Source organism: Halomonas sp. AOP43-A1-21, from assembly GCF_052376775.1.
In the GTDB taxonomy this organism is placed as follows: Bacteria; Pseudomonadota; Gammaproteobacteria; order Pseudomonadales; family Halomonadaceae; genus Vreelandella; species Vreelandella colorata.
Genome location: NZ_JBQSWC010000039.1, coordinates 1 through 46,543, shown reverse-complemented (window position 1 = coordinate 46,543; position 46,543 = coordinate 1). Strand labels below are relative to the sequence as shown.

Here is a 46,543-nt window from a genome sequence, read left to right as displayed (position 1 = left end):
CTAGATTCACATTATTAGCAAATAAGCAGGTAAATGTTGCATGTGGCTTCATTTCTGCAAACCATGGAGTCCAACATGACTACCGCGCCCGATTCCCCCAATCAAATAATGATCCGTAAGTTAGACAGCATTTTCGTTCTCACTGACGAGGAAAAGCAGGCGCTTACAGACTTACCGGTTCAAATCAAAAACATTAAAACTAATCACGACATTGTAAGAGTGGGAGATCAACCGGCTCAGTGCTGCTTCATTGTTGAAGGTTTTACCTGTGTCTATAAAGTGTCTATCGAAGGCAAGCGTCAAATAATGGCCCTGCATGTGCCTGGCGATATCCCTGACCTGCAAAGCCTTCACCTGAGGGTCCTAGATATTAATATTGCCTCTATCAGCCCTTGCAAACTCGGCTTCATCCAGCACAAGGATTTGAACCAACTGTTCGAACGTCACCCTCGTCTTGCGGGTGTTTTCTGGCGTGAAACTCTTATATACGCCTCAATCTTTCGTGAATGGCTTCTAAATATAGGCCAGCGTGAAGCTTATTCGCGCATCGCGCATATTATCTGTGAACTCATGCTGCGCCTAAAGGCGGTAGGTTTAGTTGAGAACAACACGTTTCACATGCCCGTTACCCAGGCAGAAATAGCAGACGCGACAGGAATGACACCGGTTCACGTGAACCGAGTCTTTCAAGCGCTGCGCTCAGATGGCTTGATCCAGACTGACAAAAGTCGCATGACCATACCTGACTGGAACAAAATACAGCAGGCAGGCGAATTTGATCCTCTTTACCTGCATATTGAGAAAGATGCCGCTTCATAGCCGTTTGTTTAGTTTGGATGTGCCTGCTCCGGTGCTTTTTTTATACTGTGTCCATGGCTAATAATCTAGCCAGTTCAGTTTTATTCCCTGCCCCATAAAGCGCCAAATTCGTTACAGGCATACTATTATCAATAAATGGTGACTATTTTCATTACGCTAAAGCCGGAAATTGAATAAGAAGGAGCGCACAGTATGGATTTGGGAATCACGGGGCGCTGGGCAGTGATTTGTGCAGCAAGCAAAGGGCTAGGCCGGGGCTGCGCTGAAGCGCTCGCCAAAGAAGGTGTCAACCTAGCCATCAACTCGCGTAACGCCGAGGTGCTCGAGAAAACCGCCGAAGCATTACGGGCACTGAACCCTGAAATTGAAGTTCGCCCGGTACCCGGCGATATTGGGCATGAAGAAGTGCGCGAGGCACTGCTTGCTGCCTGCCCGCAGGTCGATATTCTGATCAATAACAACGGCGGGCCACCACCCGGTGATTTCCGCGACTGGGATCGTGAAGATTGGATACAGGCCGTGGACGCCAACATGATCACGCCGATAGCGCTAATCAAGGCGACGGTGGACCGCATGGCCGCCAACGGCTTTGGACGCGTGGTCAATATCACGTCAGGTGCTGTGAAAGCCCCCATTGACATCCTCGGGCTTTCCAACGGTGCACGCAGCGGGCTGACCGGCTTCGTCGCCGGGCTCGCGCGCCAGCCACAACTTGCCTCCTGCAATGTCACGATCAACAACTTGCTACCCGGCTCTTTTGACACCGATCGGCTACGCGGCAACTTCAAAAACGTCGCCGAGAAAACCCAGCAAGACATTGAGCAGGTACGCGAGCAGCGTGCTCAAGGAGTGCCTGCCCGACGGTTCGGCACAGCTGAAGAGTTCGGCGCCTTCTGTGCGTTTATGTGCAGCGAACACGCGGGCTATCTGACCGGGCAGAATATTTTACTCGACGGCGGCGCCTATCCAGGGACGTTCTAGCAGAATGCATGCGCGCGATTGATACTGAGCAAATGGAGGTTAAGGCAAGTTTACGACAATCTGGGAGGGGTATAGCAGAAATGGAGGCGGCCCCAAAAGCCACATCCCGGCACACGCAGCCACCACTACCGTTGCTCCCTTCCGGGCCTGGCGGGGTTCGCAGTTTAGCGTTGCGGGAGGACCTAAGGGGCCACCATGGCAATACACATGAACTAAACGTGTACTGCGGCGCTGATTTTGGTGGCTACGCCCTGATTTGAACAGGGGACCCCATCATTATGAGTGATGTGCTCTAACCAGCTGAGCTACGTAGCCTTTCCGACATCAGCGGGTGCAGATTATGCCTATTCTCGATGCAAAAGGCAAGCCGCAAACAGGCTTGCCTTTGAATTGGCTGATAACCTGCTTATAGCGCAGCCTGAACCGCTGGCAGAGCTGGCTCACCCTCCAGAGTCGTCACGCCTTCAAGCCACGCCTCCAATAAATCGTGATTTTCTTTTAAATAGCGATTGGCGGCAGCGCGAGGATCAACGCCATCATCCATAATCGAACTCATTAACTGATTTTCCATTTCCAGCGTAAAGGTCATATTGCCAAGTAGCGTACCTACGTTCGGGCACGCTTCGACAAACCCGGCGCGTGTATTGGTGTGCACCGTGGCGCCCCCCAGGTCAGGCCCAAAGTAGTCATCTGCATCGGATAAGTAGGCCATATCAAAATTGGTATTCATGGGATGCGGCTCCCACCCCAAGAAGACCATCCACTCTTGATTGGGAACCCGCGTAGTAAGCTCAGAAAGCATGCCCGCTTCACTGGAATCCACGACCTGCCAATCGCCCAGCTCGTAAGCGTTATCATCAATCATCTGCTGAATAAGCTCGTTGCCATCGTTACCAGCCTCAATGCCATGTACGCGATGTTTAAATTGATCAGCGTGGGCCGCTAAATCATTCACCGAGGTTACCCCTGCATCGTACACGTACTGCGGAACGGCCAGCGTGTATTTAGCGCCTTTAAGATTGGCAACCAGACGTTCAACATCGCCACTTTCAATATACGGGTCACTGATGGACGCCATAGAGGGCATCCAATTACCTAGAAAGACATCAAAATCATTATTGCGCATGCCCGCATATGCAATCGGGACGGACACCGTATCGACTCTGGGCTCATAGCCCAGCGCCTCTAACACTTCACTTGCCAAAGCAGTGGTTGCGGTAATATCGGTCCAGCCAACTTCTGCAAAACGTACGCGTGAGCAATCATCCGCCTGAGCCATCGCCGGTACGGCAGTTCCCATTAGTAGCGCGCTTAAACCGCAAAAATAGACGTGTTTCATTACCACTCCCCTTCTACTTGTTTAAATGGACATATTGCTTAAATGTGCAGGTTTTTTCTTTAAACGCCAGTTCCATGTAGCATGTGTATTTTTATTGATTGAACGATCAATAAAAAAAGCTAAGATAGACAGGTAATCATGCCTAATCCTAGGTTGCAAGGTGGGCATTCAACGTCATTAGGAGATCGCTGTGCCCAAGGTGGGAATGGAACCGATACGCCGCCAGCAGTTAATTCATGCCACCATGGCGGCCATCGACGAGGTGGGATTAGCAGAAGCGACCATTATGCGGATTGCACGCCACGCGGGCGTTTCTGCGGGGATTATCAGCCATTATTTTGGCGGTAAGGATGGTCTGCTGGAAGCCACCATGCGTCAGATATTGACCGACCTGTCTGACGCCGTGTCAATGCGCCGTATGGCGTTGAATGATGACTCGCCCAGGGCGCACATTGGCGCCATTATTGAAGGCAACTTCGACCGTACTCAGGTGACCGGGCCTGCCGCCAAAACATGGCTCGCCTTCTGGGCCAGCAGCATGCATAAGCCCATGCTTCAACGCCTGCAGCACGTCAATGATCGGCGCCTGTACGCCAATTTATGCCATCAGTTTCGCCGAGTGTTACCTCATGCCGAAGCCCGAAAGGCCGCCCGCGGGCTAGCCGCGATGATTGATGGCTTATGGCTGCGCGGTGCTTTAACGCCCGAAGGCCTGGATACCGACGAAGCTCGCCACCTTGCCTACCACTACCTTGATCAACTGCTAGCGCATCACGGATGCCAGCAGTTTGCATCCGCTCACTAAGCTTTTAAAGGAGACCAACATGGCCGCTCAAGATGTACAGCCTCTGTATATTAATGGTCGCCCGCTCGCCGCCACCTCCGGCAATACCTTTACCGTTACCAACCCTTATGACGGCAGCCTGCTGGCAACGATTGGCCAAGCGAGCCAACAGGATGTTGACGCGGCAGTAAAAGCCGCGCAAAACGGCCAACGTGAATGGGCCGCCATGACCGGCATGCAGCGCTCGCGTATTTTGTTAAAGGCCGTTGCCCTACTCCGCGAGCGCAATGATGAACTGGCGGAGCTTGAAACCCGCAATACCGGCAAGCCGATTAGTGAAACGTCCAGCGTTGATATCGTGACCGGCGCTGATGCGTTGGAGTATTACGCAGGGCTAGCACCCGCCATCGAAGGTAGCCAAATCCCGCTGCGGGAAAGCTCCTTTGTGTATACCCGCCGAGAGCCGCTGGGCGTTATTGGCGCTATCGGCGCCTGGAATTACCCCATTCAAATCGCCTGCTGGAAAGCCGCACCTGCGCTGGCAGCGGGTAATGCGGTGGTGTTTAAACCCAGCGAAGTCACACCGCTGAGCGCGATCAAACTCGCCGAAATTTTTACCGAAGCAGGCCTGCCCGATGGCGTGTTCAACGTAGTGCAAGGCGATGGCTGTGTGGGCGCGAGGCTGACAGAGCATCCAGGCATTGCCAAAGTGTCGTTTACCGGCGAAGCAGGTACCGGCAAGAAAGTGATGGCCACAGCGGCAAGCTCAACGCTTAAAGACGTGACGATGGAGCTGGGCGGCAAATCACCGCTGATCGTCTTTGCCGATGCCGATCTTGATCGCGCCGCCGATGCAGCCATGATGGCCAATTTCTACTCCAGCGGCCAAATTTGCACCAACGGTACACGTGTATTTATCGAGCGCAGTGTTAAAGATGCGTTTGAAACCAAGCTGACAGAGCGCGTCAAGCGCATCAAAGCGGGCGACCCGATGGATCCCAGTGTGAACTTCGGCCCGCTGGTCAGTTTTGAGCATCAGGAGAAGGTGCTTTCCTACATTGCGCTGGGCAAACAGCAAGGCGCGCGCGTACTGGTCGGGGGTGATGATTGGACGAATGGCCACTGGGCTAACGGCGCCTGGGCGGCCCCTACGGTATTTACCGATTGCACTGACGATATGCGCATTGTGAAAGAAGAAATCTTCGGGCCAGTCATGTCGGTGCTGGCCTTTGATGACGAGGCCGAAGTGATCCGCCGCGCCAACGATACTCAATATGGCCTGGCGGCGGGCGTATTTAGCGAAAGTTTAAACCGCGCCCACCGCGTTATTCATCAGCTGGAAGCGGGTATTTGCTGGATCAATACCTGGGGTGAGTCGCCTTCTGAAATGCCGGTGGGCGGTTATAAAGAGTCGGGTATTGGTCGTGAAAACGGTATCGAGACGCTTAACCACTATACCCAGACCAAGTCGGTACAAATCGAGATGGGCCCCTTTGAGTCGGTGTTTTAAAGCGAAGCAGCAGGCACGCAGATTATCCGACTTTCTATCAAGGTAAAATCATGTCGCAACCGCATGAATTCGACTACATCATTATCGGCGCTGGCTCAGCGGGGAACGTACTGGCCACACGCCTAACCGAAGATAGCGATGTCAGCGTTCTGCTATTGGAAGCCGGTGGCCCGGACTATCGGCTCGATTTTCGTACCCAGATGCCCGCAGCACTTGCCTTCCCACTCCAGGGCAAGCGCTATAACTGGGCGTTTGAAACCGACCCGGAGCCCTATATGGATGGCCGCCGGATGGAGTGTGGCCGTGGCAAAGGGTTGGGCGGATCTTCACTGATCAACGGCATGTGCTACATCCGCGGCAACGCGCTGGATTACGATAGCTGGGCCAAGCAGCCCGGCCTGGAAGATTGGAACTACTTAAGCTGTCTACCCTACTTTAAAAAATCGGAAACCCGTGACATTGGCCCGAACGATTACCACGGTGGCGACGGCCCGGTCAGCGTTACCACACCCAAAGACGATAACAATCCGCTTTATCGCATCTTTATTGAAGCAGGCAAACAGGCAGGCTACCCCGAGACACAGGACGTAAACGGCTACCAGCAGGAGGGCTTTGGCCCTATGGATCGATTCGTTACGCCCAAGGGGCGGCGCGCCTCCACGGCAAGGGGCTATCTGGATATCGCCAAACAGCGCACCAACCTGACCATTAAAACCCATGCCGTTACCGATGTGATTACGTTTGACGGTAAACGCGCGGTGGGCGTGCGCTATGAGCGCAAAGGGAAAGCACAGACAGCTCGTGCCCGGCGAGAAGTACTGCTGTGCGGCGGTGCCATTGCCTCACCGCAAATTCTGCAGCGCTCAGGCGTAGGCAATCCCGAGCTGCTCGAGTCGTTAGGTATTGAGGTAGTTCATGCGCTGCCAGGGGTAGGTGAAAATCTTCAAGATCATTTGGAGATGTACATACAATACGAGTGTAAAGAGCCCATTTCGCTCTACCCTGCCCTTAAATGGCACAACCAGCCCATGATAGGCGCCGAGTGGCTATTCAAAGGAACGGGGATTGGTGCCAGCAACCAATTTGAAGCGTGTGCGTTTATCCGCAGCCGTGATGAAGAAGAGTGGCCTAATCTGCAGTACCACTTTTTACCCATCGCGATTAGCTATAACGGTAAAAGCGCTGTTCAAGCCCATGGATTTCAGGCCCACGTGGGCTCCATGCGCTCTGAAAGCCGCGGGCGCATTAAGCTAACCTCTAAAGATCCCCACGCCGCGCCCAGCATTTTGTTTAATTACATGTCCAAGGCCAAAGACTGGCAAGAGTTTCGCGACGCGATTCGCCTAACCCGCGAGATTATCGCCCAGCCGGCGTTCGATCGATATCGAGGCCGTGAGGTTGCCCCCGGCGGTAAGGTACACACCGACGAAGCGCTTGATGAGTTCGTCAAACAGCATGCTGAAACGGCGTATCACCCTTGTGGCAGCTGCCGAATGGGCGAGGACGTACTCTCGGTAACGGATGGCCAAGGCCGGGTACACGGCTTGGAAGGGCTACGGGTGGTCGATGCCTCGCTATTCCCGATAATTCCCACCGGCAACCTGAACGCGCCGACGATCATGCTCGCCGAAAAGATCGCTGACCGCATCCTCGGGCGCGAGCCGTTGCCAGCCGCCCAGGTCGATTACCATATCGCCAACGGCACACCGGCCAAACGGGTATAAATGGCGTTTAAAAACGTACTGAAAAAAGTACTGAAAAAATAGCGCTTAAAGAAGGTGGATTACTTCACAAAACGCCACGGCTTACGGCCGTGGCATTTTTTTACTAGGCTACTATTAATAAATGTGACTTGTATTAATGCAGTGTGGCTTGCGCTGAACGGCGCTGGTCTGCCAATATTCAAACATCTGTTCGAATACACCTCACGCTTATGCCCTACTCAGCTGGTTAACGCGATAGACTGAGCAACGATAATAATCGGACAGCGCCTAATAATACATGGAGACGTTCTATGCTCACCCTACTACTTGTAATTCTTGCCGTGGTTGGCCTGCTAATAATCATGCGGCGCGAAGCAGGCGCTTCGGCGGCACTCACGCTGCTTGGCATACTGGGGTTGGTTGGCCTGCTGGTTGATGCCACGTTTATCGGCGTGGTGCTGCTTATCGGCGCCATTGCCGTTGCAGCGGCTGGCCTGCCCGCACTACGCAAACAGTGGCTCACGCCGCGTGTGTTTAATATCTTTAAGAAAGTAGCCCCCAAAGTTTCGGATACCGAGCGTACGGCGCTTGAAGCGGGGAGCGTCTCCTGGGATGGCGAGCTGTTTTCAGGCAAGCCCCAGTGGAGCAAGCTACTCAGCTATACAGATGAGGGCTTGCGCGAAGACGAACAAGCCTTTCTGGACATCCAGTGTGCCAAAGCGGCCGGTATGTGTAACGCCTGGGATATCGCCCAGGAGCGTGCTGACTTGCCTCAGCAGCTATGGGACTACCTGAAAAAAGAAGGCTTCTTCGGGATGATTATTCCCAAGGAGTACGGTGGTCTGGGCTTCTCGGCTAAAGCGCAGTCCATGGCGCTGCAGAAGCTCTCCGCCAATGAGACACTGATGGTTACCGTTGGCGTCCCCAACTCGCTCGGCCCGGGCGAGTTGCTGCTCAAGTACGGTACCGAAGAACAGAAAAACCACTACCTGCCTCGCTTGGCCGACGGCCGTGAAATCCCCTGCTTTGGCCTGACTGGCCCGCGCGCCGGCTCCGATGCCACGTCGCTTCCTGACGTTGGCGTGGTATGCAAAGAAGTCATCGATGGCAAGGAAGTGCTTGGCCTTCGCCTAACGTTCGAAAAACGCTGGATTACCCTGGCACCCATTGCCACCGTAGTTGGATTGGCCTTCCGTTTATTCGACCCTGAAAAGCTTCTGGGCGATGAAGAAGACCGCGGCATTACCCTTGCCTTAATCCCGCGCGATACCCAAGGTATGGAGATTGGCCGCCGCCACCACCCGATCGGCAGCCCGTTTATGAATGGCCCGATTAAAGGCGTGGATGTCTTTGTACCGCTGGATACCATCATCGGCGGCGAAGATATGATTGGCCAGGGCTGGCGCATGCTGGTGGAGTGCTTATCCATCGGCCGCTGTATCACTCTGCCCTCCGGCGCCACCGGTACCGCCCGATATGCACTGGGTTGGAGCGGTGGCTTTACCCGCGTTCGCCGCCAGTTCAACGTACCTGTGGCCGAAATGGAAGGTGTTCAAGAGCCGTTAGCCCGTATGGCCGCTCTGGCCTATATCTCTCAGGCAACGGTTTATCAAACGGCTAACCTGATTGATCATGGTGAAAAACCTGCGGTTCCCTCGGCTATTCTCAAAAGCCAGCTGACCGAATTTCAACGCGTGCTGTTAAGCGACGCGATGGATGTGCATGGCGGCAAAGCGGTTACCCTCGGCCCACGTAACTATTTAGGTATTGGCTATAGTGCCAACCCGGTTGCGATTACCGTGGAAGGCGCCAACATCATGACGCGCAACCTGATGATCTTTGGTCAAGGCGCGATTCGCTGCCATCCATACGTGCTGGATGAACTAGCCGCCAAAGATGCCAATGATATCAAGGCATTTGATAAAGCCTTCTTTAGCCATGCGGGCCTTATTTTCGGTAACGCTGCGCGTGCGTTCACCATGGGGCTGGGGTTTGGTAAGGAAAGCGTGCCGTTTGACGGGCCAGCCGCTGCGTATGCGCAAGACATTGCACGCCTATCCGCCGGATTTGGCCTATGTGCCGACGCCGCCATGGCAAGCCTTGGCTCAGCGCTGAAAAAGCGCGAAATGCTTTCAGCCCGTTTGGGTGATGTGCTCTCAAACCTTTACTTAGCCTCCATGGTGCTTAAGCAGTGGCAGGCAGGTGAAAAAGTAGAAGGTGAAGACGCTCTGCTCCACTACAGCTGCCGCTTTCTGCTACACCGCGCCGAACAGGCCTTTGTTGAGATTTTCGACAACCTGCCTAACCGGGCATTAGGCCGTGTACTTAATGCGATAGTGATGCCTACCGGTCGTCGTTGGGATAAACCCCATGATGATTTAGCTCGCGACATCGCCAAGCGTGTTTCTACCCATAGCGCGCTGCGCACCAAGCTGCTTCAAAACACCTGGGATGCCGATGACGGTGAACAGCCTAACCCGCTGGCCCGCTACAACGCTCTACTGGTCGACTATGACCGTGCTGAAGCGATCTATCGTACGGTTAACAAGGCCTATGCCAAGGGTGAGCTGCCACAGACGGCGCTTCACCCAGAAGCGCGGGTTGAAGTCGCCTTTGAAAAAGGGCTGATCAGCGAAGAAGAAACTGTCTTTATGCGTGAATTCGAAACCCAGGTACTTGAGATGTTGACGGTGGACGACTTTGCCTACGATGCGTTTGCTATCAATAAAGACACCCTCATTGATCACAACGCTAAAAAGGCGGCTCCCATTCACCAACAGCAGACAGAAAACGCTAAATAAGCATTGGTGTCCAAATAAGCACTGAATCTCACGTAACAGCCCTTAACCGGCTCCATTATGGAGCCGGTTTTTTAATCTTTATCTACGCCTAAAAGCGTATCCCAATTACCCAAAAACGCATTGCGAGTTCACAAACGGTCAACTAGCCTTTCGGAAACGAAAGCAAAAAACCTAATAACCAACGCCGTTTAATCAATTTTCAACAGCACGCACGATCTAATGATCATCCCCAATTGATCATCTCCAATAACAATGACGCTTGCGAGATCGGCATGTCCTTACATTTGCAAAAGGTTGATCACATCGTTAACGGTGTGGCGCACATCAGTGAAATAGACTTAGCCCTTGAACCGGGCTCCTTCAATGTGCTCTTGGGCCGTACGCTAGCGGGTAAAACTACGCTTATGCGTCTTATGGCAGGGCTTGAGCCCCCTACTCAAGGAAAGATCATCCTGGATGGCAAAGACGTGACCAACGTCTCCGTGCGCAAGCGCAATGTTTCCATGGTGTATCAGCAGTTTATCAACTACCCCAGCCTCACCGTTTACGACAACATTGCCTCTCCGCTCAAGCTTGCCAAACATCCTAAAAGCGAAATTGACAAGCGGGTGGGCGAAATAGCCGAGATGCTGCATATCGAACACCTGCTTAACCGCTACCCTGAAGAGCTTTCCGGCGGCCAGCAGCAGCGCACCGCCATGGGGCGAGCGTTGGTCAAGGATGCCGATCTAATCCTGTTCGATGAACCGCTGGTCAATCTTGACTACAAGCTGCGTGAAGAACTGCGTGACGAACTGCGCGAACTGTTCAAGGCGCGCAACTGTATTGCGGTATACGCCACGACCGAACCCAACGAGGCGCTGGCGCTGGGCGGCAACACGGCGGTGCTGCACGAAGGCAAGCTGCTTCAGTACGGCCCTACCGAACAGGTCTACCGTGAGCCCAACGGCCGCTTTAGCGCCGAGATGTTTTCTGAGCCGCCCATTAACATTGTGCCCGGCCAGCTTACCGATACCGAAATCACCTTTGATCAAACGCTGCATTTTCCCTGCGATGACAATCTCAAACGCCTTGAGCCGGGTGATTACGACTTTGGCGTGCGCGCGTCACATCTCACCCTGGTGCCACAAAGGACGGATGACCTGGCGCTGGATGTGCATGTAGACGTTGCCGAAATCAGTGGTTCAGAAACCTTTCTGCATGTTCACCACGAGCGCTTTCCGCTAGTACTGCATCTGGCAGGTATCCATCAATTCAGCGTCAATGAGCCGCTGAAAGTCTACTTCCCTACCCATCAACTTTACGCCTTCAACAAACAGGGTCATACCGTTCACACTCCTGCGCGTCAGAAAGGAGCTGCCCATGGCTGAAATCACCCTTAAAGGCCTTGCACACTCCTATGAAAAAACGCCTACCCATGCAGCGGATTACGCCATTCGGCAGATGGACCACGTTTGGCACCAGGGTGGCGCCTATGCGCTGTTAGGGCCTTCGGGGTGTGGCAAGTCAACGCTGCTCAATATCATTTCAGGGCTGCTTGAACCCTCTGAGGGTGACGTGCTGTTTGACGGCCAACGGGTAAATGAGCTGCCTCCTGAAGAGCGCAATATTGCCCAGGTGTTCCAGTTCCCGGTGATCTACGACACCATGACAGTGTTCGACAACCTCGCCTTTCCGTTGCGTAACATGAACACCCCCGAGCACCGCGTGAAACCCAAGGTGCTCGAAGTCGCCGATATTCTGGACCTTACCCCGCTGTTAAAACGTAAAGCCAAGAACCTGACTGCCGATGAGAAGCAGAAAGTCTCCATGGGACGTGGGCTGGTGCGCGATGATGTAACGGCCATTTTGTTTGATGAGCCGCTGACAGTGATCGACCCGCAGTTGAAGTGGAAGCTGCGCCGCAAGCTCAAGGAAATTCACGAACGCTTCAATATCACCATGATCTACGTGACCCACGACCAGCTCGAAGCCTCTACTTTCGCGGATAAAATTGCCGTGATGTACGAGGGGCAGGTGGTTCAATTCGGCACGCCGCGAGAGCTGTTTGAACGCCCCACACATACCTTTGTAGGCTATTTCATTGGCAGCCCCGGCATGAACTTCCTGGCAGTAGAATATCAAGGCGGTCAGGTAATGTTCGGCTCACAGCCCCTACCGGTCAGCGCGCCGCTCAAGCACGCTATCGCCAGCGCGAACGCCAGCAATATCAAGCTGGGTATCCGCCCGGAATTCATCACTATCAGCTCCCACCAGACGACCGAAGGCATACCCATAGAGGTGACCAGCTTGCAGGATCTTGGCACCTACTCCCTGTTGACCTTCAGACTCAACGGGCAATCCTTCAAGGCACGCCTGCCCGAAGGCCACCCGCCGGTTGGTGAAACGGCGTTCGCGCACTTCAATAATGCTCATGTTGCGCTGTATATCGATGAATATCGGGTGGAGGCTGAGCATGAATAACAAAGTACCCAATAATAAAGCCTGGCTGCTGGTGCTTCCCATGCTGGTACTGGTGGCGTTCTCCGCCATCATCCCGCTGATGACCGTGGTCAACTACTCGGTGCAGGATGTGCTTGGCCCCAACGCGAGATTTTTTACCGGCACCGAGTGGTTTGAAAGCATGCTCAATGACAGTGCTCTTCAAGCAGCATTTCTTCGCCAGATTTCCTTCTCGCTGATTATTCTCGCCATTCAGATTCCGCTGGGAATCGGCATTGCGTTGATCATGCCCAAACGCGGCTGGCAAGCCTCAGCGGTACTGATCTTGATTACCCTGCCGTTGCTCATCCCTTGGAATGTGGTGGGCAGTATCTGGCAAATCTTTACCCGGGGAGATATCGGCTTGATGGGCTGGGGTCTGCGCGAGCTGGGCGTTGACTACAATATCACCCGCAACGCGGGCGATGCCTGGGTGACCATCGTGCTGATGGACGTCTGGCACTGGACGCCGCTGGTCGCGATGCTCTGCTACAGCGGCCTGCGCTCGATTCCTGAAGCTTACTACCAGGCCGCGCGCATTGACCGCGCCTCCAAATGGGCGGTGTTCCGCTATATCCAGTTGCCCAAGCTAACCAATGTCCTGGTGATTGCCGTACTGCTGCGCTTCATGCACTCGTTCATGATTTACGCCGAGCCCTTTGTACTGACCGGCGGCGGGCCGGGCAGCGCCACCACGTTCCTGAGCCAGTCACTGACGACCATGGCGGTCGGACAGCAGGATCTGGGCCCTTCGGCGGCATTTTCGCTGATCTATTTTCTGGTCATTCTGCTGGTGAGCTGGGTGTTCTATACCACCATCATGCACATGCAGAAAGACAAGCACCCGCACGGAGGTGCCTAGCATGAGCTACCAACTCGAAAACACTCAGCGCGGCGAAAAGTACACCACCATTTTCAGCAAGGTAACGCCCGCCCAGCGGCGTAACCGCAACGCCCGCTCGCGCTGGCGTGCCAACTGCCTGCTTGGCCTCTATCTGATATTGATGATTCTGCCCATCTATTGGCTGATCAATATGTCGCTGCAGACCAATAGCGAAATTCTCGGCTCAATGACCCTGTGGCCACAAAACCTTACCTTCGATAACTATATCGGCATCTTTACCAATTCGAGCTGGTACATGGGCTACGTTAACTCGATGCTCTACGTGGCGATGAACATGCTCATCACTATCTGCGTAGCGCTGCCGGCCGCTTATGCCTTTAGCCGCTTCACCTTCATTGGCGACAAGCATCTGTTTTTCTGGCTGCTGACCAACCTGATGGCCCCACCTGCGGTATTCTTGCTGCCCTACTTTCAGCTCTACTATTCGGTCGGTCTGTTCGATACCCATATTGCCGTGGCGCTGGCCCACTGCCTGTTCAATATCCCGCTGGCGATCTGGATTCTTGAAGGCTTCATGAGCAGTGTGCCCAAAGAGATTGATGAAACGGCCTATATCGATGGCTACAGCTTTCCGCGCTTTTTCGTCAAGATTTTCATCCCCATGATCCGCTCGGGTATCGGCGTCACGCTGTTCTTCCTGTTCATGTTCTCTTGGGTGGAGCTTCTGCTGGCCCGTACGCTAACCGCGACCAGTGCCCAGCCTATCGGCATGATCATGACACGCACGTCTACCGCCTCCGGAATTGACTGGGGCACCCTGGCCGCCGCCGGGGTTCTCACCATTATCCCCGGCATTCTGGTCGTCTACTTCGTTCGTAACCATATCGCCAAGGGCTTTGCCCTGGGCCGTACCTGAGGAGATTCGCCATGTCCTGGATGGTATGGACCATGCCCACCGCCGTATTCTTTTCGTCCATTGCGGCCATGCTGGCTGGGATGACGATATGGGAGATCCTGTCACCCACTATAGAGCGCAAAGGGTTTTTGCCCATTTCCACTACACGCGGGGACAGACTGTTTATCGGTCTGCTCTCTGCTGCGTTTATCCATCTGGGTGTGATTGGCTTCACCTCACTATCCATCTGGATTGCACTAGCGGTATCAGCCATATGGCTGTTGATATTAATGCGCTGGGGCTAGCTGCCAGCGTTTAATCGGTATCAGGGACGGCCAAGCCATCAGGGAAGAACACAACAAAACGAGGTCACCATGCCAAAGCATTACAACAAATTCAGACTGACCACTCTCGCCGCGAGCCTGCTGCTAGCCTCGGGCGCGCTGTCAGCCCAGGAAAATGACGCTCGCGCCATCGCCGAACGCCTGGTCGATGAGCACTTTCAAAACTCAACCCTAAGCCGTGAAGAGCAGATCGAGGAGCTGATGTGGTTTGCCAACGCTGCCGAGCCTTTCCGGGGCATGGATATTCAAACCGTGGCCGAAGGCCTCACGACTCACGTATATGAAAGTGAGGTTCTGACTGAAGCCTTTCAAGAACTGACCGGCATCAACGTCACCCACAACATCATTGGTGAGGGCGATGTGGTGGATACCATGCAGAATCAGATGCAGTCGGGTAACAGCATCTACGATGGTTTTGTGAATGATACCGACTCCATCGGCACGCATATCCGCTATGGCACGACGGTCAATCTGTCTGAAGCGATGGAGAATGAGTGGTCTGACTACACGCTGCCCACGCTGGACCTGGACGACTTTATTGGCTTGCAGTATGGCACCGGGCCGGACGGCAGCCTGTTCCAACTGCCCACCCAGCAGTTCGCCAACCTCTACTGGTTCCGCCATGACTGGTTCCAGCGCGAGGATCTGCAGGAACAGTTCCGGGAAATTTATGGCTACGACCTGGGGGTACCGACCAACTGGACAGCCTATGAAGACATTGCCGAGTTCTTCTCGGAACACGTGGGTGAAATCGATGGCGTCAAGGTATACGGCCATATGGACTACGGCCGCCGCGACCCGTCCCTGGGCTGGCGCTTCCACGATTCCTGGCTCTCCATGGCAGGCATGGGCAGCCCTGGCATTCCCTCAGGCAACCCGGTGGACGACTGGGGTATTCGCGTCAACGAAGATAGCCAGCCGGTAGGCGCCAGCGTGAGTCGCGGCGGTGCTACCAACTCGCCGGCATCGGTATTTGCGATGCAAAAAGCGGTCGATTGGCTACGCGATTTCGCACCACCTGAAGCTCAGGGCATGACCTTTGGGGAAGCAGGGCCGGTACCTGCGCAGGGGCATATCGCCCAGCAGATCTTCTGGTATACCACCTTTACGGCCGACATGGTCGACCCGGCAGTAGCGGTGACGGATGACGAAGGTAACCCTCTATGGCGCATGGCCCCTTCTCCTACCGGCCCATATTGGGAAGAGGGCATGAAGGTAGGCTACCAGGACGTGGGGGCATGGACGTTCTTCGACTCGACGCCTGAAGACCGCCGCACAGCTGCCTGGCTTTTCGCCCAGTTTACCGTGGCAAAAACGGTATCGCTTGAAAAGCTCATGCACGGTTTAACGCCCATTCGTGAGTCTGACATCTTCTCCGAACAGATGACCGAAATGGCCCCCAAGTTGGGTGGCCTGGTGGAATTCTACCGCAGCCCTAACGAGTCCAACTGGACACCTACTGGAACCAACGTGCCTGACTACCCACGTATGGCACCGCTTTGGTGGCAAAACCTGGCGCCGGTAATGAGCGGTGAAGTCTCGCCTCAGGAAGGTCTAGACAAGCTGGCAGCGGAAATGGACAGCACCATGAACCGCCTGGCACGCGCCAATGTCTTCGATAGCTACGCGCCGGTACTCAACGAGGAGGAGGATGCCCAGGTCTGGCTAGACCGCGAAGGCGCGCCAAAACCCAAGCTTGATGACGAGATGCCCCAGGGCACGACGGTACCTTACGAAGAGATGATGGAAGCCTGGATGGCGGCTGGTTCACGCCAGGAGTAGCTAAGCACCCACCTGCAGGGCGGACAACCGCCCTGCACTAGGCATAATTGACAAGAAACCCTTAAGCGTAAAGCAACCTTCATTGATCGCTGCATCATGAAGGCAGCTTTTATGATCACCAATGTTCACTTTCAAACTTGAAAGATCGAAAACGATCACATATCCTTTCACAAATGAACATAACCGTTTCTAGCTCCGGCTAATACGCTTACCTATCCCACCAATGAGGCTTCCATGACGCTGCGCGAACAAAACGTTAGTCAATTAGCGAGCACCACCTTTGACGCGCTGGTGATTGGTGGCGGTATTAACGGTGCGGCCAGCGCAGCGGCGTTGGCTGGCAAAGGGGCGCGTGTCGCACTGATCGATCGTGGCGACTTCGCGGGTAGCACCAGCATGCACTCCTCTAATCTGGTATGGGGAGGTATCAAATATATGGAGAGCAATGATTTTGGCTTGGTGCGTAAACTTTGCAAAAGCCGCAACCACTTAATCAAGAGCTACCCTTCTACGGTGCAGGAAATTCGCTTTCTTACCACCATCACCAAAGGCTTTCGTCACTCGCCACGCTATCTTTGGGCGGGCACATGGCTTTATTGGTTAATGGGTAACGGGTTTACCAAACGCCCGCGCCTGTTAGCACCCAAGCATATTAAACACGAAGAACCCATTATCAATATCGACCGCTCTATTGGTGGGTTTGAATATTCCGATGCCTATCTTCACGATAACGATGCACGGTTCGTGTTCAATTTTATACGCCACGCGCTCGACTTCGGCGCAACAGCGGCCAACTATGTGGAATCGCTGGGTGCTGAACGTAAAGACGGCGTATGGATCACCAAAGCTCGTAATACCATGGATGGCAGCACGTTTGAAATACGCGCCAAAGTATTGATTAACGCTGCGGGGCCTTGGGTTGATCATCACAATGAGCTTACCGGCGAGCAAACATCTCATCAGCACCTTTACTCCAAGGGCATTCATCTGATTGTGCCCCAGCTGACGGATTCAAAGCGTGTATTGGCCTTCTTTGCTGACGATGGGCGGCTATTTTTTGTAATACCCATGGGCAACCGAACCTGCATTGGCACAACCGACACCCATATGGATCACCCTGATGCGGTGGTTACCCAGGAAGACATCGATTTTGTGTTGGATAATATCAATAAGCGGCTAACGCTGGATAAGCCACTTACCCCCAGTGATATTATTTCTACCCGCTGCGGTGTGCGTCCCCTGGCCGTAGAGTCAGATCAAGGTAGTGATCGTGATTTTCTGCAGCTTTCGCGTAAACACGTAATCGATACAAATACCGATAACGCGCATATCAGTATTTTTGGCGGCAAGCTTACCGACTGCTTAAACGTGGGCGATGAAATCTCCGACGCACTGCTCGCGCTCGGCATAACGTTACCCAAGCCTGATTTTCACTGGTATGGCGAACCGGCATTGCCCATCAAGCAGCGGTTTATGGCGCAGGCCAAACGTATGGATCTTGATTCGATGACCGCGCCAACGTCGTCAGAGCCTCTTTCGATACGCCTATGGCGTCGCTACGCCGATAAAGCCTTCGCGATGCTTGAGCAAATCGAGAAAGACCCAAGCCAAGGGGCATTATTGATTGAAGGCACCGAATATATTCGCGTTGAGCTTGAACATGCACGCGATCATGAAATGATTACCGAGCTTGAAGACTTCCTGCGTCGGCGCTCCAAAATATCGCTTGTGGTTGACCAGGAGCAGCTGCGCCATTCAGAAGGTTTAAAACAGGCGTGTCACGTGCTGTTTGGCGAACAGGCCGAACAACGGCTCGCCACCTATTTTGATAATCGCGTTAATACTGCGCAGCCTGAAGCCCTGCAAGCATAGTGCGATAATCATCTCGGTACTTTGAAAGGTTCACTTCACGAAATATAGAGCTACTTATAAAAAAAGCCCCTTCAAACGCTGAAGGGGCTGAGTATCAGACGCTCAACCTCACGCCCTCACCTACTCTTCATTAATGATAAGCAGCTGTGAATCACCGGACAGCACCTCATCCCAGGCTTCATCAAGCGTACAGCCCTTTCGACTATCGATAGTATCGATCACTTCAACGGCGTGCTGGAGCGACTCACGGTTGTTTTTAAGAGCGAGCACCAGTTTAGCCAAATCTAGTTTGCTAAACGTACTGGCTATCTGGTCGGCCTGCTGGCTAAGTTCAATACAGTTCATGGTCAGTACCTCATGGTATGGTCATCCGCTGCTGTATGCGTATCCATCAACACATAGGCAGTCGTCTAATGGCGTATGGTGACGTTGCTACTCATGCCAGGCCGGATAAGTGCCTGGTTCGGTGACTGCGAACGGTCGCAAGCTTTATAGACCTTCGCCCTTTAGCGCCTGGTTATGCTGAAGCACTATGGTTACGTAGCAGGGCTTGAATAGGATAATCGGGATAGCGACCCCCTACCTAAGCCACGCTTTTACTATGGGAGATGGATGGCAAACCAACAATGCATCATTGGACGCACACCGGGTTGTAGCTCGACTACATTAGCCATCAACAGCGCCTAAACGTGTCAAAGACTTACAGCGGCTAAGGTGAAGAGTGAAGAGTGAAGAGTGAAGAGTGAAGAGTGAAGAGTGAAGGCAGCGTAGCCATCGATTGGGCATTATGGCTACGCGATGTTTTTACCGGTGGGAATTTATTCGCTCTCGCTTAGGCGACATGCAACATAACTTCATATTGCGAAAGCAGCTGCCGAATAGCCTCTGGCGGCTTACGGTCAGTAAACAGCGCGTCCAGCTGCGATAGGTTGCCTTGGCGCACCACCGGATTGCGGTGGAATTTGGAATAGTCAGCCGCCAGATACACCCGCCGTGAATTGGCAATGATAGCCTGCGCTACCCGTGCTTCCTGGTAGTCAAACTCCAGAAGCGAGCCGTCTTCATCGATACCGCTGATGCCAATAATGCCGTAATCAACCTTGAACTGATTGATAAAATCGATCGTGGCTTCACCGATAATACCGCCATCCCGAGAGCGCACCTGCCCACCGGCGATAATCACGTTGAAGTCTTCTTTATGCTGCAAAATAGCCGCCACGTTCAGGTTATTGGTGATGATCTCCAACCCCTGATGCTCAAGCAGCGCCTGGGCAATCACCTCATTGCTGGTGCCGATATTGATGAACAGCGATGCATGGTTAGGAATGTGCTGCGCCAGGCAGTGCGCTATACGCTCCTTTTCTTCCAGATGAAGCGTTTTACGCGTGCTGTAAGCCGTATTCACGGTGCTTGATTCAATACCCACGCCCCCATGAACACGCCGGGCCCGCCCTTCATTGGCCAAGGTATTTAAATCACGCCGAATGGTTTGTGGCGTTACAGCGAAGTGATCAGTCAGCTGCTCAATGCTCATATAGCCGTGTTGGCGAACCAGCTCGACGATCGCATCCTGACGGTATTGTTGATTCATAGGCCCGGCCCGTTCACTTTGTAATTATCGCTAAGCGTAACAGGGTAATAAAATTTTCGAAATCTGATAGTCCTTGATAAATAGTTCTTTGACTAATGCAGAGCGGAAAGGCCAGGCCGCTTACCGAGAGCATGTTTACATCTTATAGCGGCCATACCCATAAAATCGCAGGCAATGCGACGATTAACACAACGACCGAAAGCGGCAGCCCTAATTTCCAGTAGTCGCCAAAGCTATACCCACCGGGGCCTAAGACTAGCGTATTGGACTGATGCCCGATGGGCGTTAAAAAGGCACACGAAGCACTCACGGCCACCACCATCAAAAACGGGTCGATCGATACGTCAAAGCCCTGCGCCAGGCTCGCCGCAATAGGCGCCATCAGCAGCGCTGCAGCAGCATTATTCACCACATTTGAAAGCAGCATGGTAAGCACGAACAGGCCAATCAAGGAGATAAAGATGGGCCACTCGGCACCCAGGGTAAGCAAGGTATTAGCGACAATATCGGCCCCGCCGCTAGTTTCCAGAGCCTCCCCTACGGGCAGCATCGCGGCAAGCAATACGATGACCGGCCCATCAATTGCCTGATAGCCATCACGCAGGGGCAATACACCGATCAACAACGAAACCACGGCGGCACTGCTCATCGCCACGGCCGCAGGCAACAGGTCCAGCAGCATGGCGACAATCGCCAGGGCAAATATTCCGATAGAGATAGCCAGCTTACGCGGCTGACCTAAATTAAGCGCCCGGCTGGCTAGGGGCAGGCAGCCGAGAGTTGAAAGGCTATCGCTTATCTCATTTTCGCTGCCCTGGAGCAGCAGGACATCCCCGGTTTTAAAGCGGATATCCCTTAGCCGCTGTTTCAAACGGCTACCATCCCGGGCGACGGCCACTAGGTGCAAGCCAAACTGCTGATTTAAACGCAGCTGCCGTACACTGCGGTTATTCATCATCGAGTCATTACGTACTACAGCTTCGATCAGCTGTAGCCCTTCGGTATTGACCGGTTGGCGGGCATCTGTGCTGTCCGCTTCGTCCTCGGCAGTTTTATCGGTTGTCGCATCGTTTTCATCCGGCGCTTCTTCTGGCTCGGCGATAGCGCTTAAACCCACTTTATCTTCCAGAAGCTTAAGCTCATCGGGCCCAGCCTCCAGCAGCAGAATATCGCCCTCTTGCAAGATGCCGTGAAAAGAGTAGCCCGCCCGGCGGTTATCGTCACGCACGACGGCAAGTACAGGAATAGCCTCCTCAAGCTCATCGCGCAGCTGAGGCAGCGTTAGACCGTTGGCTTTAGAGTCTTTAGTGACGTTTAGCTCTACCAAGTAATTCGCGGTATCAAACATCTCGTCGGTAGAGGATTGCCCGCTACGCTTTGGTGTTAAGCGCCAGCCAATGAGCACAATAAAGGCCAGACCCGCCCCAGCTACCGCGATGCCTACGGGTGAAAAGCTGAACATGCCAAAGTTTTCGCCGGTAATATTACCTCGATACGTAGAGATAATAATGTTGGGTGGCGTGCCAATCAGCGTAGTAAGGCCGCCCAATAACGAACCGAAGGCAAGCGGCATCAGAAGTATTGAAGGCGAGGTATCATGTTCCCGGGCGAGACGCATGGCGACCGGCAGTAACAGCGCCAGCGCACCAACGTTATTCATAATCCCTGACAGCACCACGACGGTACCCACCAGCACCAGCAGCTGGAGGATTAGCCGATCACCCACTTTCAGCACCTGGTTAGAGATAATATCCACGACGCCAGAACGCTCAAACCCCCGGCTTAACACCAGTACGGCAGCAACGGTAATCACTGCAGGGTGACCAAATCCGGCAAACGCTGAATCAGCGGGCACAAGGCCTAACATCACCGATGCTAAAAGCGCCGTCAGGGCCACCAAGTCATAACGAAAGCGCCCCCAAACAAATGCCATGAGCGTTAACCCCAGTACCATAAATACCAGGGTGCTGGGCGCCAAACCGATCATTTCTGCCGCCATGCCAATCACCTCCTTGTGCCGCCATTGGGTATGAGCAAGGCGACTGCAGTACTCTATCGGCTTGCTTTTCTGAGCCGCCACATAAGCTAACGGTCAAATAACCCTCACACATTAGGCGATATTTATACAACCGTATAGGCCCTGCAGATGATGAAGAATAATAAAAAGTTTTCACTTACCTGCCCTTAGCGCCAGAAATCGATAAAATAATAGCGCTTAAGATTTTTTAGCATACTGGAGGTCATATGAACTTGTGTCATCGCTTGCGCGAGGCTGCCCAGCCTTACTGGAATGCCTCGGTCAATCACCGCTTTGTAGACCAACTGCTTGAAGGGCAAATAGCGGATGACGTTTTTGCTCGCTACCTAATTCAGGACTTCCGTTTTTGCGATAGTTTTGTACGCCTACTCGGCGCGGCGGTCTGCGCCGCCGACGACCCGGAAGCCCGTCTGACCCATGCGCGTCAGCTGTCGGTGTTGGCGGGTAGTGAATATCGCTATTTTATCGACTCATTCGAAGCATTAAACATCCCCGAAACACAGTGGCGACACTCCCCGCTGGCAGAGCCAACCCAGGCGTTTATTGCGCTGATGGAGCAGGCCTGTGACTCCCAGGACTATGCATTCATCCTGGTCGTACTGGTCGTTGCCGAATGGCTTTATCTTGAGTGGGCCCAACGCGCAGAGGAGCCGCTGCCTTCTCGGCCAGAGCACCGCGACTGGATCGTGCTGCACAACGAGCCTGACTTTGTTCGCTGGGTGAGTTTTTTATGCGATGAGCTTAACCGTGTGGGCGCCGAGCGCGAATTTGAAACGCTGAGCAAGCCGTTTATTGAAGCCAGCCAAATCGAGCAGCGCTTCTTTGACATGGCGTTTGATAACGAGCATTGAGCCGACCGCTTTGCCCCTGACCAATAAAAGCCGCCAGAATAAACGGCGGCCTTTGCTGAAAATATACGACCCTTTCAGGGAAGCAGCACGGTTGACCCCGTGGTTTGACGGTTTTGCAGCGCATCCTGCGCCTTGCCCGCGTCGGCCAACGCATAGCGGTTAGCAACGTCAATTTTGATTTTGCCACTTTCAATCATGCTGAAGAAATCTTCACACATCATTTCCAGGCGCTCGCGCGTATCGGCATAGCCATTAAGGCTGGGGCGCGTTACAAAAAGCGAGCCTTTCTGATTGAGAATGCCGATATTCACGCCATCTACCGGGCCTGATGAATTACCAAAGCTCACCATCAACGAGCGAGGCTTCAAGCAGTTTAGAGAAATTTCCCAGGTGTCCTTACCCACGGAGTCGTAAACCACGTCACACATCTCGCCGTTGGTCAATTCACGTACCCGCTCAACCACGTCTTCTTCGGTGTAGTTAATCGTCGCCCAGGCGCCATTCGCCATGGCTAAATCAGCTTTCTCTTTCGAGCTGACCGTACCGATCAGCTTAACGCCCAAAGCCTTGGCCCACTGACATGCGATAGAACCCACCCCACCCGCTGCGGCATGAAACAGAATCGTCTCGCCACCTTTTAGCTCATGGGTCTGGCGTAAAAGGTACTGCACGGTAAGGCCTTTCAGCATGCTGGCGGCGGCCGTTTCAAAATCGATAAAGTCAGGAAGCTTCACCACCTTTGCAGCGGGCAACGTATGCAGTTCGGCGTAGGCGCCCAACGGCCCCTGAGCGTAGGCTACCCGGTCGCCCTCTTTTAAATGGGTCACGCCCTCGCCAACAGCGTCGACAACACCTGCGCCCTCGGTTCCCAGGCCTGTTGGCATGGAAGGCGCCGGGTAAAGCCCGGTACGGAAATAGATATCGATAAAGTTAAGCCCAACGGCCTTATTGGCAATTCTTACTTCACCAGCACTCGGCGCTTTCGGCTCAGTATCGGCCCACTCCAGCACCTCGGAACCACCTATTTTGGAAAGCTGAATACGCTTGGACATAAATGAAACTCCTTGTTAATTATTGGCAACACTAGGTGCTGTTATCCAACCGCGTCACGCTTTAGAAATCAAGCAATCCCTTGAGCTTACTCACATCGACCGCGCTTGAGTGACACGCTGATGTCATAGGCTCGTGCTAAACTCAGATCACTTTAACCGGTAACGCTTTTGGACGAACGATGACCCATCCCGCTATTACGCTTCCCACGCTGATTGCCCATCGCGGATACTCCGCCGCCGCCCCAGAAAACACCCTTGCCGCCGTGCGCGCAGCTTATGAAGCGGGCGCCCGCTGGGTGGAACTTGATGTTCAGCTACTCGGCGATGGCACGCCGGTTATCTGGCACGATGCTGATGTAGCGCGCTGCTCGGATGGGCGCGGCGCGCTTAATAGGCTCACTTGGCCAGAGGCCCAGGCATTAGATGTCGGCAGCTGGTTTAGTGATCGTTTTGCTGGCGAAAAAATAGCAAGCCTCGAGGTGATGCTCGAGCTTCTTAACGAGCTGGAAATGGGCGTCAACCTGGAAATCAAGGTCAACAAGGGCCGCGACCCTATTGAGCTGGTTGATCGAGTCATGCCAGAAGTACTGGAGGCCCTACCTCCCGAGCGTCTGGTTATCTCGTCCTTCGATCTTAGCGCGCTTCACCACTGCCGCACCTTTGCTTCTAAAAAAGACCTGGCGCTGGGGGTTTTGTTTGGCAGCACGCCCAAAGCGTGGCGTACTCAGTGTGAGGCCGTTGACGCGTATAGCATTCATCCGCACTGGCCCCGCCTGAAACGCGCCCAGGCTGACGCCATGCATGAAGCGGGCTATCAGCTCCTTTGCTACACCGCCAACGATCCCAGCGCCTTTCAGAGCCGTTGGAGCTGGGGGATTGCTAGCGTGATTACTGATGAACCTGCTATTTTTCAGCGCTTTCTGGATAATCAACGCTTAGCCAAACAGTAAGGGATAACAATGAAGTATGTAGGTGCCCATGTAAGTGCTGCCGGAGGTGCAGATCAGGCGGTACAGCGGGCGGTTGAGATCGGCGCAAATGCCTTTGCACTATTTACCAAAAACCAGCGCCAGTGGCAGGGCAAGCCGCTGACCGAGCAAGCCATCAAGGCATTTAAAGATGCCTGCCGCCAGCACGGCTTTAAACCTGAGCAGATTTTGCCCCACGATAGCTACCTGATTAACCTGGGCCACCCGGAAGCCGAAGGTCTGCAGAAATCGCGCAACGCTTTTTTAGATGAAATGCAGCGCTGCGAGCAGCTAGGTTTAACGCTGCTGAATTTTCACCCAGGCAGTCACTTGAACAAGATCGGTGAAGGCGACTGCTTAAAGCGCATTGCAGAGTCCGTTAATGAAGCTCTCGCCCAGACCATGGGCGTGACCGCGGTGATTGAAAACACCGCCGGGCAAGGCACCAATCTTGGCTGGCGCTTTGAGCATCTTGCTGAAATTATCCAGCATGTCGATGATAAATCGCGCGTCGGCGTGTGTATTGATACCTGCCATGCGTTTGCCGCCGGGTATGATTTGCGCAGCCGCGAGGCAACGCAGGCCACCCTGGATGAGCTTGGCAGCGTTGTAGGATTTGAGTATCTTCGCGGGATGCATTTAAACGATGCGAAAAGCGGTTTTGCCAGCCGGGTAGACCGTCATCACAGCTTGGGAAAAGGCAATATTGGCCTGCCAGCGTTTATCACCATCATGCAGGAGCCACGTATCAGCGGTATTCCCATGATTTTAGAAACCGTCGAGCCTGAAATCTGGGATGAAGAAATCCGCTGGCTGCGTGCTCAAGCGTTGGATGCCGCGCCGGGTAAATAGTGAATCACATCATGAAAGCGTAAACGTGTTATCGCGGTATTACGCATTGCGTGGGGGCGGTCAGCGAAAAAGCGCAGCCCCTCGCCCACGCCAAGCGTTTGCCAGCGCTCATCAATACGCAGCTCCATTTCTCCTTCAATCACCACAATATGTTCTACCACGCCTTCGGCATGTGGCGTTGACTCACTGATCGCACCGGGCGCCAACTCGATGATGAACATCTCAAAGCCTAACAACGGATCGTAAGGGAAAATCAGCCGTGCCTGCATGCCCGCGCTGTCATCCCCCCATACCGACTCCCCGCTATCCCGACGTAGTTCGCCCTGCACCGGTTTCTGACTATCGAACAGGGTAGAAAACGACACCCGAAAGCCACTGGCTATTTTCCAGAGTGTTGAGATGGTCGGGCTGGATTCACCGCGCTCGATTTGTCCGAGCATCGCTTTGCTGACTCCGGTTTCACCGGCAGCACGATCCAGGCTCCAATCACACTCTTTACGCAGTCGTTTAACGGTACTGGCAACGTGCTCAGCAATAGCGGGGGGCTGGGTAGGCATTATTATCTCCTCAGGATTTGGCTATTTTACCTCTCTAATCCCCGTTAAAACAGCCAGCCTACTCGGGCTATTACTGAGTTCTTAAATGTTTGATCGTTCAAGCATCTAGCGCTTACGGGCAAGCGTCAGGGTTTATAAAACGTTAGGATTTATAAAGCTTCGGTGTTTATTCTAAATCCCAATCTTCAACCCAATTGTGCGTTATGACGCACAGTGATAGTGTGACCTTTGTGCGCTATAGCGCACATAAAAATTTAATCATAGCCATTAATTGATAGACATCCAGCCACCTTAGAGGAGCGCAGTATGGCGGCCAATAATGATGCTATAGAACAGGCCCAGCCGCCTGCCAAGCGGCCCGCCTTCTGGCAAGATGTCAGCCTTTCAACCGTCACTGCAGGATTTGTCGCGGTCACGATTGGCTATACAAGTTCTGCTGCGATTATCTTTCAGGCAGCGGAAGCCAGCGGCGCCTCTGCCGCGCAAATCAGCTCCTGGCTTTGGGCGCTGGGTATTGGCATGGGGTTTACATCCTTTGGCCTTTCATTGCGTTATCGCATGCCGCTGCTTACGGCCTGGTCTACGCCGGGGGCAGCTTTTCTGGCGACCAGCTTGCCGGGCATTCCGCTTGAAGAAGCTATCGGGGCTTTTCTTTTCTCGGCGCTATTGATCACCCTATGCGGAGTAACAGGTCTTTTTGAGCGCTTGATGCGCTACATTCCCGGCGCGATTGCGGCAGCGATGCTGGCCGGTATTTTGCTGCGCTTTGGCCTTGAGCTATTTAACGCGATGGAAAGCCAGTGGCTAATGCCCCTGGTGATGCTAGCCGCCTGGGTAATGGGTAGGCGCCTTTGGCCAACACTGGCGGTGCCCGGCGTACTGTTAACCGGCATAGCGGTTGCGATACTGCAGGGGCAAATCAATCTGCAGGGTATTCCGCTGTCCCCCACTATGCCTGTGTTTATGACGCCTGCGTTTTCAATTGCCACATTAATCGGCGTGGGCATTCCGCTTTTTGTTATCACCATGGCAACGCAGAATCTGCCGGGCATGGCGGTATTACGGGCTGCGGGCTATCAAGCTAACAGCTCACCGCTGATCAGTTGGACCGGTGGGGCCTCTCTGCTTCTTGCGCCCTTTGGTGGTTTTGCGCTCAATATGGCCGCCATCAGCGCTGCGGTTTGCATGGGCCCAGATGCTCATGCCGACCCTCGCCGCCGCTATACGGCGGGTATGGCCGCCGGCGTTTTTTATATCATCATGGGGATTTTCGGTGCTACGGTGACCGGGGTGTTTAATGCGCTCCCCAGCGTGCTGGTTATCGCCCTGGCGGGCATTGCGCTATTGGGTACGCTTGCCGGAGGTTTGGCAAGCGCCTTTGCCGATAGCCGTCATCGCGATGCAGCCATTGTCACCTTTTTACTGACGGGTTCGGGCATTACGCTGCTGGGTATTGGCGGGCCTTTCTGGGGTTTAGTGGCAGGATTGATTACCCTGAAACTGACCGCTGCCAAATAGGCTGCCCATAAAACGACAAAACCCCATACGCGTAAGCGCCTCTGGGGTTTTGTGTAGCAATGCAGTCTGTGGACAATTTACATGGTTGCCAGGCGCTCTTCATCCATTACGCCCGACATTCGCACCATGGCGAGCGCTTCTTCCAAATTATCTACCTCTTCAATCATCACTAGCTCGCTTTTTAAACTTACCGGCTTGCCCGCTTTATCGGACAGCAGCTTTTCAAGTGACGCCACGTTCAACGTATCCTCCAGGTGCAGAACATCAACAGATGCGCTGTTATTGCCTGGCAAATAGATAGTGCCATTTGAAAAATCGACCGCGTAGGCAATAACGCCCGGCACGATAAAAAACAGAAGGCCCACACCGTTGGCAACCGCAATAACCGGATCGATCTGGCCGCTTAACTGGCCTTTTCGCTCAGGGTGAAACATAGTACCGCAACCACTCAACGTTATAATGGAAGCGCCTACAACGGCCCCCGCTAACCAACGGCGTACAGATTGCTGCATGAAGGTCCCCTCATTAATAAATAGAAACGATAGCGGTATTGAGGCTGAATTATTGAAATAATGCTCGTCATCGCTCGCAAAATCACGGCCATATTAGCACAAACTACCCGGCGCACAGCGCTTATGGCGGCCGCATGATTTTGCCGCCTTAACCGCTAAGACGTACAATGCTCACATTCAACGCTAAGCCAGCGGCTTTTTTAACACTAAGGAATTTTACCGCCCATGCGCGCCAGCCAATTATTAATCGCTACGTTAAAAGAAACCCCGGCCGACGCCGAAGTCATTAGCCACCAGTTAATGCTGCGTGCTGGGATGATTCGCCGCCTCACCTCAGGCCTTTATACGTGGTTGCCTCTAGGCCTGCGTACACTACGCAAAGTAGAAGCTATTGTACGTGAAGAGATGAACCGTGCTGGCGCCCAGGAAGTATTGATGCCCGCCGTTCAGCCAGCCGAGCTATGGCAAGAGTCCGGCCGCTGGGAGCAGTACGGCCCAGAGCTTCTGCGCGTCAAAGACCGTCATGAACGTGACTACTGTGTGGGTCCGACTCATGAAGAAGTGATCACCGACCTCGTGCGCAAAGAGATCGCAAGTTACAAGCAGCTGCCGGTCAATTTCTACCAAATCCAGACCAAGTTCCGCGACGAAATTCGCCCGCGCTTTGGGGTAATGCGCTCGCGTGAGTTCATCATGAAAGATGCCTACTCCTTCCACTTGGATGAAGCATCACTGAAAGAAACATATCAGGGCATGTACGATGCCTACACGCGAATCTTTACTCGCTTGGGTTTGGATTTCCGTCCGGTGATCGCCGATAACGGCTCTATCGGCGGTACCGGGTCCCATGAATTCCATGTGCTCGCAAGTTCCGGCGAGGACGACATCGTGTTCTCCAATGAGTCTGACTACGCCGCCAACATGGAAAAGGCCGAAGCCTTACCAGCGCCGTTAGGTAGCAACGTTCAGCGCGCAGCACCTAGTGAAGAAATCCGTGTAGTGGATACGCCGAACGCCAAAACCATCGCAGCTCTGGTTGAACAGTTTAAACTGCCGATCGAGAAAACCGTCAAAACGCTGATGGTTCATGCTGCCGAAGGCGGATTGATTACGCTGCTGGTGCGTGGCGACCATGAGTTAAACGAGGTGAAGGCAGAAAACCTTCCTCAGGTCGCGACACCACTTACGATGGCCAATGAAGAAGAAATCCGTGCCTCTGTAGGTGCAGGCCCGGGCTCTCTGGGGCCAATCGGCCTTAAGATGCCGGTTATTATTGACCGTAGTGTTGCCTTGATGAGTGACTTCGGCGCGGGCGCGAATATTGATGGCAAGCACTACTTCGGCATTAACTGGGAACGTGATGTTGCCCTGCCCCAGGTTGCCGATTTGCGTAAGGTGCAAGAAGGTGACCCGTCACCCGATGGTAAAGGCACGCTTTCAATCAAACGCGGCATCGAGGTAGGCCACGTGTTCCAGCTGGGTCAGAAATATTCTGAAGCCATGAATGCAAGCGTGCTGGGCGATAACGGCAAAACCAGTCATCCGTGGATGGGGTGCTATGGTATTGGTATTACTCGGGTAGTGGCAGCCGCCATTGAGCAGAACCATGACGACGCAGGAATTACCTGGCCCAATGCAATTGCGCCCTTCCAAGTAGCGCTTGTGCCTATGAATGCGCACAAGTCGCAGCGCGTACGGGAAGAGTCAGAGCGTCTCTACCAAGCGTTAACTACCGCAGGCCTGGACGTCCTACTGGATGATCGCGATACGCGCCCCGGCGTTAAGTTTGCCGACCTGGAACTGATGGGCGTTCCGCATCGCTTGGTAATTGGTGATCGTAGTCTGGATAACGGCGAGCTTGAGTACAAAGGCCGTCGCGACAGTGAAGCAACAATGGTGCCCTCTGAGCGTATTGTTGATTTCCTGCTTGAAAAAGCCAGCGTAAACCAGCCCCAGTAAGCGTTAGGCTGCCCACCGCTATGTTCTTTAACGAGTAAGCGTGGCGGTGGGTGGTGGTTAATCAAGCTCTTGGGGTAGCTATTAATTAGCAAAAAAGGGTATCGTTCAAAAACGCATCACGTCGTCATCATTACTTTATGGTTATTAACATTATTCTGCTATAAAAGTGAGCGAAGAATGCACTTTAGAATGCGCCTCTTTTTAACTTTTCTATTGGTTATTCTTCTGTCACAGCTGCCTATCGGTATCCTGCTCGTTATCGACCCCTACTTCGCCTCCTCTACTAAAAGTCCTCAAATCGCTTATTCAGCCCTGTTTAACGCCTTACCCGATTCGCTGTCAGCGCTTTCAAATGGGTACAGATGGCTAAAAAAAGAACTTCTAGTAAGCTCAATGTTAACCATTGGATGCTTAATTCTTTTTTCGTTATGGATATCCAAACGCTTAAGTTCGCCACTCAGCAAACTCAGCCATACGGCCAGCCAAATAAGCGACGGCTATCGATTTACCCTATCATCGCAAGTCCAAAAACACCCCGAAACCCGGCTTATCAGTAACACAATTCTGACTTTACAAGCCGATATTGAAAAGCGCGACAAAACCTTGCTGTTCCAAAACAGAAGTGACCCTCTCACCCAACTACCTAATCAAGTAGCTGCGTTTGATTCTTTGGAAAATCTGGTTGCGCAGCAGACGCCGTTTACCATCATGCGCTTAGCCCTGCATGAGTTACGCGCTATCAACAGTACCTTCGGGTATTCCGTAGGCGACCAGGTATTAATTGCCATTGCGGATAGACTGCGTGATTTCTCAAGCCCTCAACATCATCCATATCGGCTGACTAACAATGAATTTTTAATTATTAATGAAGGCGACCCATCCAATAGCGCGTGGTTGGAGCTGCTGATTCAGCACCTTTCAAACACAATTGCGGTCAATCACCTCTCAACGGTTAAACCTATATGCTCCATCGGCAGTGTGAGCTTTCCTAACGACGGTAGCTCGGTACAACAGCTGTTTCGACGAGCCGATATTGCTCTTCAGCAAGCCCAGGATAAAGCCGTGCGCTACGAGCTTTATACCGAAGACTTGGATAAGCTGCAGCTTCGCAAACGTACCTTGATCAACGATTTGCCAAACGCTGTTACGCATGACGAACTATGGATAGATTATCAGCCCAAGGCAGCGCTTAATACTGGAAGGATAGAGCATTTTGAAGCACTGATTCGCTGGCACCATCCCACTCTCGGGCTTATTCGACCTGATGAATTCATTGAACTGGCCGAACGCTCCGGCAATATTTCGCTATTGAGCCAGTGGATGTTGATTCATGTGTGCCAGCAGCTACATATATGGAATCAAGCTGGGCAACGTTTATCCGTCGCGATCAATTTATCCGCGAGTGATATTATCAACTCACAGCTTCCTCAGCAGCTGGAACAGCTACTTAAAACCTATGATTTAGCCCCACGCCAGCTTGCTATTGAAGTTACCGAAACCACCGCCATGCAGGATATGAGTCAGGCCGTTAATATTCTAAAAGAGATTTCAGCGCTAGGTATTGTGCTGGCCATTGATGACTTTGGAACTGGCTACTCGTCATTAGCCCAGTTAAAGCGCCTGCCGTTTAATGAACTTAAAATCGACAAGTCCTTTATTCTACGCTTAAACACCGATGAAGATGATCGATTGATAGTGCGCTCGACCATCGAACTGGGCCATCGGCTGGGCTTGAAGGTCATTGCTGAGGGCGTTGAAAATTACGAAACAGCGGCCCTGCTATTCAAGATGGGCTGCGATTATCTGCAAGGCTACTGGATTGCCAAGCCGATGCCCTCGCATCAGGTACTGGACTGGCTGAAACACTTTAAAAAGCTCACATTTGATCAATAGCCCCCGGTTACTATCGCGCTAATTTTTTCCAAAAAAAAACCGGCCCAAAAGGCCGGAAAAAAAGGAAGCTTACTCGTTAAAGTAACCTCCCTCCCCTGACAAGAGGCTTAGCAGATTATTAAGTCAAAGAGGGGCTCTTTAAAACGACGCCCACTGCTTAACACCTACTAACCAAGAAAACGGTTTACAAGCGGTACAACGAGAGTTATTGTCAAATCTGGTGTATGACCATCAGGCGGCGTCTCTGCCAGTTTGATCATCCACCTGCTCTCCATCCCGAAACTGGACGTTGTCCACGACCAGCTTCAGTTGGTCGAACCCCTTGATCCGCTTCCAGCGTTTTTGGGCGGATTGGAGTAATTTGAACACCATCGATAAGGTGGTGTCGCGAGAGCCGCAGGATCGGCTCTGCTTGGTTCTTAACCGCACGGTGGCGAAGGTGGATTCAATCGGATTGGTGGTCCGCAAGTGAATCCAGTGAATGGCCGGGAAATCGTAGAAGGCCAACAGCTCGTCCCGGTCCTTCTCAAGGTTTTCCATGGCCTTCGGGTACTTGTCCTGAAACCGCTTCAACGTGCAGTCAAAGGCCTTGTGTGCGCTGTCACGGGTCTCCGCCAGATAGACCTCGTGCAAGGCTGACTTCACTTTCGGCTGTACTGACTTGGGCAGCTTGTCCAGTACGTTAGCGGTCTTGTGCACCCAGCACCGCTGGTGCCGGGTTTCCGGAAACACCTTGCTCAGCGCTTTCCAGAAGCCCAGAGCCCCGTCGCCTACGGCCAGCTTGGGCGCATAATCCAGGCCACGTTCCCGCAAGCCAGTGAGCAGCTCACGCCAGCTGGCTTCAGACTCCCGGTGGCCATCTTCAACAGCCACCAGCTCCTTGTGGCCGTGCTCAGTGACCCCAATGATCACCAGCAGGCAGAGCCGGTCATCCAGGCGGACATTGCTGTAGACACCGTCCGCCCACCAGTAAACGTAACGCTTCTGGCCCAGGTCACGGTGACACCACTCCTCGTGCTCCTTCAGCCATTGGGCCTTGAGCCGGGTCACCGTATTGGCGGACAACCCCTTGGCCTGCTCACCGACCAAGGCGTTCAGAGCCTCCTGAAAGTCGCCAGAGGAGACCCCTCGCAGGTAGAGCCAAGGGATGAGCTCATCCAGACTCCGAGCCCGCTTCAAGTACGGCGGCAGGAGCTGGCTGTTAAAGCGAATGCCGGAGCCGCTGCGGTCTCTGACCTTGGGCACCTGAACGTCAACATCCCCAACGCCTGTCTGGATTGTGCGCTTGGGTAGGTGTCCGTTGCGCACCACAGCTTGGCGCCCATCAGGTGTTGAAACATCGGCATACTGGTTCAGCAAGCCCTGAAGCTCCGACTCGACCGCCTTGGCAATCAGGTCACGGGCACCCTGACGGATCAGCTCGTGCAATGGGTCGGTGGTGGCCACCTCTGGTTGTGAAAGAGCGTGCAGGTTAGACTTGGACATGGCGTATCATTCCTCTGTTGGTTGTGATCTTGGCGGTGATCAACCAACAGGATACGCCACCCCTTCAGCCTGCTTCCATACACCAGAAATCACCATAGCTCGTACAACGATACGAATTACCCAATGCCCAGTAAGCAATCTTTAAACAATCTTTAAAAAATGCCTTAACCCAGCAGCTGATTAATATCTTATCGGAGTTCAGCTAAGTTAGTGCTGACCTGGATCAAGTTTTAAATATTAAAGAACCTTCCGATCTTCTACTTTACTGTGTTCGGTTCCAGGCGGAAGCGGGTGACCCTTGGCAAGCTCTGCGCGCGTTGCATCACGTGTGTCCAGGATTTTCACCCGATAGCTGAGCGTGCGGCCCGCCAGGGGATGATTGGTATCAATGGTAATGCGGTCGCCCACCACATCTACTACCGTGACAATTTGTGGGCCGGCTTCGCCTTCGGTCTGAAAACGGCTGCCGGGCGTCAAATCAGCATTGCCGAACGAGCCACGCCCCACTTCCTGCACCAGCGCTTCATTACGCATGCCATAGGCGTCAGCAGGAGCCAAGGTTACGGTGGCCGCATCGCCTACCTTTAGACCGGCCAGCGCCTGTTCCAGGCCCGGCACAATATTGTCGTGGCCGTGCAGGTACTCAAGCGGCTTATCCCGCGCGTTAGAATCATCGAGTACTTGCTCGCTTCCATCGCTTAAAATGTCGCTAAGCACGTAGTGCAACGTAACGACCTGATGTGCCGTGATCGACATGCAAAACTCCTCTCCGGTAAGCTATCGACTTTGTCGTAAAACATTGATGCAGTTTATCACTTGGCTAAGGCCAACGTCTTTTTCTGGAGTTGAACACTATGCCCACTCTTTTGCCCCAGCGTAGCTGGCTTGCCGCGCTGGCGATCTATTTCCGGGCACCCGTTATTACCATGCTGTTTTTAGGTTTTTCCGCCGGGCTCCCCTTTTTGCTGGTGTTCTCTACGCTTTCCGCCTGGCTGCGTAGCGACGGCGTTGAAGTCGCCGCCATTGGTTTTTTCGCCTGGATCGGCATGCTCTACTCGATCAAGTTTTTTTGGGCGCCGGTAGTGGACAGGCTTGAGCTACCGCTACTCACCCGAGCCTTTGGCCAGCGGCGCGGCTGGATGCTGCTTGCCCAGGGGATGATAGCTGCAGGGCTCGTCGGCCTGGCTGGCGTAAGTCCTGTTGGCAATTTGGGAGCGGTCGCCGTTTTTGCCCTGCTGGTGGCCTTTGGTTCGGCAACGCAGGATATTGCCATTGACGCTTACCGGATCGAATCTGCCGATGATGATATGCAAGCCGCCATGGCATCCACCTATATCATTGGCTATCGAGGGGGGCTGTTGGCCGCTGGGGCCGGAGCGCTTTATATCGCCTCGGCCGTGTCCTGGGATGCGGCTTACCTGACCATGGCAGCACTCGTCTGCGTGGGAGTACTCACCGTGCTGATTCGCCCGGAACCCAAACGCGCCTCGCTTTCGGTGCAGTTAATCCATGAGCCCAAAGTGCGCGCCTTTATCCGCGCCAGCCGTGGCAAACCTAAAATATTGCGTCGCTTGGGTGCCTGGGTGATTGGCGCTATCGTGTGCCCGTTTACCGATTTTTTTCGCCGCTTCGGGGTAAAGGCACTGTGGATTTTGGTGTTTATTGCGGTGTATAGAATCAGCGATCTGGCGATGGCGTCCATGGCTAACCCGCTGTATATCGACCTGGGCTTTTCTCTGGCCACTATTGCCAATGTGACCAATATATTTGGGATTGCGATGAGCATTACCGGCGGCGTTTTAGGCGGCTTGCTGGTAGCCCGCTACGGCATTGGCCCGCTGCTGGTGATCGGGGCAGGGTTTGTGATGCTGACGAATTTACTGTTTGCCGCACTTGCCCTGATAGGGAATCAGGTACCCATGCTGGTGATCACGATCATTGGCGACAACCTGGCTAACGGCTTGGCTAGTGCGGTATTTATTGCCTTTTTATCAAGCCTTACCTCACGCGCCTATACCGCCACTCAATATGCGTTATTCTCATCGCTGATGACGTTGCCAGGGAAGTTTTTAAGCGGCTTTGGAGGAGTGGTGGTAACTTCCCAGGGCTATGCCACATTTTTTGTGGTCGCAACGCTGCTGGGTCTGCCAGCGATTATTCTGGCCGTCTGGATCAGTCGGGATAAGCAGTTGGTGCCTGTCCCTCAGCCGCGCTAAGCGCGGCTGAAGGTTACACCTGTACTTACGAAAGGCTTAGCGATGGTTACCCAGCCAATCAAGCGCACCTGGCGTGGTACGCCACTGATCGCGCATTAGCGTGCGATATTGCCACGCCTCGGCACGCGAGCCGGGGTCAACCTGGCCGTCTGCATGCGGCATTACCGGGCGTGGGCTATCCGCACAGATCATTTCAAGCGCATGGCGGTTATGGATGATAACGTCATTAAGCGCCGCTTCAGCTGCCTCATGCTCATTTAAGCGATAAAGCGCCAAGGTGCGACCCATTAGTAACCCGAGCACCAGCGAGCCATCGTCATCCTGCTGCTCTGTCAGCGTCAGCGCCTCCTGGTTACGGTCATCACGCAGCAGTTGATCGAGCACCAGTTCTCGCAGCCCCAGGCTATCTTCCTGGTCGATGGCGAGCAGCTCTTCAGCCAGCTCCCGCGAATGCTGACGGGCACCGCGTTCCATCCCCACCACCAGGGCAAGGCCCGTACGCAGCAGGACGGCGTTGTCGGCATCATCCCAGCACAAGCTGCCATCGCCTTCAGCCCGGGCCTGTTCCAACCAGCGGGAAAGGCGCAGCGCCAGTGGGTCCAGCAGGCTAGGCGCCATCCACGGAAGGCTGCCAAACCGGCTAGTCAACGCCAGGGCCAGATCCTGCACTACGTGCGGCGCATCCAGCCACTCTGGGTGTGCGCAAAGTGCGGACATCCACTCAACCGCATTGCCCCAAGGATCATCGCGAAAGCCTAGTGCGATATCTTCATCAACCAACACCTGAAACTGCTCATGCCAAGCGGCAAATAGCGTCGCTTCCCGGGCACTGGAGTGATAGTGCAAATGGCCCGTTTGAGCATCGGCGCTAAAATCCAGCTTGGGCGCCGTGGGCAGCGCCGCCAACAGCGCTTGCAAGGATACCAGCGGCGTGGCCAGATCCTCTTCAGCACTCAGCAGCTGATCAGCCAGCGTTGCGCCCGGGTTCTCTGCCAAGGCGGCCAGGAACTCCAGCTGCTCTTCGTCAAGATCGCCCTGGCGAACCAGGCGCCGATACCAGAAGTTAGCACGTTCCTTAGCTTCTTCTTCATGGCCTTCATGCAGAAGAAGCATCGCCTCAATGTAGGCAAGCGTGGGCGAATCGGGCAGCGCCTGCTGGGCTTTAACAAAGGCGGCCCGGGCACTATCCAGATCATCATTATCCAAATGCATTAGGCATAGGCGCTCAAGGGCAACACCGCGTAAAAATAGTGGCCCACGCTCCATCACATCATCCAGCAGATCGGCGCGTTTGCGGGTAAAGCCGCGCTCTTGGTAGATATCCAGCAGGATTTCAAAGGCGGGCTCGGCCTGCTCGGGCAGGCGCGACCAGTCACTGCCATCAAACAGCGACTCAAGGATCTGCATGGCGCGTCCGGTCTGGCCACTTTCAGCAGCGATAAGGCCCGCTTCCAGTAGCGCCTGAGGCGGCGCCTGGCGGCTTTCAAGTGCGGCTTTTAATGTCGGGCCTTTCCATTCACGCAGCGACAGCATCCACATCATCTGCTCGGGGATATCCGTCGGGAAATCGACCCGATAGCAGCACTGCTTGTATTTGCGTCCGGAGTCACACCAGCAGGGCTCATTACGCCCTGGTGTCGCCAGCGACTCGCTGGCAAAATCCAGCCGGACCAAGGGTGTTTGTGACCATAAAATGGGAGCCAGCGCCTGGGCGGTGGCGACATCGCCGTTAAACGACGTGGCGCCTTCCGCGCGCACCCACGTCATAAAATCGGGATAGTGTTCTTGCTGCCTGATTGCCGAGAGTGCCCCAGAGGCAAATCCCAGCAGCTGATCGACCCATACCGCTAGCATTGCCGTCTCCACTGTTTTTTTGAAAAGCGCGTTTTGAAAAGCGCCATAGTTTAGCATGACCGTAGGCCATCACGTAGGAGGATTGGCGATGCGGCTCGTGGCTGTTAATGTGCAGCGTTTACCCAGTGGAAGAGACGCGATGAACGAACTGACGCTCACGACCTGCCACGGTCAGGCTATTGCGCCCCACCTGACGGCCCTTGCGCAGCTGCGCATTCGGGTATTTCATGATTTTCCCTATTTATACGATGGCAACCTGGCCTACGAAGCCGATTACCTGGGCCGCTACGCAGCAAACCCGGCAAGCTTGTTTGTCCTCGCTTTTGATGGTGACTGCCTGGTCGGCGCGTCTACAGGGCAACCGCTAAGTGATGAAGTAGACGAGTTTCGCCGCCCGTTTGAAGCAGCCGGCATTGCGGCTTCCAGCGTGTTCTATTACGGCGAATCGGTATTACTTCACGACTACCGAGGCCGGGGTATAGGCAAAGCTTTTATGGCCGAGCGCGAAACCCACGCCGCTCGTGAAGGGTATAAAACTGCCGCTTTTTGCGCCGTTGAGCGCCCTGAAAAACACCCGCTGCGGCCGGAAGATTATCGGCCGCTTCATGGTTTTTGGCAAAGCCAGGGCTATCAGCGCCGCGCTGACTTGGCAACGACCTTTGCTTGGAAAGATATTGGCGAGCAGCATGAGAGTGACAAGACCCTGGTATTCTGGTTAAAAACGTTGCGCTAACTGATTGGATATCAGCGAGGACTGATTAGTGCGCGAACGTTCCGGTTTAAGTGCGTGAGCGTGAACGTGACCAGGCCAGCAGCGGCTGGGTACGCTCATACATATCCAGCCGCGCTTTAAGGCGCACCAGATTCCAATAATGGCCATTTAGCGCTCGCGATAATAGCAGCGTATCGGCGGGCGGCTGTAAGCGGTCCATCGCCGCCCACACCTTGGGCGAAAGCTCGCGCAGGCGGCGATGCACGCGTACATCACTAAAATCCTGCTCGCCGGGCTCAAACAGCGGGGCAATACATTCAGCTGCCTCACGATACAGTGAAAGCGGCGCACCCTGCCCCTGGCGCCCGCCCATATTGACCATCGCCTCATCCATGGCCATGGGGTCGTGGGCCAAGGTAGCATCGAGTAGCTGCATCATGGCATTAAGCCGACCTTCCGGCACCGAAATCACCGCACCAAAATCGTAGATAATCAAACGCCCCTGGGCATCGGCGGCAAAGTTGCCCGCATGCGGGTCGGCATGTAGCTCCGCAAAGGTGAAGAGCTCCTGGGTAATCCAGTCGGCAAGCGTCGCGGCTACCTGTTGACGTACGGTATCTTCAGCGCTCTCAAGCTCACGTAGCGGTGTGCCGGGTACGTAAGACATGGCCAGGACATGCTGGCCCGAGAGTTCAAACAGCGGCTCGGGTATTACAAGCCGCGCATCACTCTGGTAGCGCTCTCGATAACGCGCCAGAGCGTTTGCCTCAGCCTGATAATCCAGCTCATCACGAAGCCCCGCCGCCAGTTCCTCAAACAGTGCATCCAGGCGCGCCTGAGGCACTTTAAACCAGCGGCCCAGGCTCATAATGCGCCGTAACTGTTTTAGGTCACTCTCCAGCACGTCGGCTAAACCTGGGTACTGGACTTTAAGCACCACCGTTTCGCCTTCACGGGTCACCGCTTTATGCACTTGCCCCATGGAGGCGCTGGCAAAGGGCGCTTCTTCAACCTGGGTAAAGTACGTATCGATATCACCGTACTGCAACTCAAGCGCTTCACGGATGCGTGGCCAAGGCATGGGTTCTGCCTGGCGTTGTAGGCGAGCAAGCTCATCGGCTAAATCCGGTGGCAGCAGGTCATCCCACTGGGACATCATCTGCGCCATTTTCATGGCCGGGCCTTTGAGTTCTGACAAACCCTCAAACAACGCCTCACCTAGCGCTCGCCAATCGGCCTGACCGCCCAGGCGTGTTTTAAGCATTGCCCCACCCGTGCGTGCGCCCAGGCCCATTAACCTCCGTGTTCTACCGCGTTCGCGCATATGACTGCTCCTTGTAAAACACCCGCTCATAATTACCGTGGGTAAGCAAAGGTAGCGGCGCTCAACATGCTCCGTCCGCCCTGCTACCTCTGTTACCATAGGCCTAATTTGAACAGACGTTAAGGCCAAGCTTCGCATGCGCTTGATTATTGCTGAAAAACCCAGCCTTGCTCGGGCGATTGCCGAGGCATTGCCTGCAAGTCCCAAACGCCAGGAAGGCGCTATCGTTTGCGGCGACACGACCGTTACCTGGTGTTTGGGGCATCTTCTGGAACAAGCGCCCCCGGAGGCTTACGACCCCGCCGATAAACAGTGGCGGTTAGACCGCCTGCCTATTGTTCCCGGCACTTGGAAACTGGCCCCACGCACCAAAGCGCGGGGCCAGCTGGCGGTGATTCGCAAGCTGATCAAACAGGCCAAAGAGGTCGTACACGCTGGCGATCCGGACCGCGAAGGCCAGCTTCTGGTTCAGGAAGTGATTGAGCATTTAAAGTACCGCGGTCCGGTGATGCGCCTATTAATTAGCGATCTCAACCGCCCTGCGGTCAGCCGCGCGCTTGCCAAGCTGCGCTCCAATCAAGAGTTCCAGCCGCTTTTTCAGGCAGCGCAAGCTCGTTCACGCGCTGACTGGCTGTATGGCATCAACTTGACGCGTGCCTGGACGCTCACCGGCCGCCAGGCGGGCTTTGACGGCGTGCTTTCCGTGGGTCGCGTGCAAACGCCGGTACTCGGGCTGATCGTGCGCCGCGATAACGCCATCAGAGATTTCAGGCCGCACCCGTTCTACCCACTCTGGGTAGATCTACAAGTTGAAAAAGGCCAGCTACGCGCTTGGTGGGCGCCCAAGGAAATCCAGCCTCTAGATGACCAAGGCCGCCTGATTGACCGCACACCGGCTGATGTACTAGCCGCCCAGTTGCCGGGTGCTGCAGGCCAGCTCACCAAACTTGATCAACAGGAAAAACGCCAGGCACCGCCGCTGCCCTACTCGCTTTCCGCGCTGCAGGTAGATGCCGCCCGGCGCTTTGGCCTTTCCGCGCAGATGGTACTGGATATTTGCCAGCGCCTTTATGAGCAGCACAAGCTGATTACCTACCCGCGCTCCGATTGCCGCTATCTGCCCGAAGAACATCTGGCTCTTGCCCAGCGCAGCTTGACCGGCGCCTGTCAAAACGATGACACGCTTAGTCAGTGGCTAAACGGCGCCGATTTTTCGCTACGCTCCAAGGCGTGGAATGACAAGCAGGTAGGCGCCCACCACGCGTTGGCGCCTACCGGCAAACCTGCGGATTTCAGTCAGCTCTCGGCCACCGAAGGCCACGTGTTTCGGCTAGTGGTGCGCAACGTGATGGCCCAGTTCTATGGCCCGCTGCGCACCTTTGAAGTCAAAGCTGAGTTCACTCTGTTAAACGAGGCGTTTCGTGCCCGCGGTCAAAGCATCCTGGACCCCGGTTGGAAACCGCTTTTCACCACTAAAGAAGAAGCGCCACCGCTGCCACCGCTTACCCAAAATGAACGCTGCAAAGCACTAGGTGCTGGCGTAGAGGAAAAGGAAACCCGTCCACCCGAGCCGTTTACCGATGCCAGCCTGATCAAGGCAATGATGAATATTGGTCGCTATGTGGATGACCCGAACGTTCGCAAGACCTTACGGGATACTGATGGTCTGGGTACCGAAGCCACCCGCGCCGGTATTATCGAAACCCTGGTACAGCGCGGCTACCTGGTACGCCAGCAAAAAGCACTGCGCGCCACCAAGCTCGGCAGTGCGTTAATCGCCGCCCTGCCCAGCGCCGTCAGCACGCCGGAGCGCACGGCACTTTGGGAGCAGCGTCTGCGCGCCATTTCCGAGCAGCAAGATGATGCAGAGGCTTTTCAGCATGCCCTGCTGGATGACCTTCGCGCCCTGCTTAATCAAAGCGATGCGAACAAACTCAGGCAGAGTTTGCAAACGGCTCAAGGTGCAGCGGGTAGCCCGGCAAAGCGTACGAGTAAGCCGAAAAGGCGTTACACGAAAAGAAAAAGCACCGTGGGAAAGCCAACCAAAAGCTAAGGATTAATAATCAAACGAGCTCTTTAATAAACCCTTTATGAAGCTCGTTTTTACCCCGGCTGATAATGTTTAACTAATTAGTATTAGGCATAATTGTGGCTCTATTTTAATAATTAAAGAAAGATAACGGTATAAATTACGGAGTTATTAAACCGAGAGTTCCGTTAGCCTGCCAGGCACTGCCATCACCCATTCGCGAAGCGCCAAAATCGTTGGGTCGTTGCGGCGGCTTTCAGGGTAGGCCAAAAAGAAGGCGCAGTCTTCAAGCTCGGGGCCAAAAGGTTGTATCAAGCGCCCGTCGGCCAATTCATCTTCGATAAGCTGACGGCTCATCAGCATGACACCCTGGCCCCCACTGCCGCTGCAATGGCGTGGCTTTCATCAGAGAACGCAAGGCCTGCGACAACATCCAAGCCTGGAATCTGGACGATCTTCTGGTAACCCGGCCAATCCGTGGGCGATATAAATACACCCTGTGGCCGAAAGTGTATCAGCGGGTATTTCGATGCATCCTTGCCCGCCTGCTGAGCAAGCTGTGGGCTGCAAACCGGAATCAAAGTGGTATCAAAAAGCTTCTCGGCGACTAATCCCGGCCAGCGTCCATCGCCATGGCGAATGGCAAGGTCAGCGGTTATCCCATCGAGCAAAACGGGCTCGTGAGACGCATGAATACGCAAGTCGATGCCAGGATGGGATTCACGCAGCCTGTAAATCCAGGGTAGTAGCCAGCGCACCGCCATCACCGGCGTGGTCGTCAGCGTAATGGCTTGCCGTTCGGGTAAGGCACTCAGGCGTCGGATGGTATTACTGATGTTGTCGAAAGAGGCTTCAAGTACCTGCTGCAACTCTCGGCCTTGCGGCGTCAATTCAAGCTGCCTGGGTCTACGCACAAACAGCGCAATACCCAGCGCCTCTTCAAGCCCACGAACCTGATGGCTAATGGCGGTGGCGGTAACTGAAAGTTCTAGTGCTGCCTGCTTAGCACTTTCATGGCGGGCAGCCGCTTCAAAAGCGCGAAGTGCCGAAAGCGAGGGTAATCGTCGGGAGCTCATGAATGAATTCTACTCATCTATATCAGCAAGAAATGATCGTTTGTGACGTCATATTAGGCGCCTTAATCTGACGCTGTTGTTAAGTATAGATGAGTTAAGCTCAATAGGAGGCTACCCATGCTGCATATTTTACATATCGACGCCAGCGCCCGCCCCGGCATTGCGGGAACAAATCATCATGGCTCTCACAGCCGTCAGCTGTCGCACCACTTCGTCAGTCAGTGGCAGCAACATAGTCCGCAGGACGCGGTGACCTATCGAGATATAGGCCAGCACCCGCCCTCCTTTATCAGCCATGACTGGGTCGCGTCAGCTTTTACACCTGAAGAGCAGCGCGATCCGTGGATGAAGCAGGCGCTGAAAGAAAGCGATGCGTTGGTGGATGAACTGATTGCCTCGGATATCGTGGTCATAGGCACGCCGCTATACAACTTCGGCATGCCTGCCGCGCTCAAGGCGTGGGTCGACCAGATAGTCCGCGCCGAGCGAACGGTGGGTGTCGATAAGAACAGCCCGCACGACCCTTACATACCCAAGCTTAACGACCGAGAAAGACACGCCGTTGTTCTCGCGGCCAGGGGCGGTACGAACATGGCACCGGGCGAAGAGATGGCGCACATGAATCACCTGGAACCACACCTGGCGTCAGCGCTTGAGTTTGTCGGCATTACCCGTATTCATACTATCGCCATTGAGGGGCAGGAAGTAGGTGGCGAAGTGCTGGCTGGATCGATTGCAAGCGCGCGACACCAGGTCGAGCGGCTGGTGAAGGAGTTGCAGGTGGCACTGAACTCCTCCACCGAACCGGCATAATGGCACGATTATTTTAGCTAGCCGTATTATCAGGTGCGGAAACCAATATCTATTGAATCCGCACCGTCAATACTTCTCAGGATATTGCTCAGACACGATCATTTATGGCTTAGAACAAAACGCTGAGCACTCTCGACTGCTCATCCCTCTATCAACAGTGGCGGCATGGGGCATTCCAGCATATCGGCGATGACGCGAAACAGCTCGGCCTCTGCGGGTTTTATTTGCTCGCTATGCTCGATACAGCGCGCCATGGCCTGCAGAACAGCAGGCTTTTGCTGAGGCCGTAAGCGGCGCAAGCGACTTACCGCGGGGCCCAGCGACTTGATATCCGGGACCTCGCTTTTTGCGCTTAAAGCAAACGGCAGCTCTTTTTCAGCGGCATCCAGCGCGGCGTTTATCTTGTCAGGATCACTCTGCCCTGCCCTGGCCAGCACGTTGAGCAGCAGCTGGCACTCTGGCTGTAGATCGCTCAGCTTACGAACAGCAGCACCACTATCTTTCTTGCCTAGGCCCAAATGATGAACCAGCCAGTGATACAGCGTCCATTCAAACAGGCTGACGTCATTATCCGCATTGATCAGCGCTACCATACATTGGCGAAAATGCGTGGCCTGATCCACCGACAGGTTTTTTAATGCAGGTAACGCCAATTCCATGAGCGGCAGGCGAAGCGGGTCTCTAAGCATTAATACTTCACCCGCATGACTCATGACTTCACGATACACATCGGGTAAGGCTATCTGCTGAAGTGACGCCAGCTGCTGCTTACGCACCTCGATATGCTGGCTCAGCAACAGTGCGTACATTAATGCGCGCACTGCGTAAGGATCCTGAGACGCCCGCCTAATCCGCGCAGGTAGCGCATCAAGGGTAGCTTTTGCATTAGCTAAATGGCGCGGGCCGGGCTGGCCCATAGAAGCAATTGCGGCCTGGGCCGAGGCACCGGTCATGGTTGCTGCGCTGGAGTGAGCGGAGGGAATGTCTGCAAAACCAACCGCTGACTGATCGCCAGCATTTGCCACATCGCTAACAGCAGGCGCGCTGAACGATGCGTTAAACTCGCCGTTCCAGTGAGGCATCACGCGCTTGATGCGCTGACGGATGGGCGGATGAGTCGCCAATAAGCGAGTGAAGCCAAGCTTCATGCCCTGGCCAAAAAATAGGTGGCTATATTCGCTCGCCTGGGAGGCCTCTATTCTGGCCCCCTGCGTATGGGAGCCTATCTTGATTAACGCTTGACCGATGCCATTGGGGTTACGCGTGTATTGAACGGCGGAGGCGTCGGCCAGGTACTCTCGCTGGCGGCTAACTGCCGCCTTGATCCAGTTGCCAAAAAACGTGCCCGCATAGCCGATAACGGCCAGGGCAACGCCAAGGGCCAGTACGACGACAGCGCCTTTATTATTTTGATTATTGCGCCGGACGGAACGCCCTCGTGATGTCGTACTGCGCAGCAGAATATAGCCTAAAAGGCCGATCAGAAGCACTCCGTGAAGTACGCTGATCAAGCGCATATTCAAGCGCATGTCGCCATGCAGAATATGGCTAAACTCATGGGCCACCACGCCTTGTAGCTCCTCACGGCTAAGGTGATTGATCGCCCCTTGCGTGATACCTATCACGGCATCACTGGTATCAAAACCGGCGGCAAAAGCGTTGATACCCGTCTCTTGAAGTAGGTAAACAGATGGAACAGGCATGCCCGAGGCAATTGCCATCTCTTCCACCACGTTGAGAATACGGCGCTCGTTAGCGTTTTCGGTACCGGGGCTGATTTCTCGTCCGCCCAGCGCCTCGGCCACCACTTTACCGCCGCCGCGACGCAGCTGAGAGCGCTTGAAAAGCCCGCCGAGACCTACTAACGCCACCACGCCAAGCGCAACCACGGCTACCAGTTCTGGGGATAGCGCGGCCAACAGGTTATCCGCGGTCACGCTACCCCTGTCATCTCGCATGAAATGAACGACGATTGCGATCACTACGGTGGTAACCGCTATCAACGTCATTACCGCCGCTATCAATAAAACAACCAGCTGCCCGGTTTTACGCCGAGCATGATCCTGAGCCGTAAAGAAATCCATGCACATCTATCCCTGTAGGTTCACGCAGACCTCAAAATGAAATCTTGGGCGCTGACTGAATCTGGGCGCTGTCCTCGAATTCCAGGAAGGAAGCGTCCTCGCCATGCCCCAACAGGCCAGCCACGGCCACCGGGGGGAAGCTTTGGCGGTAGGTGTTGTATTGCATGACAGAGTCATTGAACGCCTGGCGGGCAAAAGCTACTTTGTTTTCGGTGCTGGTAAGCTCTTCCGACAACTGCTGCATGTTTTCAGATGCCTTGAGATCTGGGTAGGCTTCCATCACCACATTAAGCCGGCCCATCGCCTGGCTTAGCGCACCTTCTGCCCCGCCCAGTTCGGCCATCGCTTTGGCGCTCCCTGGGTTGGCAGCCGCCGCTTTGAGCCCCGCCGCCGCTGAATTGCGCGCCTCAATGACCGACTGCAACGTTTCGCGTTCGTGACTGAGATACCCTTTAGCGGTTTCGACCAGGTTAGGTATCAAGTCGTAACGGCGCTTTAGCTGCACTTCAATTTGAGCAAAGGCGTTTTGAAAACGGTTTCGTAGTGAGACAAGTCGGTTGTACACACCGATAAGGTAGAACGCGATAACCGCTATTATCGCCACGATAATGATAGTTAAAACCATAATTGATCCTTCCTGTGGTTAATAAAATAGAAACTATAACGTATCACGGCCTAACATTTTTACTTGGCGAGTTGAGGTAAAAACTCTATATCCATGTGATATTTCTGGGGATCATTCTGCTCGATAAAGACAGCAATCGTATCCGTATTGATATAAGGCGATGGATCAAACCAGATGTTCTGGCTTTTAAACACATGTACTTGCATGGTAGCGGGATTCAACCACTGCGTTATAACCTGATAAGGATGTTTTCCATTGACCGAAAGCACCGAATTACGCTCAACGCCCTGATATTGGGTATCGATACGCAGTCCGTTATCCTTCAATGCTTTATAACTGCGCGTATTCAATCCGGGTACAAAAAAGCCGGCGATACCCG

At 54.1% G+C, this 46,543-nt stretch carries 36 protein-coding genes, 1 tRNA gene, 1 other RNA gene and 2 pseudogenes; 23 read left to right on the top strand and 17 right to left on the bottom strand.

Features of this window, described 5'->3' with window-relative positions:
- Nucleotides 1–75: 75 nt before the first annotated feature.
- Both ACT3R7_RS18200 and ACT3R7_RS18195 read left to right on the top strand, forming a co-directional pair.
- Entirely contained in the window at nucleotides 76–819 is a 744-nt protein-coding gene (locus ACT3R7_RS18200; RefSeq protein WP_192539661.1) for a Crp/Fnr family transcriptional regulator, read from the top strand.
- Nucleotides 820–1,011: 192 nt separating this feature from the next.
- On the top strand, nucleotides 1,012–1,800 hold the full coding sequence (locus tag ACT3R7_RS18195; protein WP_018915978.1) for an SDR family oxidoreductase: 789 nt from the start codon (nucleotides 1,012–1,014) through the stop codon (nucleotides 1,798–1,800).
- A 90-nt stretch (nucleotides 1,801–1,890) separates the two neighbouring features.
- Here ACT3R7_RS18195 and ffs read toward each other — a convergent pair.
- From ffs to ACT3R7_RS18180, 3 genes are all read right to left on the bottom strand, one after another.
- An RNA gene (gene ffs / locus ACT3R7_RS18190) (signal recognition particle sRNA small type) lies at nucleotides 1,891–1,987 on the bottom strand.
- A 51-nt stretch (nucleotides 1,988–2,038) separates the two neighbouring features.
- Nucleotides 2,039–2,115: transfer RNA gene (locus ACT3R7_RS18185), tRNA-Met, on the bottom strand.
- A gap of 91 nt (nucleotides 2,116–2,206) precedes the next feature.
- Nucleotides 2,207–3,139: a choline ABC transporter substrate-binding protein gene (locus ACT3R7_RS18180; protein WP_417419871.1), complete on the bottom strand. Its 933-nt coding sequence runs from the start codon at nucleotides 3,137–3,139 to the stop codon at nucleotides 2,207–2,209.
- Nucleotides 3,140–3,329: 190 nt separating this feature from the next.
- Here ACT3R7_RS18180 and betI point away from each other — a divergent pair, with 190 nt between their 5' ends.
- From betI to ACT3R7_RS18125, 11 genes are all read left to right on the top strand, one after another.
- Complete coding sequence (betI, locus tag ACT3R7_RS18175) at nucleotides 3,330–3,944, top strand: transcriptional regulator BetI (protein ID WP_417419870.1); 615 nt, start codon at nucleotides 3,330–3,332, stop codon at nucleotides 3,942–3,944.
- Nucleotides 3,945–3,963: 19 nt separating this feature from the next.
- Entirely contained in the window at nucleotides 3,964–5,433 is a 1,470-nt protein-coding gene (gene betB, locus ACT3R7_RS18170) for a betaine-aldehyde dehydrogenase (protein ID WP_496199347.1), read from the top strand.
- Nucleotides 5,434–5,483: 50 nt separating this feature from the next.
- The gene (betA, locus tag ACT3R7_RS18165; protein ID WP_417419868.1) at nucleotides 5,484–7,157 is read left to right on the top strand and encodes a choline dehydrogenase; all 1,674 of its coding nucleotides are present in this window, start codon (nucleotides 5,484–5,486) and stop codon (nucleotides 7,155–7,157) included.
- A 290-nt stretch (nucleotides 7,158–7,447) separates the two neighbouring features.
- Complete coding sequence (locus ACT3R7_RS18160) at nucleotides 7,448–9,937, top strand: acyl-CoA dehydrogenase (RefSeq protein WP_417419867.1); 2,490 nt, start codon at nucleotides 7,448–7,450, stop codon at nucleotides 9,935–9,937.
- 272 nt (nucleotides 9,938–10,209) lie between these two features.
- Nucleotides 10,210–11,307, top strand: a complete 1,098-nt coding sequence (locus ACT3R7_RS18155; RefSeq protein ID WP_417419866.1) for an ABC transporter ATP-binding protein — start codon at nucleotides 10,210–10,212, stop codon at nucleotides 11,305–11,307.
- Entirely contained in the window at nucleotides 11,300–12,400 is a 1,101-nt protein-coding gene (locus tag ACT3R7_RS18150; RefSeq protein ID WP_417419865.1) for an ABC transporter ATP-binding protein, read from the top strand. The genes ACT3R7_RS18155 and ACT3R7_RS18150 overlap by 8 nt, the downstream gene beginning before the upstream one ends.
- The gene (locus ACT3R7_RS18145; protein WP_192538984.1) at nucleotides 12,393–13,280 is read left to right on the top strand and encodes a carbohydrate ABC transporter permease; all 888 of its coding nucleotides are present in this window, start codon (nucleotides 12,393–12,395) and stop codon (nucleotides 13,278–13,280) included. Before ACT3R7_RS18150 ends, ACT3R7_RS18145 begins: the two co-directional genes overlap by 8 nt.
- Before the next feature lies 1 nt (nucleotide 13,281).
- Nucleotides 13,282–14,178 carry a carbohydrate ABC transporter permease gene (locus ACT3R7_RS18140; RefSeq protein WP_417419864.1) on the top strand — a complete coding sequence of 299 codons (897 nt, stop codon included), beginning with the start codon at nucleotides 13,282–13,284 and terminating at the stop codon, nucleotides 14,176–14,178.
- A gap of 11 nt (nucleotides 14,179–14,189) precedes the next feature.
- Nucleotides 14,190–14,462 carry a DUF2160 domain-containing protein gene (locus ACT3R7_RS18135; protein ID WP_417419863.1) on the top strand — a complete coding sequence of 91 codons (273 nt, stop codon included), beginning with the start codon at nucleotides 14,190–14,192 and terminating at the stop codon, nucleotides 14,460–14,462.
- 69 nt (nucleotides 14,463–14,531) lie between these two features.
- Nucleotides 14,532–16,283, top strand: coding sequence for an ABC transporter substrate-binding protein (locus ACT3R7_RS18130; RefSeq protein WP_417419862.1), 1,752 nt, complete (start codon nucleotides 14,532–14,534; stop codon nucleotides 16,281–16,283).
- 234 nt (nucleotides 16,284–16,517) lie between these two features.
- A complete protein-coding gene (locus tag ACT3R7_RS18125) occupies nucleotides 16,518–18,155 on the top strand; it encodes a glycerol-3-phosphate dehydrogenase/oxidase (RefSeq protein ID WP_417419861.1) in 1,638 nt (545 codons plus the stop codon).
- A gap of 120 nt (nucleotides 18,156–18,275) precedes the next feature.
- On the opposite strand, the gene ACT3R7_RS18120 is transcribed toward ACT3R7_RS18125, so the two are convergent.
- From ACT3R7_RS18120 to ACT3R7_RS18110, 3 genes are all read right to left on the bottom strand, one after another.
- A complete protein-coding gene (locus tag ACT3R7_RS18120; RefSeq protein ID WP_192538979.1) occupies nucleotides 18,276–18,500 on the bottom strand; it encodes a hypothetical protein in 225 nt (74 codons plus the stop codon).
- A 487-nt stretch (nucleotides 18,501–18,987) separates the two neighbouring features.
- The gene (locus ACT3R7_RS18115; protein ID WP_192538978.1) at nucleotides 18,988–19,746 is read right to left on the bottom strand and encodes a DeoR/GlpR family transcriptional regulator; all 759 of its coding nucleotides are present in this window, start codon (nucleotides 19,744–19,746) and stop codon (nucleotides 18,988–18,990) included.
- Between the two features lie 142 nt (nucleotides 19,747–19,888).
- Nucleotides 19,889–21,745, bottom strand: coding sequence for an SLC13 family permease (locus ACT3R7_RS18110; RefSeq protein WP_193091454.1), 1,857 nt, complete (start codon nucleotides 21,743–21,745; stop codon nucleotides 19,889–19,891).
- A gap of 245 nt (nucleotides 21,746–21,990) precedes the next feature.
- Between ACT3R7_RS18110 and ACT3R7_RS18105 the strand changes: the two genes are divergently transcribed.
- The gene (locus ACT3R7_RS18105) at nucleotides 21,991–22,635 is read left to right on the top strand and encodes a TenA family protein (RefSeq protein ID WP_192538976.1); all 645 of its coding nucleotides are present in this window, start codon (nucleotides 21,991–21,993) and stop codon (nucleotides 22,633–22,635) included.
- 74 nt (nucleotides 22,636–22,709) lie between these two features.
- Here ACT3R7_RS18105 and ACT3R7_RS18100 read toward each other — a convergent pair whose 3' ends face one another.
- Nucleotides 22,710–23,687 (bottom strand): NADPH:quinone reductase, encoded by a 978-nt coding sequence (locus ACT3R7_RS18100; protein WP_496199346.1) that lies wholly within the window; start codon nucleotides 23,685–23,687, stop codon nucleotides 22,710–22,712.
- Nucleotides 23,688–23,866: 179 nt separating this feature from the next.
- Between ACT3R7_RS18100 and ACT3R7_RS18095 the strand changes: the two genes are divergently transcribed.
- Nucleotides 23,867–24,637, top strand: a complete 771-nt coding sequence (locus tag ACT3R7_RS18095; protein WP_192538974.1) for a glycerophosphoryl diester phosphodiesterase — start codon at nucleotides 23,867–23,869, stop codon at nucleotides 24,635–24,637.
- 9 nt (nucleotides 24,638–24,646) lie between these two features.
- On the top strand, nucleotides 24,647–25,507 hold the full coding sequence (nfo, locus tag ACT3R7_RS18090; protein ID WP_444489516.1) for a deoxyribonuclease IV: 861 nt from the start codon (nucleotides 24,647–24,649) through the stop codon (nucleotides 25,505–25,507).
- Here the strand turns inward: nfo and ACT3R7_RS18085 are convergent.
- Entirely contained in the window at nucleotides 25,477–26,064 is a 588-nt protein-coding gene (locus tag ACT3R7_RS18085; RefSeq protein ID WP_193091458.1) for a helix-turn-helix domain-containing protein, read from the bottom strand. The genes nfo and ACT3R7_RS18085 overlap by 31 nt on opposite strands.
- Before the next feature lie 306 nt (nucleotides 26,065–26,370).
- Between ACT3R7_RS18085 and ACT3R7_RS18080 the strand changes: the two genes are divergently transcribed.
- A complete protein-coding gene (locus ACT3R7_RS18080; protein ID WP_496199345.1) occupies nucleotides 26,371–27,582 on the top strand; it encodes a benzoate/H(+) symporter BenE family transporter in 1,212 nt (403 codons plus the stop codon).
- Nucleotides 27,583–27,659: 77 nt separating this feature from the next.
- On the opposite strand, the gene ACT3R7_RS18075 is transcribed toward ACT3R7_RS18080, so the two are convergent.
- The gene (locus tag ACT3R7_RS18075; protein WP_193091459.1) at nucleotides 27,660–28,094 is read right to left on the bottom strand and encodes a hypothetical protein; all 435 of its coding nucleotides are present in this window, start codon (nucleotides 28,092–28,094) and stop codon (nucleotides 27,660–27,662) included.
- A 225-nt stretch (nucleotides 28,095–28,319) separates the two neighbouring features.
- Between ACT3R7_RS18075 and ACT3R7_RS18070 the strand changes: the two genes are divergently transcribed.
- Nucleotides 28,320–30,053, top strand: a complete 1,734-nt coding sequence (locus tag ACT3R7_RS18070; protein WP_193091460.1) for a proline--tRNA ligase — start codon at nucleotides 28,320–28,322, stop codon at nucleotides 30,051–30,053.
- Between the two features lie 603 nt (nucleotides 30,054–30,656).
- Nucleotides 30,657–31,946 (top strand): putative bifunctional diguanylate cyclase/phosphodiesterase, encoded by a 1,290-nt coding sequence (locus ACT3R7_RS18065; RefSeq protein WP_193091461.1) that lies wholly within the window; start codon nucleotides 30,657–30,659, stop codon nucleotides 31,944–31,946.
- A 231-nt stretch (nucleotides 31,947–32,177) separates the two neighbouring features.
- On the opposite strand, the gene ACT3R7_RS18060 is transcribed toward ACT3R7_RS18065, so the two are convergent.
- Nucleotides 32,178–33,431 carry an IS256 family transposase gene (locus tag ACT3R7_RS18060; RefSeq protein WP_496199344.1) on the bottom strand — a complete coding sequence of 418 codons (1,254 nt, stop codon included), beginning with the start codon at nucleotides 33,429–33,431 and terminating at the stop codon, nucleotides 32,178–32,180.
- Between the two features lie 237 nt (nucleotides 33,432–33,668).
- The gene (locus ACT3R7_RS18055) at nucleotides 33,669–34,187 is read right to left on the bottom strand and encodes an FKBP-type peptidyl-prolyl cis-trans isomerase (RefSeq protein ID WP_192538230.1); all 519 of its coding nucleotides are present in this window, start codon (nucleotides 34,185–34,187) and stop codon (nucleotides 33,669–33,671) included.
- 98 nt (nucleotides 34,188–34,285) lie between these two features.
- Here ACT3R7_RS18055 and ACT3R7_RS18050 point away from each other — a divergent pair, with 98 nt between their 5' ends.
- Nucleotides 34,286–35,647: an AmpG family muropeptide MFS transporter gene (locus ACT3R7_RS18050; RefSeq protein WP_496199343.1), complete on the top strand. Its 1,362-nt coding sequence runs from the start codon at nucleotides 34,286–34,288 to the stop codon at nucleotides 35,645–35,647.
- A gap of 36 nt (nucleotides 35,648–35,683) precedes the next feature.
- Here the strand turns inward: ACT3R7_RS18050 and ACT3R7_RS18045 are convergent, their stop codons facing one another.
- Complete coding sequence (locus ACT3R7_RS18045) at nucleotides 35,684–37,501, bottom strand: SEC-C metal-binding domain-containing protein (protein ID WP_496199342.1); 1,818 nt, start codon at nucleotides 37,499–37,501, stop codon at nucleotides 35,684–35,686.
- 139 nt (nucleotides 37,502–37,640) lie between these two features.
- Here ACT3R7_RS18045 and ACT3R7_RS18040 point away from each other — a divergent pair, with 139 nt between their 5' ends.
- Nucleotides 37,641–38,234, top strand: a complete 594-nt coding sequence (locus ACT3R7_RS18040; protein ID WP_496199348.1) for a GNAT family N-acetyltransferase — start codon at nucleotides 37,641–37,643, stop codon at nucleotides 38,232–38,234.
- A 46-nt stretch (nucleotides 38,235–38,280) separates the two neighbouring features.
- Here ACT3R7_RS18040 and ACT3R7_RS18035 read toward each other — a convergent pair whose 3' ends face one another.
- Nucleotides 38,281–39,537 (bottom strand): ABC1 kinase family protein, encoded by a 1,257-nt coding sequence (locus ACT3R7_RS18035; protein ID WP_496199341.1) that lies wholly within the window; start codon nucleotides 39,535–39,537, stop codon nucleotides 38,281–38,283.
- 136 nt (nucleotides 39,538–39,673) lie between these two features.
- On the opposite strand from ACT3R7_RS18035, the gene ACT3R7_RS18030 reads away from it, so the two are divergent.
- Nucleotides 39,674–41,590, top strand: coding sequence for a DNA topoisomerase III (locus tag ACT3R7_RS18030; RefSeq protein WP_496199340.1), 1,917 nt, complete (start codon nucleotides 39,674–39,676; stop codon nucleotides 41,588–41,590).
- Nucleotides 41,591–41,737: 147 nt separating this feature from the next.
- On the opposite strand, the pseudogene ACT3R7_RS18025 reads toward ACT3R7_RS18030, so the two are convergent.
- Nucleotides 41,738–42,642 (bottom strand): annotated as a pseudogene (locus ACT3R7_RS18025) (LysR substrate-binding domain-containing protein).
- Nucleotides 42,643–42,759: 117 nt separating this feature from the next.
- On the opposite strand from ACT3R7_RS18025, the gene ACT3R7_RS18020 reads away from it, so the two are divergent.
- Nucleotides 42,760–43,455 (top strand): FMN-dependent NADH-azoreductase, encoded by a 696-nt coding sequence (locus ACT3R7_RS18020; RefSeq protein ID WP_496199339.1) that lies wholly within the window; start codon nucleotides 42,760–42,762, stop codon nucleotides 43,453–43,455.
- A 140-nt stretch (nucleotides 43,456–43,595) separates the two neighbouring features.
- On the opposite strand, the gene ACT3R7_RS18015 is transcribed toward ACT3R7_RS18020, so the two are convergent.
- The 3 genes and pseudogenes from ACT3R7_RS18015 to ACT3R7_RS18005 form a co-directional block, all read right to left on the bottom strand.
- Nucleotides 43,596–45,539 carry a M48 family metallopeptidase gene (locus ACT3R7_RS18015; protein WP_496199338.1) on the bottom strand — a complete coding sequence of 648 codons (1,944 nt, stop codon included), beginning with the start codon at nucleotides 45,537–45,539 and terminating at the stop codon, nucleotides 43,596–43,598.
- 31 nt (nucleotides 45,540–45,570) lie between these two features.
- A complete protein-coding gene (locus ACT3R7_RS18010) occupies nucleotides 45,571–46,164 on the bottom strand; it encodes a LemA family protein (RefSeq protein WP_496199337.1) in 594 nt (197 codons plus the stop codon).
- 59 nt (nucleotides 46,165–46,223) lie between these two features.
- Nucleotides 46,224–46,543, bottom strand: a pseudogene (locus ACT3R7_RS18005) (DUF3592 domain-containing protein); the annotation flags it as partial.

What these genes read in the sequence shown, in the direction of transcription:
- ACT3R7_RS18200 (WP_192539661.1), top strand. Translation starts at nt 76, where the DNA reads ATGACTACCGCGCCCGATTCCCCCAATCAAATAATGATCCGTAAGTTA.
- ACT3R7_RS18195 (WP_018915978.1), top strand. Translation starts at nt 1,012, where the DNA reads ATGGATTTGGGAATCACGGGGCGCTGGGCAGTGATTTGTGCAGCAAGC.
- ACT3R7_RS18180 (WP_417419871.1), bottom strand. Translation starts at nt 3,139, where the DNA reads ATGAAACACGTCTATTTTTGCGGTTTAAGCGCGCTACTAATGGGAACT.
- betB (WP_496199347.1), top strand. Translation starts at nt 3,964, where the DNA reads ATGGCCGCTCAAGATGTACAGCCTCTGTATATTAATGGTCGCCCGCTC.
- betA (WP_417419868.1), top strand. Translation starts at nt 5,484, where the DNA reads ATGTCGCAACCGCATGAATTCGACTACATCATTATCGGCGCTGGCTCA.
- ACT3R7_RS18160 (WP_417419867.1), top strand. Translation starts at nt 7,448, where the DNA reads ATGCTCACCCTACTACTTGTAATTCTTGCCGTGGTTGGCCTGCTAATA.
- ACT3R7_RS18155 (WP_417419866.1), top strand. Translation starts at nt 10,210, where the DNA reads ATGTCCTTACATTTGCAAAAGGTTGATCACATCGTTAACGGTGTGGCG.
- ACT3R7_RS18150 (WP_417419865.1), top strand. Translation starts at nt 11,300, where the DNA reads ATGGCTGAAATCACCCTTAAAGGCCTTGCACACTCCTATGAAAAAACG.
- ACT3R7_RS18145 (WP_192538984.1), top strand. Translation starts at nt 12,393, where the DNA reads ATGAATAACAAAGTACCCAATAATAAAGCCTGGCTGCTGGTGCTTCCC.
- ACT3R7_RS18140 (WP_417419864.1), top strand. Translation starts at nt 13,282, where the DNA reads ATGAGCTACCAACTCGAAAACACTCAGCGCGGCGAAAAGTACACCACC.
- ACT3R7_RS18135 (WP_417419863.1), top strand. Translation starts at nt 14,190, where the DNA reads ATGTCCTGGATGGTATGGACCATGCCCACCGCCGTATTCTTTTCGTCC.
- ACT3R7_RS18130 (WP_417419862.1), top strand. Translation starts at nt 14,532, where the DNA reads ATGCCAAAGCATTACAACAAATTCAGACTGACCACTCTCGCCGCGAGC.
- ACT3R7_RS18125 (WP_417419861.1), top strand. Translation starts at nt 16,518, where the DNA reads ATGACGCTGCGCGAACAAAACGTTAGTCAATTAGCGAGCACCACCTTT.
- ACT3R7_RS18120 (WP_192538979.1), bottom strand. Translation starts at nt 18,500, where the DNA reads ATGAACTGTATTGAACTTAGCCAGCAGGCCGACCAGATAGCCAGTACG.
- ACT3R7_RS18115 (WP_192538978.1), bottom strand. Translation starts at nt 19,746, where the DNA reads ATGAATCAACAATACCGTCAGGATGCGATCGTCGAGCTGGTTCGCCAA.
- ACT3R7_RS18110 (WP_193091454.1), bottom strand. Translation starts at nt 21,745, where the DNA reads ATGGCGGCAGAAATGATCGGTTTGGCGCCCAGCACCCTGGTATTTATG.
- ACT3R7_RS18105 (WP_192538976.1), top strand. Translation starts at nt 21,991, where the DNA reads ATGAACTTGTGTCATCGCTTGCGCGAGGCTGCCCAGCCTTACTGGAAT.
- ACT3R7_RS18100 (WP_496199346.1), bottom strand. Translation starts at nt 23,687, where the DNA reads ATGTCCAAGCGTATTCAGCTTTCCAAAATAGGTGGTTCCGAGGTGCTG.
- ACT3R7_RS18095 (WP_192538974.1), top strand. Translation starts at nt 23,867, where the DNA reads ATGACCCATCCCGCTATTACGCTTCCCACGCTGATTGCCCATCGCGGA.
- nfo (WP_444489516.1), top strand. Translation starts at nt 24,647, where the DNA reads ATGAAGTATGTAGGTGCCCATGTAAGTGCTGCCGGAGGTGCAGATCAG.
- ACT3R7_RS18085 (WP_193091458.1), bottom strand. Translation starts at nt 26,064, where the DNA reads ATGCCTACCCAGCCCCCCGCTATTGCTGAGCACGTTGCCAGTACCGTT.
- ACT3R7_RS18080 (WP_496199345.1), top strand. Translation starts at nt 26,371, where the DNA reads ATGGCGGCCAATAATGATGCTATAGAACAGGCCCAGCCGCCTGCCAAG.
- ACT3R7_RS18075 (WP_193091459.1), bottom strand. Translation starts at nt 28,094, where the DNA reads ATGCAGCAATCTGTACGCCGTTGGTTAGCGGGGGCCGTTGTAGGCGCT.
- ACT3R7_RS18070 (WP_193091460.1), top strand. Translation starts at nt 28,320, where the DNA reads ATGCGCGCCAGCCAATTATTAATCGCTACGTTAAAAGAAACCCCGGCC.
- ACT3R7_RS18060 (WP_496199344.1), bottom strand. Translation starts at nt 33,431, where the DNA reads ATGTCCAAGTCTAACCTGCACGCTCTTTCACAACCAGAGGTGGCCACC.
- ACT3R7_RS18055 (WP_192538230.1), bottom strand. Translation starts at nt 34,187, where the DNA reads ATGTCGATCACGGCACATCAGGTCGTTACGTTGCACTACGTGCTTAGC.
- ACT3R7_RS18050 (WP_496199343.1), top strand. Translation starts at nt 34,286, where the DNA reads ATGCCCACTCTTTTGCCCCAGCGTAGCTGGCTTGCCGCGCTGGCGATC.
- ACT3R7_RS18045 (WP_496199342.1), bottom strand. Translation starts at nt 37,501, where the DNA reads ATGCTAGCGGTATGGGTCGATCAGCTGCTGGGATTTGCCTCTGGGGCA.
- ACT3R7_RS18040 (WP_496199348.1), top strand. Translation starts at nt 37,641, where the DNA reads ATGAACGAACTGACGCTCACGACCTGCCACGGTCAGGCTATTGCGCCC.
- ACT3R7_RS18035 (WP_496199341.1), bottom strand. Translation starts at nt 39,537, where the DNA reads ATGCGCGAACGCGGTAGAACACGGAGGTTAATGGGCCTGGGCGCACGC.
- ACT3R7_RS18030 (WP_496199340.1), top strand. Translation starts at nt 39,674, where the DNA reads ATGCGCTTGATTATTGCTGAAAAACCCAGCCTTGCTCGGGCGATTGCC.
- ACT3R7_RS18020 (WP_496199339.1), top strand. Translation starts at nt 42,760, where the DNA reads ATGCTGCATATTTTACATATCGACGCCAGCGCCCGCCCCGGCATTGCG.
- ACT3R7_RS18015 (WP_496199338.1), bottom strand. Translation starts at nt 45,539, where the DNA reads ATGGATTTCTTTACGGCTCAGGATCATGCTCGGCGTAAAACCGGGCAG.
- ACT3R7_RS18010 (WP_496199337.1), bottom strand. Translation starts at nt 46,164, where the DNA reads ATGGTTTTAACTATCATTATCGTGGCGATAATAGCGGTTATCGCGTTC.